Raw genomic sequence first — 47406 nt, forward strand, 5'->3', positions numbered from 1 at the left:
GACACCAGCCCCCCTTCCCCACCTCTCCCCCCCCCCCCCCCCCCCCCCCCCCCCTCCCCCCCCCCCCCCCCCCCCCGGTTCCCCCCCCCCCCCCCCCCCCCCCCCCCCCCCCCCCCCCCCCGCCTCCGTTTTCCTTCTGACGGGCAGTCAACAGTCGGGGAGCCACGCACCGGCGACCCACCCGGGCCCCACCAAACACGTTCGATGGGGCTGTACGGGCCTCCGGGTCAGCGACTTGGGCGGAAGCGGCGGTACAAGACCGCACCCGCGAAGAGGGACACGGCGCCGCCGGCGAGCGCCGGGACGGCCAGATCCGCTCCCGTGTGGGCCAGCGTGGGCGTCGCGGTGTCCGGAACGGCCTGCTGCCGGGGAGCCGGGATCCGTGACGCCGGGGGCGTCGCGACCGAGGGCTTGGGGGCCGGAGCTGTTCGGGGGACGTCACGGTGAGAGTGGTCACCGCCGTTGACCGACTCGTTGCCAATCACCGGGTTACCGACGCCGACCGCGTTGACGCTGTTCCCGGAAACGTTCACCGGCAGATCGACCGGGAGCTGCAGACCGTTGCCTGAGATCAGCCCGGGCGAGTCCGTGACGCGGCCATCAGCCGAGGCTCCGCCTGACGCGTCCGATCCGCCGTCGGTCTCCGCGCCGCCGGCCTTGGTCGTGCCCTTGTCGTTCTTGGCCGTGCCGTTGTCGTTCTTGGCCGTGCCCCTGTCGTTCCTGCACACGTTGCCCACGGCCGGGTTGAGCAGCCCCACGACGTCCACCGTGTTGCCGCAGAGGTTCAGCGCCCCAGACAGTGGAACCTGGATGTTGTTCCCGGAGAGCACCCCGGGCGAACCGGCCGCCGTAGCCCCGGCGTCAGCGCCGTCGGCTGCGAAGACGGCGGACACGGGAAGCGCCACAGCCATCGCGCCGGATGCGGCGGCAACGGCGAGCACACGGTTTCGAGTAGCCCGTCTCATGGATTCTTACCTTCCTGACATCACTGCGGGCACTCACCCGCACATCTGCAAACGCTGGAAAGGCAACAGGGTTATGGCGTGCCGCCTTCCAAGTCGCTGTGCTGGACCAAAAGGTCCCGACAGATGCCGTCGATCATGTGACTGTCGGTCTGGTTGCTCGTTGCTCTTGTCATGGCGATCGTGACGAAGAGGCAACCGCGGCCGTGGAGACGTATCGGACGAACCGTGATCGCTCGTCGAGCCGTTGCCGCGCAACCCGAACTGCGCGCAGCGGCGCACGCTCTCCGGCGGCAACGCTCGCCGACGGGCGTGCGGTTGGGGGCGGTTCCACTCTCCGGGCCCATGGCATGACCCTGAGTCGAGACAGGTGGCCCGAGCGGTCACCGGCGGCGTCTCGTCCCTGGCATCGCGGCAGTCCCTACAGGCAGGCGCATGAACGGCCGTCGGATGCGGGGCGATGGATGGGTCGCTTCACCGTTCGACGTGCCACACCTTCTGCTGATTTGCAGGCGAAACGGCAGACAGCGCTCGCACACGACTCCACGTTGATCAAGCCTTTGTTTTCCGACGAGGAGACGCCACTGTGCGAATTTCTGATATTCAGCGCTGCGAGGTCCGGCCTGGCCGCCTTGTGGAGTGGGGGTTCAGCCCTGCGACCGTCGCGGCCGCGGCGGTGCTGCCGACGGATCCGCGGCCGCCGGCGTACATCCAGGAGTCACACATCAGAACGGCGCGGTCGGTGCGCGAGGGAGGCTTGTTTGTGCCGACCTGGCTCGGTACGGCTTTCGACCTGCCCGGCCAAGTCGACCTCGACGCGCTGGAACAGGCCCTACGCGGCTGGACACTGCGCCACGAGACGCTGCGCAGCGGGTTCAGATGGGTGGGCGACGAGATGCACCGGTTCACTCTCGACCGGGACGATGTCACGCTCTACCGCGAAGTGGTGGGCGACTTCGCCGATGCGAACCTGCTGGCCGAGCGTTTGCAGGACCGTTTCGACGACGCGGCAGACGCTCTCGGCTGGCCCAATCTCATCTACGCGGCGGTCGTCCGCGAGGACTCCACCAGCGTGTATCTGGCATTTGACCACACCAACGTCGACGCCTACTCGCTGCAGCGCATCCCGTACGAGGTCCAGGAGCTGTACACGGCACATGTCGCGGGACAGCCCCTCACCGCCGCACCGGTCGCGAGCTATGTGGACTTCTGCGAGCAGGAGCGGGCGAACGCGAACGCCATCGACGACACACACGCGATCGTCACGCGCTGGCGGGAGTTCATCGGCCGGTGCGACGGAAGGCTTCCGGAGTTCCCTGTCGATCTGGGCCTGGAGCCCGGCGACGATCTGCCCGTCCAAAAGCTCATGCGCGAGCCGCTCGTCGATGCGGACGCGGCCGCGGCGTTCGAGACGTACTGCCGGCCCTACGGCGGCAGCCTGGTGGGCGTCCTGGCCGCGACCAGTCTGATCGTCCACGAACTCGGTGGGCAACCGGTCTACCGCACGGTCGTGCCGTTCCACACCCGACTGAAGTCCGCGTGGTCGGACTCCGTGGGCTGGTATGTCGGCGGCGCGCCGATCGAAGTACCTGCGGCACGGGACTTCGACGCCGCGCTCGCCTCGGTCAGGGCCCAGCTGCATGCCAATCGGTCGTTGGCGCGCATTCCTCTGGCCCGAGTACTGCACCTCCTGGGCGAGGACTTCCGCCCCACATCGCCCGACTTGTACTCGATCATCTCGTATGTGGACGCCCGCCTCATTCCTGGTTCGGCCTGCTGGAGCGAACAAAAGGCGTACGGGCTGCTCCGCGTGTCGTACGGCGATCAAGTGTGCGCCTGGGTCAACCGGCTGCACGAGGGGCTGTGGATCGCGTGCCGCCACCCGGACACGGACATCGCTTCCAAGAACGTACGCCTGTACATCGAGAAGCTTCGCGAGCTGATCGTCTCAGTTTGTCCTGCGACCTTTTCAACCGTCGTAGGGCGATGATCGGGCCGATGCTGCGGGCGGGGGCCGGGTAGGCCGTCGCGGCGGACGGGGACGGCGAGCGGGTCCGCGGTGAGGTGGCCGTCCACGGCGGAAGGCTTTCCGCGGCCGGGCGGCCGGCCGACGGTGGGCGGCCGGACGTGGTTGGGCGGTTACGCGGTGACGGCCGTCCGCACCGCCTGGACCAGCGCCTGCGCTCGCGCGTCCGCCGTCACGCTCGTGCGGAAGGCGTTGGTGACGTACCCGAAGGCGATGCCCGACTCGGGGTCGGCGAAGCCGAGGGCGCCGCCGCGGCCGGGGTGGCCGAAGGAGCCCGGGGAGAGCAGCGGCGACGCTCCGCCGTGGAGCATGTAGCCGAGGCCGAACCGGGTGTTGACGACCAGGATCCGGTCGGGTCCCGCGGACTGTTCCGTCCGCGCGGCCGACACCGTCTCCGGCGTGAACAGCCGCACACCGTCCACCTCGCCGATCAGCGCGGCGTAGAAGCGGGCGAGGCCGTCGGCCGTGGCGATGCCGTTCGAGGCGGGGAGGACGGCCGCGCGGTAGGCGGGATCGTTCTCGTCGGGCATCGGGGTGATCGCGGCGAAGGCGCGGCGGGTGAGGCTGTCCGGGTCGGCGTACGCCTCGGAGACCGCGCGCTTCGGACGGGTCTTGAGGACGCCGGGCGTCGACGGCGCCTCGACCTGCGCGACCCGTCCCACCCGGCCGGCCGCCGCCTCCGGAAGCCCGACCCACAGGTCAAGGCCCAGCGGCCGGGCCATCTCGTCCGCGATCCACCGGCCGATCGTGCGCCCGGTCACCCGCCGGACGAGTTCGCCCGTCAGCCAGCTGTACGTCTGCGCGTGGTACCCGTGCTCGGCCCCGGGCTGCCACGCCGGCGTCTGCGCGGCCACCGCGGCGGCCGCGAGGTCGAGGTCGGCGGCCTCGGCGGGGCTGAGCGGGCGGTCGAGGACGGGCACTCCGGCCCGGTGCGCGAGCAGGTGCCGTACCCGCGTGTGCTCCTTGCCGTGCGCCTTGTACTCGGGCCAGTAGGCGCCGACCGGCGCGTCCAGGTCGAGGTGTCCCCGCTGGGCGAGCAGCAGGAGTACGGCGGCGGCGACGCCCTTCGTCGCGGAGCGCACGATCTGCGCGGTGCCGCGCTCCCAGGGCTCGGTGCCGTCGACGTCACGGGCGCCGCCCCACAGGTCGACGACCTTGTGCCCGTCGCGGTACACGGTGACGGCGGCGCCCCGGTCCCCCAGCGTCGCGAAGTTGCCCGCGAACGCCTCTCTGACCGGCTCGAAGCCCTCGGCCACTGTGCCGTTCACGTCCACGCCCGCGCTCCCTGTCGCCTCACCACTGCCGAAGTCCCAGCAGTGAGTGCAACACGCGTCCGGGGCCTTCGATTCCTAGGACCCCTAGCCCAGCAGGATCGTGACCTCGATGTTGCCGCGGGTGGCGTTCGAATACGGGCAGACCTCGTGCGCCGCGTCCACGAGCTTCGTCGCCACTCCCTCGTCGACGACGGGGAGCGAGACGCTCAGCGCGACCGCCAGTCCGTAGCCGCGCTGCTTGTTGGGGCCGATCCCGACCTTCGCCGCGACCGTGGAACCGGAGAGGTCGAGGCCGGCGCGGCGGCCCACCAGCACCAGCGCGTTGTGGAAGCAGGCGCTGTACCCGGCCGCGAAGAGCTGCTCGGGGTTCGTCCCGTTCCCGTCGCCGCCGAGCGCCGGCGGCATCGCGACCTTCAGGTCGAGCTGCCCGTCCTGGCTGGTCACATAGCCGCTCCGGCCGCCGTGCGCGGTGGCCTCGGCGACATACATGATCTTCGTCGGACGGGTGTCGACAACGGCGCCGTCGATCACGGCAGACCTCCCCCAGTGCGGGCAACAGAAGTGCACAAGTGCATCGCGCACAAGGTACTGGCCGGTATGGGGTCCGGAATGCCCGGGGTGGAAATCGCGGGCGCCCCGGCCTCGGAAGGGGCTCAGCAGGGGTCAGGCGGCCCCGGCTTCGGCAGGGGTCAGCGGTTGCGGGCCGCCGCGTCCTCCGCGCGCTCCGTCAGCCGCCGCAGCTCCTCGCGGAGGCGCGTGACGTCGGCCTCGCTCATACCGGTCGCCGTCAGCAGCGCCTGCGGCACCTCCTCCGCACGCTCCCTGAGCACTTCGCCGCGCCCGGTGAGGGTGACACGCACGGAGCGTTCGTCGTGCGCCGAGCGCTCACGGCGTACGAGTCCCGCCGACTCCAGCCGCTTGAGCAGCGGCGACATCGTGCCGTAGTCGAGGTGCAGGGCGGCGCCCAGTTCCTTGACCGTGGTCTCGCCGCGCTCCCAGAGGACCAGCAGCACGAGGTACTGCGGGTAGGTGAGGCCGAGCTCCTCCAGCAGCGGGCGGTACGCGGCGGTCACGGCACGCTGGGCGGCGTACAGCGCGAAGCACAGCTGGTCGTCGAGCAGCAGCGACCCGGCCGGCGGCCCGACGTCCTCTTGTTTCGTCACGCCCCCATTGTCACGGAGCGCGGGTCGAACCCGAAGGGCAGCTCCAGACGGTGGGTGCGCATGAGCTCGTCGTCGGAGAGGAGGTCGCCGGTCCCGCCGTCGGCGACGATCACCCCGTCGCTGAGGACGAGCGAACGGGGGCACAGTTCGAGGGCGTACGGCAGATCGTGGGTGACCATGAGGACGGTGACGTCCAACGAGCGCAGGATGTCGGCGAGTTCACGCCGGGAGGCGGGGTCGAGGTTGGAGGAGGGCTCGTCGAGGACGAGGATCTCCGGCTCCATCGCCAGCACCGTCGCGACGGCGACCCGGCGCCGCTGCCCGAAGGACAGATGGTGCGGCGGACGCTCGGCGAAGGCTTCCATGCCGACCAGCTCCAGTGCCGTACGGACGCGGGCCTCCAGTTCGGCACCCTTCATGCCCGCGGCGGCGGGGCCGAAGGCGACGTCCTCGCGCACGGTCGGCATGAACAACTGGTCGTCCGGGTCCTGGAAGACGATGCCGACCTTGCGCCGGATCTCCGCCATGTGCCGCTTGCCGACCGGGAGTCCGGCGACCGTCACCGTTCCGGCGCCGCCGGTCAGGATGCCGTTGAGGTGCAGGACGAGGGTGGTCTTGCCGGCGCCGTTCGGGCCGAGCAGCGCGACGCGCTCGCCGCGCCCGATGCCGAAGTCGACGCCGAACAGGGCCTGGTGGCCGTCCGGGTAGGCGAAGGCGAGCCCCGCGACCTCCAGCGAAGCCGGCACGCCGTCCTTCCCACCGGCCGCCCCCGCGGCGATCTCCCCCGTCTTCTCCCCCGGCGTCCCCACGGCCATCTCCCCGGTCGTTCCAGCAGACATCACAGCGTCCATCCCAACAGACATACGGCAAGGGCGGCGAACGGAAGGGCGAGGGCGTACGACCACTGCGCCCGGGACGCGGTCACCTCGTCGATGACGGGCATCGAACCGGCGTACCCCCGGCTCACCATGGCGAGATGCACGCGCTCGCCGCGCTCGTAGGAGCGGATGAACAGCGCGCCCGCGGACTTCGCGAGCACCCCCCAGTGCCGCACCCCGCTCGCCTCGAAGCCGCGCGACTCCCGCGCGATCCGCATGCGCCGCATCTCGTCCGTGATGACATCGCCGTAGCGGATCATGAAGGAGGCGATCTGCACGAGGAGCGGCGGGAGCTTCAACCGCTGTAGGCCCAGGAGCAGTTCACGCAGTTCGGTGGTGGAGGCGAGCAGGACGGAGGCGGCGACGCCGAGGGTGCCCTTGGCGAGGACGTTCCAGGCGCCCCACAGACCGTTGACGCTCAGGGACAGTCCCAGCACGTCCACCCGCTCGCCCTCGGCCACGAACGGCATCAGCACCGCGAACGCGACGAACGGGATCTCGATCAGCAGCCGCTTCAGCAGGACGCCCGCCGGTACCCGGGCCTGGCGGGCGACCACCGCGAGCAGTACGGCGTACAGCGCGAACGCCCACATCGCCTCGCGGGGGGTGGAGACGACCACGACCACGAAGGCGAAGGCCGCGGCGAGCTTGGTGTGCGGCGGGAGGGCGTGGATCGGCGAGTGCCCGTGCCGGTACAACCGGTGAGCGTGACCCGCCCCCACGTCAGACGCCTTCCGGTACGGAGGCGGGCGAGGTGTCGGACGTACGGCGTCTGCGGACCGTCCAGAAGACGCCGGTGCCCGCGACGACGGTGACGCCGACGCCGATCACCCCCGCGAGGCCGCCGGAGACCCGGGCGTCCGCGATGTCCTTGACCCCGTATCCGGCGAGCGGCGAGTCGCCCGTGGCGTGCTTCCCGGTCCGGGTGTCGATGCCCTTGTCCTTGGCGACCTTCTCCAGGCCGTCGGGGCTCGCGGAGGCGTAGAAGCTGACGAACCCGGCGAGCACGAGGGAGGTGACCAGGCCGGTGATCCACACCCTGCGGTGCGAGGAGCGGGCCGCGACGGGGGCGGCGGCCGTGGGGGCGTCGACCAGTTCCCCGCCGACCCGCAGCTTGAGCCGCTGCTGGAGACCGCGGGCGCCGTACACGAGATCGGGCCGTACGGCGATGACGGCGCCGACGGTGAGCGCGGTGATCACGGCCTCGCCGATGCCGATGAGGACGTGGACGCCGATCATGGCCGTGGCGACCTTGGAGATCGCGACGTCGGTGGTGCCGCCGACCGCGTAGATGAGGGTGAAGGCGACGGCGGCCGCCGGAACGGAGAGCAGCGCGGCGACGAAGGACGCGACGGTGACCGAACGCCGCTTGCGGGGCAGCACCTTCACCAGGCCGCGGAAGAGGGCGTACGACACGACCGTGGTGACGATCGCCATGTCGGTGATGTTCACGCCGAGCGCGGTGAGGCCGCCGTCCGCGAAGAGGATGCCCTGCATGAGCAGGACGACGGAGACGCAGAGGACACCTGTGTAGGGGCCGACGAGGATGGCCGCCAGGGCACCGCCGAGCAGATGTCCGCTGGTCCCGGCGGCGACCGGGAAGTTCAGCATCTGCACGGCGAAGATGAAGGCGGCGACCAGGCCGGCGAGCGGCGCGGTCCGCTCGTCGAGTTCACGGCGGGCACCCCGCAGGCTCACGGCGATGGCGCCGGCGGCGACCACGCCTGCGGCGGCGGAGACAGGGGCGTTGATGAATCCGTCAGGCACATGCACCGTTCGATGATAGTGCCTTGTTGCGAATGACTTGCAAGAGCGAGGACCCATGAATAGCTCCCGACGGGCAGGAGCGCGGGAGCAGTTCACGGGGACGAGCCGACGGGCGCGACGGCGTGAACCGTTCACGGAAGGGTGTGTGACCGCCGCCGCACACATGCACCCGCCCTGACTGGGCAGGCGTTCCCCGAAGGGCGGTCACGGGCGACCGGAGAGCGGTTTCCACGGGATGTGCGACATTGGAATGGTGACGGGACTCACAGCTTCCGCACATGTAACGCAGCGTAAGGAGTCGGTTCATGCACGCCGTCGAACAATACGCACGCGCTCATATCGTGACCGACACCGCCGACACCGCCGACGACGAACACCGGGCCGTCCCGGTGGCCCTCCGGTACGACCCGGAGGCCGACCCCCGCCAGGTTCACATCACGCTGCCCGGCCCCCATGAGTGGGTCTTCGACCGCGAACTCCTCGAACAGGGCCTGCGTGTCCCCGTCAGCGACGGCGACATCCGCATCTGGCCGTGCGGCCGCGTCCAGGCCGTCCTGGAATTCCACTCGGCGCAAGGGGTGGCGGTCGTGCAGCTCGACACGAAGGCGCTCATGCGCTTTCTCCGTCGTACGTACACGGCCGCCACCCCGGTGGCTCACTGATCACTCGCCGGCACCTCGCCGCAGGACCGGCGAGGTCTCACCGATGCCCTCGTAGAGGCCCTTCCGACTCCGGGACCTCCGAGGGTTCGGTGGTCCCGGAGGTCCGGAGGTTCCGGAGATCCTTGACGTCTCAGAGGTCCCAGACGTCTCAGAGGTCTCCGGCCAGGACTCAGACGCCGGCCAGTTCCCGGTCGCGGTCCGCGTCGCGCGGCTTCTCGTCGAGCGCGCGCAGGCCCTCGCCCTCGACGTCCACGTTCGGGAGCGCGCGGTCCAGCCACCTCGGCAGCCACCAGGCCTTCTTGCCCAGCAGCGCGAGCACCGCCGGGACGAGCGCCATCCGCACGATGAACGCGTCGAAGAAGACGGCGATGGCGAGGCCGAAGCCGATCATCTTGATCATCGACTCGCTGGAGCCGATGAACCCGGAGAACACGGCGATCATGATGACCGCGGCCGCCGTGACGACCCGGGCGCCGTGCTTGAACCCGGTCACGATCGCCTGGCCGGGCGTCTCACCGTGGACGTAGGCCTCCCGCATACGCGTCACGAGGAACACCTCGTAGTCCATGGCCAGTCCGAAGACGACGCCCACCATGAAGATCGGCATCATCGACATGATCGGGCCGGTCTCCTCGACGCCCATGAGACTGGACAGCCAGCCCCACTGGAAGACCGCGACGACCGCGCCGAGGGCCGCCATCACGCTGAGCAGGAAGCCGAGAGCCGCCTTCAGCGGGACGAGGATCGAGCGGAACACCACGATCAGCAGCAGGAAGGCGAGACCGACCACGAGCGCGAGATACGGGATCAGCGCGTCGTTGAGCTTCTGCGAGAAGTCGATGTTCATGGCCGTGGAGCCGGTGACCAGCACCGTCGCGCCCGTCTCGGCCTTGATGCCGGCGCCCCCGCCACGGATGGTGTGAACCAGGTCCTCGGTCGTGACGGAGGACGGCTTCGAGTCGGGGATCACCGTGATCATCGCGGTGTCACCGGCCTTGTTGGACGCCGCCGGGCTCACGCTCACGACACCCTTGAGGTCCTTGATCTCGTCATGCACCTTGCTGAACGCCGCCTTGGGCGCGTCGCTGGCCTTCGCGTCGACGACGACCATCAGCGGGCCGTTGAAGCCGGGCCCGAAGCCGTCGGAGAGCAGGTCGTAGGCGCGCCGCTGGGTGGTGGACACGGGCTGCGAACCGTCGTCGGGCAGGCCGAGCTGGAGCGAGGCCGCCGGGACCGCGGCGGCGCCGAGGCCGATCACGCCGAGCAGCAGCACGGCGAGCGGGCGGCGGACGACGAAGCTCGCCCAACGGGTGCCCATGTTGGGCTTGCCCGCCTTCTTGGCGGCACGGCCGCCGCCGAGGAGCCTGCTCTTCTTGCCGGCCGGCTGGACCCTGCGGCCCGCGTAACCGAGCAGCGCGGGAATCATGGTCAGCGCGATGAGGACGGCGATGGCGACCGTGCCCGCCGCCGCGACACCCATCTTCGTCAGCATCGGGATGTTGACGACCGACAGTCCGACCAGCGCGATCACGACGGTCAGCCCGGCGAAGACCACCGCCGAGCCCGCCGTGCCGACGGCCCGTCCGGCCGCTTCCTCGCGTTCGCGGCCCTCGGCCAGCTCGGCCCGGTAGCGGGAGACGATGAACAGGGCGTAGTCGATGCCGACCGCGAGGCCGATCATCATCGCGAGGGTGGAGGTGGTGGAGCCGAGGTCGAGGGCGCTGGCGAGCGCGGTGATCGTCGAGACCCCGATGCCGACACCGACGAGCGCGGTCAGCAGCGGCAGCCCGGCCGCGATCAGCGAACCGAAGGTGATGACGAGGACGACCGCGGCTATCGCGATGCCGATGGCCTCGCTGGAACCGGTCTCGGGGGTCGCCTGGAGCGCGTCACCGCCCACCTCGACGGTCAGTCCGGAGTGCCGCGCGTCCTGCGCGGCCGCCTTCAGGGCGTCCTTCGAGGCGTCCTTCAGCTCCATGCCGGAGACCTTGTACTTCACCGAGGCATAGGCGATCGACCCGTCCTTGCTCACGGCGTGGGTCTTGAACGGGTCGGTGACGGAGGTGACCTCGGAGCCGGTGCCGAGCACCTTGACGGCCTTCTTGACCGTCGCCTTGTTGTCCTTGTCCGCCATCTTCTCGCCGGTGGGCGCCTTGAAGACGACCCGTGCGGTCGCTCCGTCCGCGCTCATTCCGGGGAAACGGTTCTCCAGCAGGTCGAAGGCCTTCTGCGCCTCGGTGCCGGGGATCGAGAAGGAGGACGATCCCGCGACGGGCGCGGAGGCGGCGCCGACACCCGCGAGCGTCAGCAGTGCCACCCAGATCAGGGCGGCGAAGTGCCGTCGCCGGAAGGCGAGTCGGCCGAGTTTGTAGAGGAATGTGGCCACGAGGGCGTACTCCCGGTCAGGTCGTGGAAGGGCAGGGGCTGGCGTGATCACCCGAGTGGGGGCAGGGGGGATCAGCCCGACGACGTGAGCGGCGCGTCAGGTGCGACTACAGATCTGTTCTGTAGGGGGTGAATCTGCGGGGGTGAAAGAGCTGAAGGAGATGAAGGGGCTGAAGGACTGGGAAGTCAGGCGCCGAGAGCGGGGAGGACCACGGCGTCGACATACGAATGCAGGAAGGCCTGCGTCGGCGGGAGTTCGTCGATCATGGTGCGGGCGGCGAAGGCGCCGATGAGCATGTGCATCACGTACTGGATCGCCGGGTTGTCGGCACGGATCTCGCCTCGGTCGACACCGCGCTGGAGGACCCCGCGCAGCTCTTCCAACTCCGGCTCGATCAACCACTCCCGGAACGCCTTGAGGAGATCCGGATTGCCGTGCGCCGCCATGGCCAGGCCTCGCATCAGCGCGGAGTCCTGCTCCATCTGGCAGTCGTCCTGCCGGAGGGCGAGCGCGTGGAAGTCGCCCCGCAGGCTCCCGGTGTCCATGTCGGAGAACTTCAGCGGCTTCTGGTGCCGCAGCGCTTTCACGACGAGCTCGGCCTTGCCGCCCCACTGGCGGTAGAGGGTGGCCTTGCTGGAACGGGTACGGGCCGCGACGGCGTCCATCGTGAGGGCGTCGTAGCCGACCTCCCGAAGCAGGTCGAGCACGGCCGTGTACAGCTCGGCCTCACGCTCGGGTGTGATCCGACTGCGACGCGCCGTTGCGGCTTCAGCCATCCCACTCACCTCTCCTGCTTCGGATCCCGCTCGGGAGCCATGCTTCGTATGCCTCTGAAGATACCCCCCGACACCAACGAAACGAAACCGTTTCGTACGTGTGCTGGGTCACGCCGGGGGCACGCCGGGAAGTGGGGGCTACGGCAGGTCGGCGACCGGGGCAGATGGGGCGCGCGCCCTCCTGAACGCGCCCCGCGTACACCTCCCGTATCCCCGGGCGCACCCCTGTCCCACAACGCGCCCCCGGTTCCACAAGTTGCCGGGGCCCGTCCAGCGGAAAAGCATGGGGAGGTGAGCGACGAGTACGAGAACGCGACCACGGACGAGAACTCTCCCGGCTATCTGCGTTTCCCGCACCTGAGCGGCGACCGGCTGTGCTTCGTCACCGAGGACGATCTGTGGCTGGCCCCGCTCGACGGCCGGGGGCGTGCCTGGCGGCTCACCGTCGACCGCACCAAGGTCGGCCACCCCCGTTTCTCCCCCGACGGCCGGCACATCGCGTACACGAGCTGGCGCAGTTTCGTCCCGGAGATCCACCTGGCGCCGGTGGACGGCGGACCGAGCCGCCGGCTCACCTACTGGGGCAGCGCCGACACCCAGGTGTGCGGCTGGTCCCCCGACGACGACATCCTCGCCGTCGCCTCGCACGGCCAGCCCTTCTCGTACTTCACCTGGGCCTACTCCGTCGCCACCGACGGCGACCCCGGCCGCAAGCTGCCCTGGGGCCCGGTCTCGGACATCGGTGTCGCCGACATCGAGGGCGAACGCAGGACCCTGCTGCTCACCGGCACCCCACCGCACGAACCGGCCGCCTGGAAGCGCTACCGGGGCGGGGCCACGGGCCGCATCTGGCTGCACGGCCGGCAACTGGTCGCCGACCTCGAAGGCCATCTCGCCTGCCCGATGTTCGTCGGCGGGCGCATCGCGTTCCTCTCCGACCACGAGGGCGTCGGCAACCTCTACTCCTGCGCGTACGACGGCTCCGACCTGCGCCGGCACACCGACCACGACGCCTTCTACGCCCGGCACGCGTCGTCGGACGGCACCCGGGTCGTCTACCAGTGCGCGGGCGGTCTGTGGATCGTCGACAACCTGTCCCCCGAGTCGGCCCCCCGCCGTCTCGACGTCCTCCTGGGCGGTCCGCGCGCGGGACGGCGTACGTACCCGGTGCCGGCCGCCCAGCACGTGGACAGCATCTCGGTGGACGAGACGGGCCGGGCCAGCGCCGTCGTCGTACGCGGCAGCCTGTACTGGCTCACCCACCGCGACGGCCCCGCGCGCACCATCGCGGACACCCCGGGCGTACGGGTCCGGCTCCCGGAGATGCTCGGCTCGGGCGGCCAGGTCGCCTATGTCACCGACGCGGAGGGCGAGGACGCCGTCGAGATCGCCTACCTGCCGCGCGCGAGCGGCGCCCGCGAGCCGCGCCGTCTCGCCTCCGGCCGGCTGGGCCGCGTACAGGAACTGGTGTCGGACCCGCAGGGCGAACGTCTCGCCATCGCCTCGAACGACGGACGCCTGCTTCTGCTCGACGCGACGGAGGAGTCCGCCGACATCTCCGGTGTGGAGGCGACGGAGGAGTCCGGCGACATCCCCGGTGCGGAGTCCGAGGACACCTCGGGCACGGACTCCGGGGACACGTCGGGCACGGACTCCGGGGACACCTCCGAAACGGACTCCGAGGACACCTCCGAGACGGAGTCCGGCGAAGGCGAGGTCACCGAGCTCATCCGCTCCATCAACGGCCCGGTGACGGACCTCGCCTTCTCCCCGGACGGCGCCTGGCTGACGTGGTCGCATCCCGGGATCGGACGCTCCCTGCGGCAGATCAAGATGGCACGCATAAAGGACCGCCTGATCGTCGACGTCACCAACGGCCGCTTCGAGGACGAGAATCCGGTGTTCACGCGGGACGGCCGCTATCTGGCCTTCCTGTCCTGGCGCGGCTTCGACCCGGTGTACGACGTCCACACCGGGGACCTGTCCTTCCCCCTCGGCTGCCGCCCCTACCTCGTCCCGCTGTCCTCCGCCACCCCTTCCCCGTTCGCGCTGAACCCGGACGGACGGCCGGTCGCCGGGGGCCTCGACCCGGTCGAGGAGGGGTCCGGCGACGGCAGCGCGACGACCGTCGAACTCGAGGGCCTGGAGAGCCGGGTGACACCCTTCCCGGTCACCGCCTCCAAGTACTCGGCGCTGCGCCCGGTCTCGGGCGGCGGCCTGGTCTGGCTGCGCTGGCCGATCTCCGGAGCGCTGGGAGAGACGTTCGCCAACCCGGACGACACGACCGGCCGTCCGACCCTGGAGTTCTTCAACATCACCAAGGCGAAGAAGTCCGAACTCGTCGACCATCTGGACTGGTTCGCGGTGAGCGGCGACGGTTCCCGGCTCGTCGTCGTCGACGAGGGCGACCTGCGCGCCGTCCCCTCCACCGAGTCCGGCGACAGCGACTCGACCGTCTGGATCGACCTGCGCCGCATCCTGCACGAGGTGGACCCGCCCGCCGAATGGCGCCAGGCGTACGCGGAGGCCGGCCGCATCATCCGCGCCTACTACTGGGACCCGAACATGTGCGGCCTCGACTGGGACGCGATCCTGGAGCAGTACCGCCCACTGGTCGAACGGGTCGCCTCCCCGGACGAGTTCGCGGACCTGCTGCGCGAAGTCCTCGGCGAACTGGGCACCTCGCACGCCTACGTCACCGCCGCGCGCCGCAACGAGGGCCCGCCCCACTACCAGCGCTGGCAGGGCCTGCTGGGCGCCAACTTCGTCTGCCGTGAAGACAGTTGGATGCTCAAGCGGATTCTGCCCGGCGACTCGTCCGACTCCAAGGCACGCTCTCCGCTGGCCGGCGCCGGCATCCGCGAGGGCGCGGTCCTGACCCATGTCGACGGGCGCCCGGTCGACCCGGTCACCGGCCCGTATCCGCTGCTCGCGGGCGCGGGCGGTACGACGGTGGAGCTGACCTTCACCCCGGCGGAGGGCGAGGGCCGCTCACGCCGGGTGGCCGTGGTCCCGCTGATCGACGAACGTCCGCTGCGCTACCAGGACTGGGTGGCCAAACGCCGCCAGGTCGTACGGGAGTTGAGCGGCGGCCACTGCGGCTATCTGCACATCCCGGACATGGGCGGCTCGGGCTGGGCCCAGTTCAACCGCGACCTGCGGATGGAGGTCTCGCGTCCGGCCCTCATCGTCGACGTGCGGGGCAACGCGGGCGGCCACATCAGCGAACTGGTCGTCGAGAAGCTGACGCGCACGATTCTCGGCTGGGACCTGACCCGCGACGCCCAGCCGGTGTCGTACGCCTCCAACGCCCCGCGCGGCCCGGTGGTGGCCCTGGCCGACGAGGCGACGTCGTCCGACGGCGACATGATCACCGCCGCCTTCAAACTGCTCGAACTGGGCCCGGTGGTGGGGCAGCGCACCTGGGGCGGTGTCGTCGGCATGACCGGCCGCCACCGTCTGGGCGACGGCACCGTCATCACCGTGCCCATGAACGCGGCCTGGTTCGACGCGTACGGCTGGTCCGTCGAAAACCACGGCGTCGCCCCCGACCTGGAGATCCTGCGCACCCCGCTCGACTGGGCGGAGGGCCGCCACGCCCAGCTGGACGACGCCATCCAGCTCGCCCTCGACCTGCTCCGCACCCATCCCGCGGCCTCCCCGCCGGACCACTCGAACGTGCCCGACAGAACAAGACCGAAGCTCCCCCCGCGAGCGAACTGACCGCCGGGGCCGCGTTCCTGACGGTGTTTCTGACGGCGTTCCTGACCATCGGGGCCGCGTTGCTGCCGGACAGGCACGGGCGGCGGACGCGAGAATGGGGTGCCCCTCGAAAGGGGCACCCCATTCAGGCTGAGCAGGCGCGACGGTCAGGCGTCGTAGTCCTGGTCGAAGCGGTCCTGAGCCTCCCGCTGAGCACGCTCCGCGTCCGGCACCGAACGGTCGCGGCCGGCCGAGGAGCGCTGGCCGGCCTCGTCCCGGGGCTGGCCCGACTTCTTCTTGGCCTGCTGCTTCATCTGCTCGGCCTTGTCCTTGAACTGGTCCTGCATGCTCATGGGATTCACTCCTGTTTGCGGGTGAGGGATTCGGCCCTCGACCCCCTTACGAGTGAGGGGGTCCGGGCCTCGACCAGACTGACACGCAGGGACAGAGCACGCATTTCGATCAGTCACTCACCGTGAGACACCCTGGTGAGACACCCCAGTCGGCTCACGGAGCCGCCGACTTCCGCTCCTCTTCGTCGGCCGCCCCGCCTGCCCCGACCAGCCCCGTCCGCACACTGCCGAGGCGCGGCTCGAACCGCCGCATCTCGCGCTGCCCGACCGCCCCGATGACCGCGGGCAGATACCCCCGCATCCCCTGCATCCCACGCAGCCACCACTGCGCGTACACATGGCTGGAGCGGCGTTCGATCCCGGCCACGATCCGGTCGACGGCCGGACCCAGCGGATACGTCTTGTTGGACGGCCACGGCAGCCGCTGCCGCAACTCCCGCATCACCTCGTCCTGGTCGGCGCCCCGCACCATGTCGGTGTCGGTCCACGACAGGTACCCGACGCCGACGCGTACGCCCCGGTGGCCGACCTCGGCGCGCAGACAGTGCGCGTACGCCTCCACACCCGACTTGGAGGCGCAGTAGGCCGACATCATGGGAGCGGGAGTGATCGCGGCCAGCGACGCGATCTGCAGCAGGTACCCCCGGCTCTCCATCAGCGCCGGCAGGAACGCCCGCGCGGTGACCGCCGATCCGATCAGGTTCACCTCGATCACCCGCCGCCAGGCGACGGGATCGGAGTCCACGAACGGGCCCCCGCTCGCGACACCGGCGTTCGCGACGACGATGTCCACCTTGCCGAACCGCTGCTTGACCTCCTGGGCCACCCGCGCCATCGCCTCGTGGTCGGTGACATCGGCGTACCAGTGGTCGCTCTCGCTGTGCAGCCGCTCCGAGACCCGCTTCAGCGCGTCCGCCTCCAGGCCGACCAGCGCGACCTTCGCCCCGCGCGCGGAGAGCTTGCGCGCGAGGAGCTCGCCGACACCGCGCGCGGCTCCCGTGACGACGGCGACCTGCCCTTCCAGGCTCACCTTGCTCATGCGCCCTCCTTGATCTCTGTGGTCTCCGCCTCGGCTACGGCCTTTTGTCCCCCGGCGGCCTGCATGTACGTGGTGACGAGTTCCCGTATCCGGGCGGTCACCAGCTCCGGCGCCTCCACCGGAGTCATATGGCCGAGCCCCGGCAGCTCGGTACTGCCGACACAGTTCGGCAGCGTCGCCACCAGGGCACGCGCGTGCACGACCGGTGTCAACCGGTCCACCGTGCCCGCGATCACGGCCGTCGGCACCCGCAACTCCCTTACGCCGTCTTCGAGATCGAGGGCGGCGAGCACGGCCGACCAGGCGTGGCGTACGGCGCGCGGGCAAGCGTGCACGATCCGCGCGCACGCCTCCACCATGACGGGGGACGAACCGGGGCCCATGGTCGCGTACTTGAGGATCCGCCGGGCGACCGGCGTGACGGGCCCGAGCGGCGCGCGCGAGCCGAGTACGGCACCGGTCACCCGCGTCCGGATCCGTCCGGCGGGCAACGGCAGCACGCGCGACTCCTCGACCAGCCGCGTGCTCCCCGTGCTGCACAACAGCACCGCCGCCGCGTGCTCCCTGAACTTCGGCCGCGCCGAGGCCGCCATCAACGTCATACCGCCCATCGAGTGCCCCACGAGCACGGCCTTCTCGCCCGGCGCGAGCGTGGCCGCGAGCACCGCCTCCAGGTCGTCGGCGAGCGCTTTCGTGCTGCACGCGTCACTCGCCGGACTGCGCCCGTGCCCGCGCTGGTCGTAGGCGATGACCCGGTGGCCGGCGGCGAGGTCCCGGATCTGGGCCGCCCAGAAGGCGGTCGAGCAGGTCCAGCCGTGCGCGAGGACGACGGCGGGCGCGTCCTCGGGGCCGTGCACCTCGACGTGCAGTCGCGCCCCGTCGGCGGAGTGCGCGATCAGTTCCCGGGCCGGCACGGGAGGCGCGTACGCCCCGTGCGCCTCATGCGTCAGTCGGCTCACGCGCCTGCCTCGACCTTCTTCTTGCGGGTGCTCTTCGTACGGGGCTCGGGCGCGGCCCCGGGCTCGGCCGCGCGCAGCACGTCGTACTCCCCGAGGTCGACGCGGCGCGTGGCACCCCGGAACTCGGCCGTAGTGCCGGGCCATACGGTGGTGTTGACGCCGTTGGCGTCGAGGTACCAGCTCGTGCAGCCGCCGGTGTTCCACACCGTGCGCTTCATGCGTTCCTGCACGCGGTCGTTCCAGGCGTCCACGGCGGCGGGCCGCGCGTCGAGCGCCGCGCGCCCCCCGAGGACGTCCAACTGCCTCACGAAGTCGGCCATGTAGTTCAGCTGGGACTCGATCATGAGGATCATCGAGGAGTTCCCGAGTCCGGTGTTCGGTCCGATGATCGTCATCCAGTTGGGGAAGCCGGCGGCGGTGGCGCCGCGCAGCGACTTCATGCCGGTCTCCCACGCCTGTGCGAGCGTCCTGCCGTCCGCGCCGACGACCCGCTCGGCGATCGGCATGTCGGTGACGTGGAAGCCGGTCCCGAACACGATCGCGTCGACCTCGGCCCTGGTGCCGTCGGCGGCGACCAGCGTGGAGCCGTCGATCTCGGCGAGCCCGGAGGCCACCACGTCCACGTTCGGCCGGGTGAGCGCCGGGTAGTAGGCGTTCGACAGCAGGATCCGCTTGCAGCCGATCCGGTAGTCGGGCGTGAGCTTCTCGCGCAGCGCCGGGTCCTTCACGGCGCGCGCGATGTTGCGCTTGGCCAGCCGCTCGACCAGGCCGAGTTCGTCGGGCCGCTTGGTGAACGCCTGCACCTGGAGTTCCCGGATGCCCCACAGGAGTCCGCGCCTGGCCTGTGCCGTGAACGGCAGCTGCCGGTGCAGCCACCGCTCCACGCCGCTGATGGCCCGGTCGACCCGCGGCATCACCCACGGCGGGGTGCGCTGGAACAGGGTCAGCCGGGCGACGTCCGGCTGGATCGCCGGCACGATCTGGATGGCCGAGGCCCCGGTACCGACCATGGCGACACGCTTGCCGCGCAGGTCGTGGTCGTGGTCCCAGCGGGCGGAGTGGAACACCTTGCCGGTGAAGGTGTCGATCCCCGGGATGTGCGGGATCTTGGGGTCGGAGAGCGGCCCGGTCGCGGACACCACGACATCCGCTGTCAGGAAGCCGCCGCTCGTCTCGATCCGCCAGTGCAGCTTCTCCGCGTCCCAGGTCATCATCTTGACCTCGGAGTCGAACCGCAGGTGCGGCCGCAGCCGGAAGACGTCCGCCACATGCTCCAGGTACGCGCGGATGTGCTCCTGCCCGGAGAAGGTGCGCGGCCATTCGGGGTTGGGCGCGAACGAGAACGAGTACAGGTGCGACGGGACGTCACAGGCGCACCCGGGATAGCTGTTGTCGCGCCAGGTGCCGCCCACGCCGCCGGCCCGCTCCAGGACCACGAAGTCGGTGATCCCTTCGCGGCGCAGCCGCACAGCGGCCCCCAGCCCGCCGAACCCGGACCCGATCACCGCCACCCGTACATGCTCGTGCTCGGTCATCCCGACGCCTCCCTAGCCCGCACGACCCTGCCAGTGAACACTGGCACAATCGGGAGGGTAGAGCAGCTTCGTACTCATGGGTAGGGGTCGCGACCGGGAAAGTTACCGGGGGTACGACGTAGGGTGCGGACGTGGCCGAGGGATCAGGAAAGCGAGGCGCCGGGGCGCGAGCACGGGGCGCCGAGACGCGGAGGGCCGGCACGCGACCACGGGACGCGCGCCTGCGCGAGGCCCCGGAGCCCGGCTCCGGCCCGCTCACGGGCGCCGACCGGTCCGCGCCGGAGCCCGGCCGACGCGAGTACCGCATGGAGGAGCTGGCCGAGGAGGCCGGCATCACCGTGCGCACCCTGCGCTTCTACCGGGAGCGCAAGCTCATACCGCCGCCCCGGCGCGAGGGCCGTATCGCCTGGTACGACGACACCCACCTGGCCCGCCTGCGCACCATCTCGGCGCTGCTGGAACGCGGCCACACCCTGAACGGCATCGCGGAACTGGCCGAGGCCTTCGACCACGGCCGCGACGTGGGCGAACTGCTCGGCCTCGGCGAGCCCACCGAGGAGACCCCGGTCCGCCTCTCCCCCGAGGAACTGGCCGACGTGTTCGCCGGCCAGGCGACCCCGGAGAACCTCGCCGCGGCGCTCGACCTCGGCTATCTCGGCACGGACGGCGGCGAGATCGTGCACATCAGCCGCCGCCTGCTCGACGTCTCGGCCGCCCTGGTCCGCGAGGGCATACCGCTCGCCGACGTCCTGACGGCGGCCCGCCGCGTACGCGACCACACCGAGGCACTCGCCGAACTCTTCACCACCCTGGTCCTCACCGAGGACCGCACCCCGGACGACCTCCAGCGCCTGCGCCCCCTGGCGAAGAGCGTGGTGGAGGCAGAACTGTCGATGGCGCTGGACCGGCGGCTCCGGGATCCGCGGGACCTTCAGGGCCCGCAGGATCACCAGGGCCCCTACGCCTAGGGAATCCCATCGCCGCGACCGGATCACCCGGAGGTGGTGGACGACAGGCGGCTCAGAGGTCGTAGACCACCGTGACCGGCGCATGGTCGGACCAGCGCTCGTCGTGCGTCGCCGCGCGCTCCACGAAGCCCTTGACCGCCTTGCCCGCGAGCCCGGGCGTGGCAACCTGAAGGTCGATCCTCCAACCTGAATCGTTGTCGAAAGCCCGCCCCCGGTACGACCACCACGAGTACGGGCCCTCGGCGTCCGGACGCAGGGCGCGTACGACGTCGACGTAACCGCCGTCGTCCGCGTCCAGGACCTGCCCCAGCCACTCCCGCTCCTCGGGCAGGAAGCCGGAGTTCTTCCGGTTGGCGCGCCAGTTCTTGAGGTCGGCCTCCTGGTGGGCGATGTTCCAGTCGCCGCAGACGACGACCTCGCGCCCGTCGGCGGCGGCCCGCTCCCTGAGCCCCTTCAGGTAGGCGAGGAACTCCCCCATGAACCGGACCTTCTCGTCCTGCCGCTCGGTCCCGACCTCGCCCGAGGGCAGATAGAGGCTCGCGACGGTGACACCGGGCAGGTCCGCCTCGACGTACCGCCCGGAGGAGTCGAACTCCTCGGAGCCGAAGCCGATCCGGACGCGGTCGGGCTCACGGCGTGTGTAAAGGGACACACCCGCGCGGCCCTTGGCGGCGGCGGGGGCGTGCACGACATGCCATCCCTCCGGCGCGCGCACGTCCGCGGAGAGCTGGCCCGGCTCGGCCCGCACCTCCTGGAGACACAGCACGTCCGCGGAGGTCTCCGCGAGCCACTCCACGAAACCCTTCTTCGCGGCGGCCCGGAGCCCGTTCACATTCACAGAAGTCACAGTCAGCACTCGGGCACGATACTTAATCGGTGCCGCCGGCCCGAACTCGATCATTCAACGCATAGATGTACGGTAAACCGCATGAATTTCCGCCCGGTCCCTTTCGACCACCCCGACGCCATCAAGCTCAACGACCAGGTTCAGGCCGAATACGCCGAGCGCTACGGTGACGACGGCGACGCCACGCATCTGGACGCGCGGATGTTCGCCTCGCCGCTGGGCCTCTATCTGATCGCGTACGACGAGTGGGACCGCCCGGTGGCCACGGGCGGCTGGCGCACCCAGGACGAGAACGACGAGGGTTACTCGGACGGAGACGCCGAGCTCAAGCGCATGTACGTGATCCCCGAGGCCCGCGGCCTCGGCCTCGCCCGGCGCATGCTGGCCGGCCTGGAGGACGACGCCCGCGCGGCCGGCCGCGTCCGCATGGTCCTGGAGACCGGCGCCAAGCAGCCCGAGGCGGTCGCCCTCTACGCGTCGAGCGGCTACGAGCCGTGCGCCAAGTTCGGCTATTACCGCTTCCACGAACTGAGCCTTTGTTACGCCAAAGCCCTCTAGTCACCGGGGCGGTGTTCATCCGGCGGCGCCCCGGCGGACCGAGCGCGCCTGGAGGCCGACCCGATGTCGACGACCCGACCCTTACGGAACGTACGGCTGAGAGCGAGCGCGGCGGCAGCAGGACTGGCCGCCGCGCTGGCCCTGACCGGCTGCACCGGCGGCCAGGGCGGCTCCGCGGAGCCCGACCCCGAACTGTCGCCGCCTCCGGCTTCCTCACCCGCTTCTTCCCCGGCTTCCGCCCCGAGGGAATCGCCGGCCCCCGACCCCGTCCAGTACCTGCCAGGCGAGTCCGTCACCAAGGCTCCGGACATACCTGGCAGCAGGGTCGTATCGAAGGTCGCGAACGCCCACGGCAACGAGGAGATCGACGTACCCGGCGGAATCGGGCCCGGAACCCTGTGGATCTCCGTGGACTGCCAGGGCCGGGGAACGCTGAACGTCTCGGTGGAACCGACCGGGTTGAGCTTTCCGGTCGCCTGCGCCGCCGGAAAGGTCAGCGGCATCCTCAACCGAATGGATCTTGAGCACGGGCACAGCCACGACCACGCGACGGTGACCGTGACGGCCCCGTCCGGAGTTCGCTGGGCCCTCACCGTCGGACACTGACCGAAGGAACCGCCGGCCCCGGGACCACCAACGGGAGTTGCCGCCGTCGGCTCCAGGACATGGCAAGAGGCCCGCTCCCACGGATGGGAACGGGCCTCTTGGCTGCGGTGGACCTGTGGGGATTTGAACCCCAGACCCCCTCGATGCGAACTATGGGCGAGGCGGTCGCTGAGGTCTGCTCGTCTGGTCGGACGGTCATGCGGGGTTGCTGACGGTTGGGCCCGGTCGGGATGGTTGCTGTACTTCTCTGCTGTACCGGCATGGAGACCTTGTCAGCCGCCTGCCGGATGCAGGATCGTACGGTCATGCCCGAGGCCCCTAACGTTGAGACTGCTTGGACATGGCTGTTGGAGCGTCGGCCAATGACCCGCGGCTCGTTCGACGACACGTTGCCACCCGTCGCAGCTGCCGCGTACGCGGAGCCCGTGCTGCGCAGCCTCTTTCCTTTTCACTCCCACGGCACGCTCAAATTTATCCGTGATGCCCCCCCGTGGCACGAGCCTCCGGTTGATGATCTGCCGTTCATCGTGTTGGGGGAGCCGCCATACAGCGTCTACACGGCCGCGTACACGACGCGCCTTGGAAAGGCGGCGACGGCTGAGGACGCCATCGGCCTGTTGGTGGCTCACCTGCCTCCGGGACTGGGCAAGGACGCAGCAAGCCAACGGTCTTGAAATCTGCCGGCTTAGCCTACCCAGGTTCGAACCCTGGCGCCGCCACAGTAGTGAGTATCGGCCCCTGACCAGTGATTCTGGTCGGGGGCCGATCTCGTTTCCGCTTGGTGCCAGTCACCGCGATTTCCCGTCGTTCCCCGCTCGACGATTTGTGATCTAAAGCACGCGGTCGGGGGGATGGGCAGTTCAACCAGCGTCCCGCTTTTCCAGTGACCGGCGCCGCTTCGGTCGAGGACGGACGTGATCGAGGATGGCGCTTGCAGTCGCGAGCACTTCCATCGCCAAAAAGAAGATGGAAGCCATCTGCAGCGCCCCCTCCCCGTAGAGGGCCTGGTAGCCGAACCAAGTCACGGAGACGCAGGTCACCAGGGCCATGCCTAGCCCCCTAAGGCGTGGAGCCATGTGCACTCACTTCTTGGAGTCGCGCCCGTAGCGGATGGCCGTAAGCGTGAGGCTCACAGCCAGCAGGCCTCGCATGATGACGTCGTCCTCGGTGATCACGAAGATGAGAAACGGCAGCACTATGAGCGCCAGCTGCCAACGTGGGTGGTTCAACCCACTGGACTTGTCAGTCATCTCGCCCCCTCGATCGGCACCATAGCGCGCGGTCGGCGGAGCGACTTTGGCCGGGAGCTGCTTTGGCGCGAGTGATCATGGCCCCGCGTGTGATGATCAGCCCGTCGTGCTGGGAGACGATCCGCTGGCGCAGTGGTCGTATGCGGACTTCACTGAGGGGTACGACGGGCTCAGAGCTATCCGGCTGCCTGATGTGTCGTCGCCGCAGACGTATTGCTCCGGGCCTGATGTGGACGTGATCCGCAGTAGTACCTCGTAGGACGAAATCCGTACGTGGCGCCTGCCGCCCGCTGCGATTGGTCCGAGGCTGTCTTGCTCCGAGCACTCGTTGTCTCCGTCGCCAGCACACCAGAAGACACGCACGGCGCTGGGTGTGTTGTTCACCAGGGTGATCGGGGAGACGTTCTCGGGATCGGTCGGATCCGGGTCGCAGCCGACAAGGCAGAGACAGGCCGGAATCAGGATGGTCAGCGTCACGCAACGAGAGACACGGTTGATCAGATACTTCACTGCCCCACCCTGGAGGTCGCTACGCGAATCCGCACCGTATCGCAAGATCGAGTATGCGGATATGGCTTGACCTGGCAAAACACCGACCGGAGCCTTCACGACTTCCCCTACCCACCACCTACCCCGGCTCCCATCCCGTCTGCCGTCGACCCACACACCGTGGAGCGGGCGTGGTTCAGGGCGTCAAGGTGGAGCGCCCTGCTGGACGAACGACCTTGACGCCCTGGGCCGCGACTGCTCGGCTCTGCCTGGGTCGACGGCGGACGGGATGGGAGCACCCCGCGCACGCCACACTCGGCCGGCACACGCGAACGGCGCCCCCGCCCTCTCGGAGCCTGAGCGCCCCCGCCGGAGGCATGCTTTGACCGCTGCTGCAATGTGCAGTGATCAGCTCATGGCCGTCGGCCCTATCCACATGTGGGCGCGCGTCGGCGCAGCGCGGGCGGAGCGGGCCGAAGGCAGGAGCGGCGCCCGCGGCGGAGCCGGGAGCGCGCCCGGCGGAGCGGAGCGCAGCCGGGGCTTGATGAGGTAGAGAAACCTGTAACAGCCCGAGCTTGCTCAGGCGTCGAAGTCGTACTCCAGGATGTAAGAGGCGGCGTCGAGAGTCATCTCGTTGACCTCGACAGGGCGACCTTCGTCCGCGAACGCAGTGCGGCAAATGAGGATCACGGGAGTGCCTGCGGAGATGCTCAACTGCGCTGCTTCGTGCTTCGTCGGCATGCGCGAGCGGATCTCCTCGCGGAAGTGCACTGGCTTGTAGCCGAGTTCGACCAGCCGGGCGTATGTTCCGCCGGGTCCTGTGTCCTCCTGCGTGATGGCCGAGCCCGCGACCACGGACGTGGGCAAGTAGCTCGTCGCGAGGAGAACGGGCTTCCCATCCAGCACGAACCGCCTACGCCTCACGCATGCCGTGTCATCATCCGCAAGGTCGAGGACTTGCCCGATCCGCTCCGGCGCGGCCTCCTCGGAAACCGTCACCTGGTCGACGACGAGTGAGCGGTTCTTGATGTCCGCAGACCAAATCGATCGACCGCTGCCCCACTGGTCCTGGGCCAGTCGCTGAATGCCTCGGCGGCGCAGTGGGCGGAAGTCGCGTACGAACACGCCGGCGCCCTTGCGGGACTCGGCGACACCCTCGTCTCTGAGGACGCCCAGGGCCTGGCGAGCCGTCATTCGGGCCACGCCGTGCTCGGACATCAAGTCGTTCTCTCCCGGAAGCCGATCACCGGGACCGTACTCGCCCGACTGGATCGCCTCGCGTAGAGAGTCTGCGATCTTCTGGTACTTCGGCCGACGGTCACCATCGGTGCTGGGCATTCCGAGCCCCCCTCTCTTCTCTAGACAGCCTAGGCCAACCTTGCGCACTCCACAGTGCGTGTAACCGCAACCCCGCTCCTCAATCTCTCTATACATCCTCTTGACGTCTCTAGAGATGAGCGCTTCAATTGAGATGTCTAGAGAGGTCACGTTAGGTGATCTCCTGAGAGCGAGGGATGGGCTCATGCCGTCATTCAAGATCGACGTTTCGACCGCTGTGGTGTTCGTGGCGACCGCGCCGGCGCCGAAGCTGGTCAACAAGAAGACCGGGGAAGTCGCGATCGACAGGGAGACCGAGGCGACGCTGTACACCGTCGGCCTGCTGGTCTCCGACGAGGGTGAGGGCAACCTGTACCAGGTCGCCATCCCCGAGACCGGTATCCCGGAGGGCCTGGCGCCGGGTACGCCGGTGCGGGTGATCGGGCTGAAGGCCCGTGACTGGGAGAACGAGTTCAACGGGCAGAAGCGGCACGGGATCTCGTTCCGCGCAGTCGCGATCACGGTGGCGGCCTGACCATGACCGACATCGCTACCTGGTTAGAACTGGGCGGCATTGCGGCCGGCGCCGGTGGGCTCGGCTACGCGAAGTACCGGGCCCCGCGCCTGTACTGGTCGCTGGTCGGCCTGCCGATCACCTGGGGCCGGTTCACCTGGACCTACCGGTCCACGATGGACGTGTGCGGGCTGACGGTTCGGCCGTCGGGCTTCCGAGCGTTCATGACCCGCAACGTCGCCCGCCGCGAGGTGCGGCCGGTGGCGCCGAAGGTCCGTAGGGTCCGGGGAACCGCGACCGGCCTGCGGGTCACCCTGCGTCTTCCTGCTGGCTTGGAGCCTGCGGACATCGCCGCGTCCTCCGAACGCCTCCGCCACGCGTGGGGAGTTCGTTCGGTGATCGTGGGGGAGACCAAGCCCGGATACGTGCAACTGCGGATGACCGGCTACGACGTGCTGAGCCGGGTCCGGATGCCGCGTAAGGCCAAGCCGCGTGACCTGGTGGTCCCAGTTGCGATGCGCGAGGACGGCTCGGTGTTCGAGCGGAACTACCGTGAGGTGCCGATGGCGCTCACCCTGGGCGCCACGTTGTCGGGCAAGTCGATGTATCAGCGCAACCTGATCACGGGTCTGGCCCAACTGCCGGTGGGTCTGGTCGGCATCGACTGCAAGCGCGGTGTGGAGCACGGCAGGTATGCGCCTCGCCTGTCCGCGCTGGCCACCGACCTTGCTTCGGCCGGCCGTCTGATTGACGCGCTGGTCACAGAGATGGAAGAGCGCTTCGACCTGCTGTCCCTCTACCGGGTCTCGGACCTGTGGGAGCTGCCCGAGCACCTGCGCCCGGTGCCGCTAGTGGTGCTGATCGACGAGGTGGCGGAGCTGTTCTTCGTGCTGTCGAAGAAGGACGAACCCGAGCGCGACCGTGTGGTGATGCAGCTCGTGCGGCTGGGGCAGATGGCCCGCGCGATCGGCATCTACCTGGAGGTGTGCGGGCAGCGCTTCGGCTCCGACCAGGGCAAGGGCGCGACCGCTCTGCGGGCCCAGCTCACCGGCCGTGTCGTGCACCGTGTGAACGACCGGGCCAGCGCGGACATGGGCCTGTCCGACATCGCCCCCGAGGCCGTCTTGGCCGCGACCGCGATCCCGGCGAACCGGCCCGGCGTCGCGGTGGCCGGCGACACCTCCGGCGGCTGGTCCCGCATCCGCACCCCCGAGATCACCCCGGACGAAGCAGCTGACGTCTGCCGGGAGTTCGCCCACCTGACCCCGGAGCTGCCGTTCCTGGCCCCGTTCCGCCCGGTCAGTCAGATCATTCCGCCGATGCCCACCGCGCCGCCGCTCGTGAAGCCCCGGCCGGTCACCGAATAGCGCACCCCCGCACCCCGGTCGGCGTGACCGTCTCACGCCACGTCCCTACCCCCGCCATGCCAAAAGACCGGAAGGAGATCGCTCATGGCACGCAAGACCAGCAAGCCGCCGGCCACCAAGCAGTGCCCGCCCTGCGGTGGCACCGGTGAGGTCTCCCGCACCGTCCACGTCGGCCGCAAGCGCCGCGCTGTCGGCCAGCAGACCGGCTTGTGCCTGAACTGCCTGGGCTCCGGCGAGATCCCCGCCGACGACTGAACCCGTCCGGGGCCGGGCGGCCGGACACCGATCCCCGCCCTGCCCCGGCCCTCAATCCCCGAAAGGGAGGTGAAGACCCGTGACCAGCAAGATCCGACTCGTTGTACTCACCCTCGCTGTGATCGCCGGTTCGCTGTCCTTCGCCCACCTGCAAGACCTCGCCGAGGCTGCCGGGCAGACCGGCTGGAAAGCCTGGGCCTACCCCGTCTCCGTCGACCTGCTGCTCGTCTGCGTGCTGCACCGACTGCGCACCGAACGATCCGTGGCGGCCTGGTTCTGGTTCCTGATCGCCCTGGTCGCCTCGCTTGGCGCGAACATCGCCACCGCGGGCGTCCTCGACCTCCACCACGTCCCGCCCTGGCTGCGGATCGTCGTCGCCGGCTGGCCCGCGCTGGCCTTCCTGGGCGGCACCCTCCTCGTCCACTCACCCACCGAGGACACCGCCTCTGCCCGGAAGCCTGCACAGGCTGTGGACGAACCGGCGATGACCGAGGTCGACATGCGCCGCGACGATCCCGCCTTTCCTGCCGCTCCGGAGCTTTTGGCCGCACGTTCCGAGCCCGCTGCACCTGCGGTCACGGTGCCGGCCGCGCTCCTGGACCACGCCCGAAAGATCGCCGAAGCACACCGCGTCACGACCGGAGCGCCGATGGGCGCGGATGCTCTGTCCGCCCGGCTCGGCCTGCCCGGCCCGATGTCCGACGCGATTGCCGCACAGCTCCAACTCACCTGACCAGAAAAGGAGATGCCCGTCATGCGTCCGTCCATCGAGTCCGCCTTGAAGCACTCGGCCGAACTGACCCGAGGCAACCGGCTCGTCGAGGGCCTGGCCGTCGGTGAAGCCGCGATCAACCGGGCCACCGACGACGAACAGCCCGAGATCCAGCGCTGGCTTGCCGAGCACGCCGCCGACTTCACCGGAGAGGACGGCGCGTGATGCGCCCTAACCGCTTCTACGACGTGATCCGCATCGGCCCGGTCAAGGTCGGCACCTTCAACAACGGCCGTGGCCAGACCCGGCACACCGCCGCCTGCACCGCCCCGAACTGCGGCTTCTCCACCGAGCACGGCAACCGCTCCGCTGCCGAACTCGCCGCCCGCACCCACCGCTGCGACTGAGAAGGGAGGACCGAACCGTGCAGATACCCGAAGACCAGCTCCGCGCCGGTCACATCCCCGCCGACCTCTACCGACAGATCCCGCCCGGCACCGACGTCCGCAGGGTCGTGATCGTGCAGGAGGCACCGCGCTCCTACACGGGCCCGATCGTGCTGACCCTGGTCGTCGCCGTTGGCGCCGTAACGGTCCTGCTCGTGATCGCTTACGTCGTCCAGGTCATTGCCGCCGCTGCGGTCGCGGTCATCTCCGCGAGCGGCGGGATCAGCTACACGATCAGCCGCCGACACAAGTAACGCCTCCCGGGGCGGCCTCAACCGCCAAGTTTCCGCCGCCCCGGATGGCTCGACCACTTCCTGATCTCTCGACCCGAAAGGGCTCCACACATCATGCCTGCCCACACCTCGAACCGTCCCGTCTGCCGCGACTGCGACGGCTTCCCCGTCGTCGCCATCACCACCGGTGGACGCAACCGCGACGGCTCCCGCACCACCCTCCGCGTCACCTGCCCGGCCTGCCACGGCACCGGCCGCACGGTCCGCATCGCCGTCCTCGCCCGCGCCGGGAGGTGACCGGGATGTTCCGCAAACTCCCCGCCGACCTCACCCCGACCGAGGAAAGCCCCGGCCTGCGCGTCCGCGGCGGCACGAAGCACACCCGGTCCCAGGGCGACTACCTGTGCGGCGGCTGCGGTGCCGAGGACCACGCCAACGGCGACAACGACGTGAAAGCCCTGGTGGAGGAGTACACCGACAACCACGGCCCCGCCCACCGAGGCGACCGACGATGAACCTCGCCCCCCGGGTCCTGGACCTGTTCTGCTGCCAGGGCGGTGCCGGCAAGGGCTACGCCGATGCCGGATTCGACGTCACGGGCGTCGACCTCGTCCCGCAGTCCCGCTACCCGTACCGCTTCGTGCAGGCGGATGCGCTCGGCTTCGTCCGCGAGCACGGGACGGAGTTCGACTTCATCCACGCGTCCCCGCCCTGCCAGTTCGACAGCGACTGCCAGCGGCTCCAGGGCAACACGCACCCCGACCTGATCGGTCCGACCCGTGCCGCTCTCGAAGCGACCGGACGGCCCTTCGTGATCGAGAATGTCCGCGGGGCCCTGCCCAAACTGCGTACCCCGGTCCTGCTGTGCGGCGCCATGTTCGCCATGGCCACCTACCGGCACCGCTACTTCGAAACCGGCGGCGGCTTCACCCTCGTCCAGCCCCGCCACCCCCGGCACACCACACCTCAGGCCAAGATGGGCCGTCCGGTACCGCCGGGCCACTACGGCCAGTTCATCGGCAACTTCTCCGGCGTCGCCCTCGCCAAGCAGGTGATGGGCGTGGACTGGATGAACCGCGACGGCATCCGCGAATGCATCCCCCCGGCCTACACCCAACGCATCGGCACGGCCGTCCTCGCCGCCCGTCTGGGGGTGGCGGCATGACCGACTCCGCCACCGCGGCGGGCCTTGATGCGGCCACCTTCGGCGACGTGCTGAGGGTGGCCGGGCAGGCCGACTTCGACCGCTGGCAGGAACAGATCCGCCGCACCGGAGGATGCTCCGACCCCATCCGGTTAACCGGCGGCACCAAGACCATCGACCCGGCCACCAAGACCGTCCTGCACGCCTACACGACCGAGCACGAGCCGGGCGGCATGCTCCGCATCGCCTGCGGCAACCGCCGCGCCTCCCGCTGCCCGGCCTGCGCCTGGACCTACGCCGGCGACACCTACCACCTGATCCGCGCCGGCCTGACCGGAGACCCCGACAAGGGCACCCCGCACACCGTGCGCGACCACCCCCGCGTCTTCGCCACCCTCACCGCCCCCTCCTTCGGGCCTGTCCACAACCGGCCCGGCAACCGGCCCTGCCGCTGCGGCACACAGCACGCCGAGGACGCGTCCGAGCTCGGCACCCCGCTGGACCCGGACACATACGACTACGCGGGCGCCGTGCTGTGGAACAACCACGCATCCGACCTGTGGCGCTACTTCTCGATCTACCTCCGCCGGGAGATCGCCGCCCGCGCCGGGCTCACCCAGAAGGACGCCCGCGAACAGTCACGCGTCTCCTTCGGCAAGGTCGCCGAGTACCAAAAGCGTGGCGCGGTCCACTTCCACGCGGTGATCCGGTTCGACGGACCCGAAGGACCCGACACCCCGCCCCCGCCCTGGGCCACCCTCGATCTCCTCACCGACGCGATCGGTGCCGCCGCGGCTCGCGTCGCCGTCGACGTGCCCGCCGCGGGTGACGAGCCGGCTCGGACGCTGCGCTGGGGGACACAGCTCGACGTCCAACCGATCAGCGCCTTCGGCGACGGTGAAGAGATCACCGAAGCGGCCGTGGCCTCCTACGTCGCCAAGTACGCCACGAAGGCAGCCGAGAACACGGGCGCCGTCGACCGCCGGATCGGCAACAAGGAAGCCCTGGTCCTCCTCGACGTGCCCGACCACCCCCGCCGGCTGATCGAAGCCTGCCTCGACCTGCACGCCCTCTACCCCGGTCGGAAGCTCCGCGACTGGGCCCACATGCTCGGCTTCCGCGGCCACTTCTCCACCAAATCCCGCCGCTACTCGACCACCCTCGGCGCGCTGCGACAGGTGAGAGCCGACTACCGCGCAGCCCAGCAACGCGCTGCCCTCGGCCTGCCCGATCCCGACGACAACCCGGAGGCCACCACCCTCGTGCTCGCCCACTGGACCTACGCCGGTCACGGCCACACCCCCGGCGAATCCTGGCTCGCCGCCAACATCCACCGGGACATCCAACTCAACCGCGAAACCGCGCGCGAAGCACTGCAAGACCAACTCACCATGGAAGGAGCCGCAGCATGACGACCACAGTGATCGAGCGGAAGTGGTACACCACGCGGGAAGTCGCGGAAATGCTCGGCTACGGACTTTCCAAGACCAAGATGCTGGTCTTGACCGGGGAAATCCGCTCTATCAAGGACGGTCGTAACCGCCGAATCCTGCCTCGCTACGTAGACGAGTACGTCGAACGGCGCGCCCAGGAAGCCGAAGCGGGGTGGGCCGCATGAGCGGCAAGCGCGCCAACGGCGAAGGCTCCATCTACCCGTACAAGAACGGCTACGCGGCCTACGTCTGGGTGACCAAGCCGGACGGCAAGCGGGCCCGCAAGTACGCCTACGGCAAGACTCGCGAAGAGGTTCACGACAAGTGGATCAAGCTCCACACGGAAGCCAAGGAAGGACCGGTGGCAACGTCCTCGCCGACGCTGGCGCAGTACCTCGCGCGGTGGCTCCGTGAGGTTGTCGAACCGGATCTGAAGCCCAAGACGGCAGAGACCTACGCCATGCACGTCCGGCTCTACATCGCACCAGGACTCGGCTCGAAGCGGCTCGACAAACTCACCGTGAGAGACGTCCGAACGTGGATCAACACCCTGTTGGAACAGTGCCAGTGCTGTGCACAGGGCCTGGATGCGAAGCGGGACACGCCGCGCTGCTGTGCCGCTGGCGACTGCTGCGAGCGCATCCCGTCGCGTCGCACGGTTCAGGACGCACGCACCGTGCTGCGGTCGGCGTTGACCAACGCGATGACGGAAGAGCTGATCTCGAAGAACGTTGCGGGCCTGGTCAAGGTGCGGTCGGCGCGCAAGGTGAAGCGGCATCCGTGGTCGGTGGAAGAGGCGCGACAGTTCCTCGAAGCGGCCAGCACGGCGCATGACTCGCTGTACGCGGCGTACGTGCTCATCCTCGTTCTGGGCTTCCGGCGGGGTGAGGTGCTGGGCCTGACCTGGGAAAGCGTGGACCTGGACGCGGGTGAGGTCACGGTGCAGATGCAGTTACAGCGGATCAACCGGCGTCTTGTGCACGACGAGACCAAGACCGAGGCGTCAACGGCCACGCTCCCGCTTCCGCAGATCTGCGTGACCGCCCTCCAGGTCCGCAGAAAGGAGCAGGAGCTGTCTAAGAGGGCGGCCGGCGCGATGTGGGCGGACTCCGACTTCGTGTTCACCACGCGCTACGGCACGCCGTTCGATCCGCGCAACTTCAACCGCCGGTTCATCAATCGCTCGGCCAGCGCAGGAGTCCGCCGGATTCGGCTGCACGACACTCGGCACACGTGCGGGTCGCTGCTCGCTGCCCTCGACGTGCATCCTCGGGTCGCGATGCAGATCCTCCGGCACAGCAAGATCGCGGTGACAATGGAGGTCTACACGCACGTGCCGTCGGAGTCGACCCGGCGGGCGCTTCGCAAGCTGGGCAAGCACCTCGGCAGGCAAGATCGAAAGTAGCTGCTGTACTTCACTGCTGTACGACGCCAAAGAGCCCCAGCCGGATCTCTCCGACTGGGGCTCTGAGCTGCGGTGGACCTGTGGGGATTTGAACCCCAGACCCCCTCGATGCGAACGAGGTGCGCTACCAGACTGCGCCACAGGCCCTTGCAACGAGTGAAACTCTAGCATCCCGATCGAGGTGCTTGGAAATCCGTTCCGGGCTGGTCAGCCGGGCCCTCGCGAGGGCCCGTCGGCACACCCGTCACTCGTTGGCCGCGCGGGGCCGTTCCCCGTCCTCGTACTGGTCGAACAACGGAGTACGACCGCGCTCGCGGGCGCGCCGCGCGGACGCCGCGCGCCGTGCGTCACTGCGAGTGCCGTCCGCGGCCTCGGCGCCGTCCGGACCGTCGGAGAACTCCTCGTCGGCCGGCTCCGCCTCGGGCGCGCTCGGTTCGGCCGCGCTGGACCGCGCGGAGCTCCAGGCGTCCGGCGCCCCCAGATCGACGCTGGACGTGGCCCGGGGCGCGACCGGCGCGGTCACATAGGTCGGCAGGGGAACCGGCACCGGGTCCCAGCTGTCCCCCTGGGCCGGCCCGCACTGGCGCTCGCGCTGCTGGTCGACCCACTCGGCGTGGTCGGTCTGCTCGACGAGGGCGCGACGGTCGGCGGCGAGCGCCGAGAGGCCGGGGTCGGTGTCGGACCCCGGGCCCTCCGGTTCGTCCGCCGCGGAGTCGACGGCCGTCCGTCGGCGAGGCTGCCGCTCCCGGAGCCGCTGCGCCGCGACCTCGGCCCGGCGGCGGTCCATGGTGTAGGTGAAGCGCCGTCGCTCCTGGGCGCGCAGGTGCATGATGTACGAGCTCAGCATCACGGCCGGTACGCCGGGCGCCCACAGGAACGCGAGCCCGCCGACGGCCGCCACGATCGCGCCGAGCGTGAAGGCGATGAACAGCAGGACCGTCGTACGCCGACGGCGCGCGAGGACCTTCGTACGCCGGGCCCTCGCTGCGGCCTCCGCTGAAACCGCCCGCCGTGCGCCCGGTGTGGACGGCGCGGCCTGCTGGGGCGCGGACTTGGCCGAGGGTCTCGGCGCGGACGCGGACGTACCGGACTGGTGCGGTACGGACCGGGCGGCGCCGGAGGTCTCGTGCGTGCCGCTCTCCCGGCCGGCCGCGCGTGCGCCCGGCTTCTGCTCCGCCTGGGCCGGCTCCGGCACCTGAACCCGTTCCTGTGCGTGCGGACGGTGCTGGGCCGCCGCCTGGGGCCGGGCCGGAGGCACGGCGAACGCCCGGACGTCCACCGAATCGGTGACGTCGTCCGGGTCGGCGCTGGGCTCCTCCTCCTCGGCGGAGCGCGCGCGCAGGTCCTTGGCGTATCGACGCTCCATCCCCGCCCGTCCGGACAGCAGCCGGATGGCGGTGCTGAAGCGTTCCGTCGGACGGGCTTCGTTCAGCTCGTCCTGCCTACGGAGCCACATCGGCACCAAGTAGGCGGCCCAGGCCCCGACGATGACTGCGTAGATGAGGCCGCTGCTGCTCACGCCTCACACGGTAGAGGGGTTTGTGTGAGGCCATCTGCCAATTGAGCCGGTGTGTCGCACGATCCGGCTGATATTTCGAGCTTTTTTTGTGACCGATGCGATCAGCAGGCCGTCGTGAGCGCGAATTTAATGCCCTGAGGCGATCGTCCGCCGATCATTTTCGAACACCTATTTCATTTTCCGGTGTTCCCGGGCTTGCTCGAGTTCTGCGATCCGGCCTGCTCCGATCCCAGCTGACCCGAAGCGTTCGGCGCCGAACGCTTCCGGCGCCAGCGCGCGAGCAGCCCCTCGGGCACTTCCTCCGCGGTGAGCGCGAAGACGAGATGGTCGCGCCAGGCGCCGTCGATGTGGAGATAGCGCGGGCGCAGCCCTTCCTCGCGGAATCCGAGTTTTTCCACGACCCTGCGGCTTGGCCCGTTCTCGGGGCGAATGCAGACTTCGATGCGGTGCAGTCCGACGGTGCGGAAGCAGTGGTCGCTGACCAGCGCCACGGCCGTCGGCATCACTCCGCGCCCCGCCACCGACTGGTCCACCCAGTAGCCGACGTGCCCGGAGCACATCGAGCCCCAGGTGATCCCGGCCACGGTCAACTGACCGACCAGACGCCCCTGGTACTCGATCACGAAGGGCAGCATCCGGCCCGCGTTGGCCTCGGCGCGCAGGTGCCGGACCATCTGGCGGTACGTCGGCCGGTGCGCGATCGGACCGCTCGGGGTGGGCGGCGGAATGGTCGCCTCCCAGGGGCGCAGCCAGTCACGGTTGCGCCGGTTCACCTCGCGCCAGGCCCGCTGGTCGCGCAGCCTTATCGGCCGGAGGACGACATCGCCGTCCACCAGCTCGACCGGCCAGGATGGGCTGTTCAGCTCGCACCCCCACTGCCGCTGGGTCTCTGGTGGTCGCCGCCGCGGATCTGGTCGACGGCGTGGATCAGGAGGGGCTCCAGAACGGCCAGTCCGTCCTTCACCCCGCCGGTGGAGCCCGGCAGGTTGACGATCAGCGCCCCTCCGGCGACTCCGGCGAGCCCCCGCGAGAGCGCCGCCGCCGGCACCTTGTCCCTGCCGAACGCCCTGATGGCCTCCGCGATGCCCGGGACCTCGTGGTCGAGCACCCGCAGGGTCGCCTCGGGGGTGCGGTCGGTGGGCGAGATCCCCGTACCGCCGGTGGTCACGATGACGTCGTAGCCCGCTTCGACCCCGGCGCGCAGCGCCGCCTCCACGGGGTCCCCGTCAGGGACGACCCACGGCCCGTCGACCGCGAAGCCGAACTCCGCGAGGCCCGCGGCGATCAGAGGGCCGCCCTTGTCCTCGTAGACGCCGGCGGCGGCCCGGTTGGACGCCGTGACCACCAGGGCGCTGTAGGACGCCAGGAGGGCCCCGCCGGTAACAGTGTCGCCGCTCATGCCCGGCTCCAGTGGCCGGACTTCCCGCCTGTCTTCTCTTCCACGCGTACGTCCGTGATGACCGCCCCCTTGTCGACAGCCTTGACCATGTCGATCACGGTGAGGGCCGCCACACTGACCGCGGTGAGGGCTTCCATCTCGACGCCCGTGCGGTCGGTCGTCCTCACGGTGGCGAGGATCTCGACGGCGTCGTCCGCGACCGACAGATCAATCTTGACACCGGACACCGACAACGGGTGGCACAGCGGGATCAGGTCGGGCGTGCGCTTGGCTCCCATGATCCCCGCGATGCGCGCGGTGGCGAGGGCATCGCCCTTGGGTACTCCCTCGCCGCGCAGCAGCTCCACGACGCGCGGCGAGACCAGGACACGGCCGCTCGCGCGCGCGGTGCGGGCGGTCACGTCCTTGCCGGACACGTCGACCATGCGGGCGGCGCCGGCCTCGTCGATGTGCGTCAGTCGGTCCTGCACAGGGGGTCCGGAGGTCTCCCCCCGGGACGGAACAGTCATGTGCGTGGGCGCTCCCGGTCAGGGCCCGTCGCGGTGCGGCGCGTGGGCCTGGTGTGCGCGACACGTTACCGCCCGTCCGTCCACCGCTACGCCTCCGTAAGGAGCTGTGCGCCCCTTGCGCGATCCGGCGGTCCGCCGGCGGGCGTCGTCCGTGCCCGGCCGCTCAGCCGAGCAGGACGACCTCGACCTCGGCGCCGGGCTCGACCGAGGTGTCGTCCTCGGGGACGACGATCAGCGCGTCGGCGTGCGCGAGGGCCGCGACCAGGTGGGATCCGGCGCCCCCGACGGGCGTCACGGCGCCGTCCGCGTACGTCCCGCGCAGGAACTGCCGACGGCCCTTCGGCGAGGTCAGTGCCTCGTCCGCGGAAAGGGTCGCCCTGGTCGTGGGCCGGTGGACGTCCTGCAGTCCCATCAGGGTGCGGATCGCGGGGCGCACGAAGAGCTCGAAGGAGACGTACGACGACACGGGGTTGCCCGGGAGGGCGAGCAGCGGTGTGTGGTCGGGGCCGATGGAGCCGAAGCCCTGGGGCTTGCCGGGCTGCATGGCGAGGGTGCGGAAGTCGATGCCGCTGCCCGCCTCGTCCTCGTCGCCGACCGAGGAGAGCGCTTCCTTGACGACGTCGTAGGCGCCGACGCTCACTCCGCCGGTCGTGACCAGCAGGTCCGCGCGGACGAGCTGGTCCTCGATGGCCGAGCGCAGTGTCTCGGCGTCGTCCGCGACCGCGCCGACCCGGTAGGCGATGGCTCCCGCGTCGCGGGCGGCCGCGCACAGGGCGAAGCTGTTGGAGTCGTAGATCTGGCCGGTGCGCAACTCCTCGTCGGGCTGGACGAGTTCGGTGCCGGTGGACAGGACGACCACGCGCGGGCGGGGGTGCACCCGCACGGTGCCGCGGCCGATCGCGGCGAGCAGGCCGATCTGCGGCGGGCCGAGGACGGTGCCCGCTTCGAGGGCACGGTCGCCCGCCTTCACATCGCTGCCCTTCGCGCGGACGTGCGCGCGTGCCTCGGCCTGGCGGTGGACGTGGACCTGTCCGTAGGAGCCCTCGGGGGAGGCACTGTGCGCGCGCATTCCGGAGACCGGGCCCTCGCCGAGGCCTCCGTCCGTCCATTCCACGGGGACGACGGCTTCGGCGCCGGGCGGCAGCGGGGCGCCGGTCATGATGCGGGCGGCCTGACCGGGGCCCACGTAGGGCTGCTCGGCCTGGCCGGCCGCGACATCGCCGACGACCGTCAGGACCGCCGGGTATTCCTCGCTCGCGCCCGCCACGTCCGCGACCCGGACCGCGTACCCGTCCATCGAGCTGTTGTCGAACGGCGGCAGGGAGACCGGCACCGTGACGTCCTCGACCAGGACGCAGCCCTGGGCGTCGAGGAGTTGCAGCTCGATGGGTTCGAGGGGGCGGACGGTCGTGAGGATGTCCTCCAGGTGGTCGTGCACCGACCAGAGGTGATCCTGGCCGGTGGTGCGGGTCGCGGCGCTGCTCAAAGTCCCTACATCTCCTCGGCTACGTAACTGCGAAGCCAGGTCCGGAAGTCCGGGCCCAGGTCCTCACGTTCGCATGCGAGTCTGACAATGGCACGCAGGTAGTCGCCTCGGTCCCCGGTGTCATAGCGGCGGCCCTTGAAGACGACGCCGTGCACGGGGCCGCCGACCTTCTCGTCCGTGGCGAGCTGCTGGAGGGCGTCGGTGAGCTGGATCTCGTCGCCGCGGCCCGGCTCGGTCTTGCGCAGTATGTCGAAGATGTGCGGGTCGAGGACGTAGCGGCCGATGATGGCGTAGCCGCTGGGCGCGTCCGCCGCGTCCGGCTTCTCGACGAGTCCGGTCACCTTGACCAGGTCGTCCTCGTCGGTGTCCTCGACGGCGGCGCATCCGTAGAGGTGGATCTGCTCGGGCGCGACCTCCATGAGCGCGATGACGCTGCCGCCGTGCCGCTCCTGGACCTCGACCATGCGGGCCAGCAGGGGGTCGCGGGGGTCGATCAGGTCGTCGCCGAGGAGTACGGCGAAGGGCTCGTGGCCGACGTGCGGGGCCGCGCACAGGACGGCGTGGCCGAGGCCCTTGGGGTCGCCCTGGCGCACGTAGTGCATGGTCGCGAGGTCGCTGGACTCCTGGACCTTGGCGAGGCGGCTCGCGTCGCCCTTCTTCTGAAGCGCCGATTCGAGCTCGTAGTTGCGGTCGAAGTGGTCCTCGAGGGGGCGCTTGTTGCGGCCCGTGATCATCAGGACGTCGTCAAGACCCGCCGACGCGGCCTCTTCGACCACGTACTGGATCGCCGGCTTGTCGACGACCGGAAGCATCTCCTTGGGAGTGGCCTTGGTGGCCGGCAGGAACCGGGTGCCGAGGCCTGCCGCCGGAATGACAGCCTTGGTGATCCTGGGGTGTGACTCAGTCATGTCCGCAACCATAACCGGTGGCTATGTGCAGAATCTGTGGCTCCGGTTAATTCACTGTCATATGAGCGGATTAAGAGAACTACAGGAGTCACCTGTGAAACACGTCCGACGTGAACCAGAGCCTGACAAGCGAATGTTGCGGCGAGGGTTCCTGTTGGTGAGAAATGGGTTGACGGCCGATGACGTGCGGGAAACCGCCGCCGCTCTCGCCGCCCGCGCCCTGGAGCTGCCCGAACTGGCACACGCCCGCACCGTGGCGGCCTACGTCTCCGTGGGGAGCGAACCGGGCACCCTCGCGCTCCTGGACGCGCTCCGCGCGCGCGGGGTGCGCGTCCTCCTGCCGGTCCTGATGCCGGACAACGATCTGGACTGGGGGGCGTACACCGGGGCGGACTCCCTCGCTCCAGTCCAACACGGCGGGAAAATGGCCCTCTTGGAGCCCGCGGGCGAGCGGCTGGGTCCGGCGGCCGTCCAGGACGCGGACGCCGTTCTGCTGCCCGGTCTCGCCGTCGACGCGCGCGGGATGCGGCTGGGTCGCGGCGGAGGCTCGTACGACCGCGTCCTGGCCCGCCTGGAGCGCTCGGGCGCCGATCCCGCGCTGGTGGTGCTCCTGTACGACACCGAGGTCGTCGAGCGGGTCCCGGAGGAGGCGCACGACCGGCCCGTCCACGCGGCGGTGACCCCCTCAGGCGTGCGCCGCTTCCGCTGACGGACGGCGGGACCGGGAACGGAAACGGCACAGGGGGGCGACTGAAGCGAAGTGGCCCTCCACGCGCGCGGGGAGGGCCACTCTCGTCACTCTCGTGAGGCACCGGCTTCAGGGCGTCAGCACCCCGACGCCCGTCGGAGAGTCACGGTTTCAGGACCAGGGTGTCGCTCGTCTTCTTGTCGACGGCCTTCTTCGTGAAGGCCCACGGCAGGAGCTCGCCCTTGGCCCACTTCTCCGTCTGGTCGGTGTAGTGGGCACTGTAGGCGTGCCCCGAGGCACCCGAGAGGTTGATCCACTTGGACTTGTCGAGGTCCTGGAGGTTGACGACCATCCGCATCGAGGGGACCCAGACCACTCCGTAGCCGCCCGCCGCGTTCCAGCCGGTCGCGTTCACCGTCGCCTCGCCGCCGCTGAGCTTCCAGGGGCCCCGGTTGAGCATGTACTGCAGGAAGGAGGGGCCGTCGGTACCGAGGGTCTGGTTCTTGAGGAACAGGCGGTGCAGCCGGCCCCAGCTCCAGGTGTCGATGTCCTTGCCGAGCTTGGCGGTCAGCTCCCAGCGGGCGTCCGTCATGGCCTGGCGGAACAGCTCGTCCCGGGTGTCGATCGGCTTACCGTTGATCGTCTTGCGCGTCCCGGGCGACTTCCACCAGTCGTTGTGCTCGTCGTCGATGATCTTGCGGACGACCTCGAACCAGCGGTCGCCGCCGTCCGGCTGCGCCTGGTCCGCGTCGCGCTCGCCGCACTCGCGCACCTTCTGGTCCTCGTCCGCGGGACCGGTGCTGTCGACCCGGTCGACCCACAGGCACTGGCCCTTGACCCGCAGCTCCTTGGGCAGCTTGTTGCCGAAGGCGAGCTTGAGGATGTTGCGCCAGGTGGCGTTGAAGTAGGCGGCCGCGGCGGAGTCGGAGTCCTGGGTGTAGTCCCAGCCTTCCAGGAGCTTCTGCGCGTCGCGGACGTCCTTGTCGGACACGTCGATCTTGAGCAGCTTGGGCACGATCAGCTTGGCGATCTCGCTGCTGTCGTCGAGCTGCATCTGGCGCATGTCATCGGTCGAGATCTTGGCGCCGCCCTTGGTCTTCGACTCGATCAGGTCGGTGATCCGCTGGCTGCGGGTGCCGTAGCCCCAGTCCGTGGTGAGCGTGTAGGGGTATTTGCTCGGGTCGACGACCGCCTGGTTGGCGGTCACGATGTAACCGCGCTTGGGGTTGTACTCGTAGGGCAGGGCGGACTGCTTGATGTAGCCGGTCCAGCGGTACTTGGAGTCCCAGCCGGGCGAGGGCAGCGAGCCGTCGTCGCCCTTGGCGCGCGTGGGGATCTTGCCGGGGAGCTGGTACCCGATGTTGCCGCTTGCGCCCGCGCCGTCCGCGTAGACCAGGTTCTGGGACGGCACCTCGAAGGACGCTGCGGCCTTGCGGAACTCGGTCCAGTTCGACGCCTTGTCCATCTCGAAGACGGCGTCCATGGTGTTGCCCGGGTCCAGCGCGGTCCAGCGCAGCGCTATCGCGTAGCCGTCGCCGCGGTCGGGCGCCCCGGCGTCGACGGTGGCCTTCTTGCCGACCTGGACGAGTTCGTCGTCACGGTCGGAGAGCAGCGGCATTCCGTCGTCGGTCTGCCGGACGACGATCGTCTTGGACGCGCCGCCCGCGACCTTGATCGTTTCCTTGCGGGTGGTGAAGGGGAGCACCTTGCCGTCGTACTCGTAGCCCTCGCCGGTGATCTTCTCCAGGTAGAGGTCGGTGACGTCGACCCCGGAGTTGGTCATGCCCCAGGCCATGTCCGCGTTGTGGCCGATGACCACGCCGGGCATGCCCGCGAAGGTGTAGCCGGTGACGTCGTACTGGCACTTGGCGGAGACGGCGGTGCAGTGCAGGCCCATCTGGTACCAGACCGAGGGCAGCGACGCCGACAGGTGCGGGTCGTTGGCCAGCAGCGGCTTGCCGGTGATGGTGTGGCTCCCCGCGACGACCCAGGAGTTGGAGCCGATGCCGTTGCCGTTCACGCCGACGGCGGTGGGCAGGCCGTCGAGGACCTTGTAGAGCCCCGAGAGCTGGCTCTGGAACCCGGTGGGCGCCGCGGTATTGCCCGTGAGCCCCGTGCCCGCCGCGGACGCCGAAGAGGTGTCGGTCGGGCTGTACGTCCCGGTGGCACTGTCGTACGAGCCCGTCCGGACGATCGTCTTGTTCCGGCTGTACGGGTACTCCGGGTACAGGTCCGCGATCTGCTTCGGGCCGAGCCGGCTCGTCATCAGGGAGCGGTCGATCTCTTCCTGCATGTTGCCGCGCAGGTCCCAGGCCATCGCCTTGAGCCAGGCCACCGAGTCGACCGGGGTCCACTGGGTCGGCTTGTAGTCGTTGGTGAAGCCGAGGGCCGCGTACTCCAGGGAGATGTCCTTGCCGTCCTTGCCCTTCAGGTAGGCGTTGACTCCCCTGGCGTACGACTGGAGGTACTTCTTCGTGGAGGGCGACAGCTTGGTGTCGTACTCCTTCTTCGCGACCCGGTCCCAGCCCAGCGTGCGCAGGAACTCGTCGTTCTTGACCTGGCCCTCGCCGAACATCTCGGACAGCCGGCCCGAGGTCATGTGGCGGCGTACGTCCATCTCGTAGAACCGGTCCTGTGCCTGGACGAAGCCCTGGGCCATGAACAGGTCCTCGTCGGACGAGGCGTAGATCTGCGGGATCCCGTTGCCGTCGCGCTGCACGGTCACGGGCCCCGACAGGCCGTCGAGCCGGATGGAGCCCTTGGTCTGCGGGAAGGAGGCGCGCACAGTGCTGATGCTCCAGTACGCGCCGAAGGCGATGCCCCCGATGATGGCGAGAACCAGGACAATCAAGAACAGTCGGGCTTTGCGCCCCTTCTTCCTGCCGGGCTTGCCGGGCTGCTGGCCGGAAGAGGCGGTGGTGTTGGGGGGCATCGCTGTCCTTGCTGTCCTAACGCGAGCGGCAGGCGGTCCTGGAGTGCTGGGGCAACCATAGGCGCAGGGCCAACCGCGCCTTGACGCGGAGTAGGAAACCGGGAAGCACGGCTGTTCGATCTTGCCTCCGGGAACGTCAAGAAAGCGTCAAGAGTTAGGTAAGGTAACGAAGTACTTGCACTGAAGTGGCCGGCTTCCGGTGCTCAGTTCCGGAGGCCGCCCGCGGCGCGACCGGATCGGCGAGAAAGGAACAGCCCCTGACTGTCCACCACCTCAACCAGCTCCTGCTCGTGTGCTCGCTCGTCCTGCTCTTCGCGGTGGCGGCGGTCCGGATCTCCTCACGCAGCGGGCTCCCGACGCTGCTCGTCTACTTGGGGATCGGCGTCGCGATCGGCCAGGACGGAGTCGGCGACGTCCACTTCAGCAACGCCGAGCTGACCCAGGTCATCGGGTACGCGGCCCTGGTCGTGATCCTGGCCGAGGGCGGTCTCGGCACGAAGTGGAAGGAGATCAGACCGGCCCTGCCGGCGGCCTCCTCGCTGGCGGTGGTGGGCGTCGCGGTGAGCGTCGGTGTCACGGCCTCGGCCGCGCACTACCTGATCGGCCTCGAGTGGCGGCAGGCGCTCATCATCGGGGCGGTCGTCTCCTCGACGGACGCCGCCGCGGTGTTCTCGGTCCTGCGGAAAATCCCCCTCCCCGCGCGCGTGACGGGCATCCTGGAGGCCGAGTCGGGCTTCAACGACGCCCCGGTGGTCATCCTCGTCGTCGCGTTCTCCACGGCGGGACCGGTGGAGCACTGGTACGTGCTGATCGGCGAGATAGCGCTGGAGCTGGCCATCGGCGCCGCCGTCGGTCTCACGGTCGGCTTGCTGGGGGCGTACGGACTGCGGCACGTGGCACTGCCGGCCTCCGGCCTCTACCCGATCGCCGTGATGGCGATCGCGGTCGTGGCGTACGCCGCCGGCGCGCTCGCCCACGGCAGCGGCTTCCTCGCCGTGTACCTCGCCTCCATGCTGCTCGGCAACGCGAAACTGCCGCACTCGCCCGCCACCCGCGGCTTCGCCGAGGGGCTCGGCTGGATCGCCCAGATCGGCATGTTCGTGCTGCTCGGCCTGCTGGTCACCCCGCACGAGATGGGCGACGACATCGTGCCCGCGCTCGTCATAGGACTGGTGCTGACCATGGTGGCCCGGCCGTTGAGCGTCATCGCCAGCCTGCTGCCCTTCCGCATCCCGTGGCAGGAGCAGGTGCTGCTGTCCTGGGCGGGGCTGCGCGGCGCCGTACCCATCATCCTGGCGACGATCCCGATGGTGAGCGGCATCGCGGAGAGCGAGCGGATCTTCAACATCGTCTTCGTCCTGGTCGTCGTCTACACCCTCGTCCAGGGTCCGACCCTGCCCTGGCTGGCCCGCAAACTCCGCCTCGGGGAGTCCCCGGGAGCCGCCGACCTGGGCATCGAATCGGCGCCCCTGGAGCGACTGCGCGGCCATCTGCTGTCCGTCGCGATCCCCAAGGGGTCACGGATGCACGGTGTCGAGGTGGGCGAGCTGCGGCTGCCCCCGGGCGCGGCGGTCACCCTCGTCGTCCGCGACGCGAAGTCCTTCGTACCGGCACCCACGACAGTGCTGCGGCTCGGCGACGAACTGCTGGTGGTGGCGACCGACCCGGTCCGGGACGCGGCCGAGAGGCGGCTGCGCGCGGTGGGCCAGGGCGGCAAGCTCGCCGACTGGCTCGGCAGCGGCGACGGCGGGACGGAACATCGGACAAGACACCGAACGGGCCTGTGACGCGACGCCCGACGGACTCCTGCCGGACACCGGACACGCTTCTTACGGGATACCGAACGAGGCCCTAAGAAGCGAGGGGCATTCACAGGCGCGCGATCTCGTGGTGCTCATTTTCACAGGTGCGGCGACTCCCGCCCCCTGTACGATGAAGGCACACCTTGATCGAACCAACTCTGCCTGACGCAGAGCTGGCGCGACCGTATGGCGGCCGTGACGTCCTCCAAGAGGCGCCGGTATCTACCGCAGATCCGCGCAAGAGGACAGCTCTCGGCGCCCCCCGCACGGGCGCGCTACCAGGCGGCAGAAAGGCACGGGCCGTGGCATCCACGGTCACCTCCCGCCCTGGGTACGGACAGTTGCTGCGCACCCGCGGCGCCTGGACGTTCCTGCTCCCCGGCTTCGCCGCCCGCCAGCCGTTCGCCATGCTGACGATCTCCATCGTGCTGCTCGTGCAGCACACCACCGGCTCGTACGGGGCTGCCGGCGCGGTCGCCGCCGTCACCGGTGTCTCCATGGCGCTGTTCGCGCCCTTCACCGGGCGTCTGGCAGACCGGCACGGACAGCGGGCCGTCCTGCTGCCCGGCGTCCTCGTGCACGCCGTGGCCGGCTTCTCCCTGACCGCGCTCGCGCTGGCGGACGCCCCCTTGTGGGCGCTTTTCGCCGCCGCCGTGCCGACCGGCGCCTCGGTGCCGCAGGTCGGCCCCATGGTGCGCGCCCGCTGGGGCGTGAAGCTTCAGGGCTCGCCCCTGATGCCGACCGCGGCGGCCTTCGAGTCCGTCACGGACGAGCTGACCTTCGTCTTCGGCCCGCTGCTCGCCACGGCGCTGTGCACGGCCGTCGACCCCGCCGCGGGCCTGCTGACCGAGGCCTCGCTGACCCTGATCGGCGGACTGCTGTTCGCCGCGCAGAAGAGCACACAGCCCTCGGTCGCCCTCGACGGGCACGCGCGCGTGGAACACGGTTCCGCTCTGCGCATCCCCGGAGTGCGCGTTCTGATCGTGACTTTCCTGGGCATCGGCTCCGTCTTCGGCGGCATGCAGGTCTCGCTGGCCGCGTACAGCGAGTCGATCGGCGAGCCCGGCCTGAACGGTGTCCTGTACGGCGTCTTCGCGGCGGGCAACATGCTCTCGGGCATCGTCTGCGGCGCCATCGCCTGGAGGGTGGCCCCGCAGCGGCGGCTCGTCCTCGGGTACGCCGCCCTCGCGCTGGCCGCCTCCGGACTGTGGACGGCCAACTCGGTGATCGTGCTCGCCGGCCTCGGTCTTGTGGTCGGCATGTGCATCGCTCCGACCCTGATCACCGGCTACACCCTGGTCGAGAGCCTCGTTCCGCAGGGCGCTCGCACCGAGGCCTTCACCTGGCTCACCGGCGCCGTCGCGCTCGGCCAGGCGGCGGCCGTCACGGTCGCGGGACAGCTGGAGGACAGGCTCTGGGGCGGCGCCGGGTTCCTGGTGCCGATGGCCGGTACGGCACTGGCACTGGCGACCCTGGTGGCACTGCGTTCACGCCTCGCCACACAGGCCCCGAGCCGCGCCGTCGCGCGTGGCGTCGGTCACCGCGTGCCGGTGACAGTGGACTGATCTCGCGGAATACGTCAGTATGGACCGTCGTTAGCACTCACTGAGTGAGAGTGCCAGGAGGAAGACAAGTGCCGACCTACCAGTACCAGTGCACCGAGTGCGGCGAGGGCCTCGAGGCGGTGCAGAAGTTCACCGATGACGCCCTGACCGAATGCCCCGACTGCAACGGCCGCCTGAAGAAGGTGTTCTCGGCCGTCGGCATTGTCTTCAAGGGCTCCGGCTTCTACCGCAATGACAGCCGCGGCTCCTCGTCGAGCAGTTCGCCGGCCTCGAAGCCGTCGACGTCCGCGTCCTCGTCGGACTCGAAGTCCTCGTCGTCGACGTCCACGTCGTCGTCCTCGGACGCGAAGTCGTCGGGCACCGGCTCGTCCAGCAGCTCCGCCGCTTAGGGCCTCCTCGGTCCGCCGGGGCACCCGTCCCGGCCGAGCCGTCTCCGTGAGGCCTCACCAGGCTCGTTTCCACGGGACCCCGTCGTCGTACGACGACGGGGTCTTCGGCGTTCCCGCGTCCCGGCTAGGGTGCCGTTCATGGCGAACACGGAGAACCCACAGACCCCGGCCGGGGAGCAGTCGACGGCCCTGGCCGAGATCGGCGTCATCGGCGGCTCGGGCTTCTACTCCTTCCTCGACGACGTGACCGAGCTGCAGGTGGACACCCCTTACGGACCGCCCAGCGACTCCCTGTTCCTGGGCGAGATCGCCGGCCGGCGGGTCGCCTTCCTCCCCCGCCACGGCCGCGGCCACCATCTGCCGCCGCACCGCATCAACTACCGGGCCAACCTGTGGGCACTGCGCTCCGTCGGCGCCCGCCAGATCCTCGGCCCCTGCGCCGTCGGCGGTCTGCGTCCGGAGTACGGGCCCGGAACCCTGCTCGTTCCGGACCAGTTCGTGGACCGTACGAAGTCACGGCCGCAGTCCTACTTCGACGGGCTGCCGCTGCCGGACGGCTCGGTGCCGAACGTGGTGCACGTGTCGCTGGCCGACCCCTACTGCCCCGTCGGACGCGCGGCCGCCCTGGAAGCGGCGCGCGGACGCGACTGGGAGCCGGTCGACGGCGGCACGCTCGTGGTCATAGAGGGTCCGCGGTTCTCCACCCGGGCCGAATCGCTCTGGCACCAGGCGCAGGGCTGGTCGGTGGTCGGCATGACCGGGCACCCCGAGGCCGCGCTCGCCCGTGAACTGGAGCTCTGCTACACGTCGTTGACACTGGTCACCGACCTCGACGCGGGGGCCGAGAGCGGCGAGGGCGTCTCGCACGACGAGGTGCTGAAGGTGTTCGCGGCGAACGTGGACCGGCTGCGGGGCGTGCTCTTCGACGCGGTCGCGGGACTGCCCGCGAACGGAGCGCGGGACTGCCTGTGCACGACGGCCCTCGGCGGGATGGACCCCGGCTTCGAACTGCCGTAACGGCGCCCGCCACAGCGACCACCAAGCCCTGACCGAACCCTCGTCCCGCCCCGCCTGACCCTGACGGCGGGCGGCGGGCGGCGGGCGGCGGGCGGCGGGCGGCGGGCGGCGGGCGGCGGGCGGCGGGCGGCGGGCGGCGGGCGGCGGGCGGCGGGCGGCGGGCGGC

At 70.0% G+C, this 47406-nt stretch carries 50 protein-coding genes and 1 tRNA gene; 25 read left to right on the forward strand and 26 right to left on the reverse strand.

All coding sequences use genetic code 11. From position 1 onward, the window contains the following. Window positions 1–227 precede the first annotated feature (227 nt). Entirely contained in the window at window positions 228–941 is a 714-nt protein-coding gene (locus ACZ6KY_RS38610; protein WP_469314929.1) for a chaplin, read from the reverse strand. Window positions 942–1548: 607 nt separating this feature from the next. Here ACZ6KY_RS38610 and ACZ6KY_RS38615 point away from each other — a divergent pair. After that, on the forward strand, window positions 1549–2952 hold the full coding sequence (locus ACZ6KY_RS38615; RefSeq protein ID WP_469314930.1) for a condensation domain-containing protein: 1404 nt from the start codon (window positions 1549–1551) through the stop codon (window positions 2950–2952). A 149-nt stretch (window positions 2953–3101) separates the two neighbouring features. Here the strand turns inward: ACZ6KY_RS38615 and ACZ6KY_RS38620 are convergent, their stop codons facing one another. The 6 genes from ACZ6KY_RS38620 to ACZ6KY_RS38645 form a co-directional block, all read right to left on the reverse strand. Further along, window positions 3102–4262, reverse strand: a complete 1161-nt coding sequence (locus ACZ6KY_RS38620) for a serine hydrolase domain-containing protein (RefSeq protein ID WP_469314931.1) — start codon at window positions 4260–4262, stop codon at window positions 3102–3104. A gap of 84 nt (window positions 4263–4346) precedes the next feature. Then, entirely contained in the window at window positions 4347–4751 is a 405-nt protein-coding gene (locus tag ACZ6KY_RS38625) for an organic hydroperoxide resistance protein (protein WP_469314972.1), read from the reverse strand. 200 nt (window positions 4752–4951) lie between these two features. Then, on the reverse strand, window positions 4952–5425 hold the full coding sequence (locus ACZ6KY_RS38630) for a MarR family winged helix-turn-helix transcriptional regulator (RefSeq protein ID WP_469314932.1): 474 nt from the start codon (window positions 5423–5425) through the stop codon (window positions 4952–4954). Beyond that, complete coding sequence (locus ACZ6KY_RS38635) at window positions 5422–6240, reverse strand: energy-coupling factor ABC transporter ATP-binding protein (protein WP_469314973.1); 819 nt, start codon at window positions 6238–6240, stop codon at window positions 5422–5424. The genes ACZ6KY_RS38630 and ACZ6KY_RS38635 overlap by 4 nt, the downstream gene beginning before the upstream one ends. A 23-nt stretch (window positions 6241–6263) precedes the next feature. After that, window positions 6264–7025, reverse strand: coding sequence for a cobalt ECF transporter T component CbiQ (cbiQ, locus tag ACZ6KY_RS38640; protein WP_469314933.1), 762 nt, complete (start codon window positions 7023–7025; stop codon window positions 6264–6266). Window position 7026: 1 nt separating this feature from the next. Then, the gene (locus tag ACZ6KY_RS38645; protein WP_469314934.1) at window positions 7027–8076 is read right to left on the reverse strand and encodes an energy-coupling factor ABC transporter permease; all 1050 of its coding nucleotides are present in this window, start codon (window positions 8074–8076) and stop codon (window positions 7027–7029) included. Between the two features lie 299 nt (window positions 8077–8375). On the opposite strand from ACZ6KY_RS38645, the gene ACZ6KY_RS38650 reads away from it, so the two are divergent. Then, window positions 8376–8732: an SsgA family sporulation/cell division regulator gene (locus tag ACZ6KY_RS38650; RefSeq protein WP_469314935.1), complete on the forward strand. Its 357-nt coding sequence runs from the start codon at window positions 8376–8378 to the stop codon at window positions 8730–8732. 169 nt (window positions 8733–8901) lie between these two features. Here the strand turns inward: ACZ6KY_RS38650 and ACZ6KY_RS38655 are convergent, their stop codons facing one another. Together ACZ6KY_RS38655 and ACZ6KY_RS38660 are read right to left on the reverse strand one after the other, a co-directional pair. Further along, window positions 8902–11118 (reverse strand): MMPL family transporter, encoded by a 2217-nt coding sequence (locus ACZ6KY_RS38655; RefSeq protein ID WP_469314936.1) that lies wholly within the window; start codon window positions 11116–11118, stop codon window positions 8902–8904. 185 nt (window positions 11119–11303) lie between these two features. Then, window positions 11304–11894: a TetR/AcrR family transcriptional regulator gene (locus ACZ6KY_RS38660; protein ID WP_469314937.1), complete on the reverse strand. Its 591-nt coding sequence runs from the start codon at window positions 11892–11894 to the stop codon at window positions 11304–11306. Between the two features lie 291 nt (window positions 11895–12185). On the opposite strand from ACZ6KY_RS38660, the gene ACZ6KY_RS38665 reads away from it, so the two are divergent. After that, window positions 12186–15617, forward strand: coding sequence for a S41 family peptidase (locus tag ACZ6KY_RS38665; protein ID WP_469314938.1), 3432 nt, complete (start codon window positions 12186–12188; stop codon window positions 15615–15617). A gap of 146 nt (window positions 15618–15763) precedes the next feature. Here ACZ6KY_RS38665 and ACZ6KY_RS38670 read toward each other — a convergent pair whose 3' ends face one another. From ACZ6KY_RS38670 to ACZ6KY_RS38685, 4 genes are all read right to left on the reverse strand, one after another. Beyond that, entirely contained in the window at window positions 15764–15949 is a 186-nt protein-coding gene (locus ACZ6KY_RS38670; RefSeq protein WP_469314939.1) for a hypothetical protein, read from the reverse strand. A 154-nt stretch (window positions 15950–16103) separates the two neighbouring features. Beyond that, window positions 16104–16988 (reverse strand): SDR family oxidoreductase, encoded by an 885-nt coding sequence (locus tag ACZ6KY_RS38675; protein ID WP_469314940.1) that lies wholly within the window; start codon window positions 16986–16988, stop codon window positions 16104–16106. Continuing rightward, entirely contained in the window at window positions 16985–17947 is a 963-nt protein-coding gene (locus ACZ6KY_RS38680; RefSeq protein WP_469314941.1) for an alpha/beta fold hydrolase, read from the reverse strand. The genes ACZ6KY_RS38675 and ACZ6KY_RS38680 overlap by 4 nt, the downstream gene beginning before the upstream one ends. Beyond that, window positions 17944–19482, reverse strand: a complete 1539-nt coding sequence (locus tag ACZ6KY_RS38685; RefSeq protein ID WP_469314942.1) for a flavin-containing monooxygenase — start codon at window positions 19480–19482, stop codon at window positions 17944–17946. Before ACZ6KY_RS38685 ends, ACZ6KY_RS38680 begins: the two co-directional genes overlap by 4 nt. Window positions 19483–19787: 305 nt before the next feature. Here ACZ6KY_RS38685 and ACZ6KY_RS38690 point away from each other — a divergent pair, with 305 nt between their 5' ends. Further along, the gene (locus ACZ6KY_RS38690; protein ID WP_469314974.1) at window positions 19788–20450 is read left to right on the forward strand and encodes a MerR family transcriptional regulator; all 663 of its coding nucleotides are present in this window, start codon (window positions 19788–19790) and stop codon (window positions 20448–20450) included. 52 nt (window positions 20451–20502) lie between these two features. Here ACZ6KY_RS38690 and ACZ6KY_RS38695 read toward each other — a convergent pair whose 3' ends face one another. Beyond that, a complete protein-coding gene (locus ACZ6KY_RS38695) occupies window positions 20503–21306 on the reverse strand; it encodes an exodeoxyribonuclease III (protein ID WP_469314943.1) in 804 nt (267 codons plus the stop codon). A 72-nt stretch (window positions 21307–21378) separates the two neighbouring features. Between ACZ6KY_RS38695 and ACZ6KY_RS38700 the strand changes: the two genes are divergently transcribed. The 3 genes from ACZ6KY_RS38700 to ACZ6KY_RS38710 all read left to right on the forward strand — a co-directional run bounded on the left by ACZ6KY_RS38700 (window position 21379) and on the right by ACZ6KY_RS38710 (window position 23135). Further along, window positions 21379–21855, forward strand: coding sequence for a GNAT family N-acetyltransferase (locus ACZ6KY_RS38700; RefSeq protein WP_469314944.1), 477 nt, complete (start codon window positions 21379–21381; stop codon window positions 21853–21855). A 63-nt stretch (window positions 21856–21918) separates the two neighbouring features. Then, window positions 21919–22461: a hypothetical protein gene (locus ACZ6KY_RS38705; RefSeq protein WP_469314945.1), complete on the forward strand. Its 543-nt coding sequence runs from the start codon at window positions 21919–21921 to the stop codon at window positions 22459–22461. Between the two features lie 305 nt (window positions 22462–22766). Beyond that, on the forward strand, window positions 22767–23135 hold the full coding sequence (locus ACZ6KY_RS38710) for a DUF6193 family natural product biosynthesis protein (RefSeq protein ID WP_469314975.1): 369 nt from the start codon (window positions 22767–22769) through the stop codon (window positions 23133–23135). A gap of 186 nt (window positions 23136–23321) precedes the next feature. Here ACZ6KY_RS38710 and ACZ6KY_RS38715 read toward each other — a convergent pair whose 3' ends face one another. The 4 genes from ACZ6KY_RS38715 to ACZ6KY_RS38730 form a co-directional block, all read right to left on the reverse strand. After that, the gene (locus ACZ6KY_RS38715) at window positions 23322–23510 is read right to left on the reverse strand and encodes a hypothetical protein (RefSeq protein WP_469314946.1); all 189 of its coding nucleotides are present in this window, start codon (window positions 23508–23510) and stop codon (window positions 23322–23324) included. Between the two features lie 33 nt (window positions 23511–23543). Further along, the gene (locus tag ACZ6KY_RS38720; protein ID WP_469314947.1) at window positions 23544–23711 is read right to left on the reverse strand and encodes a hypothetical protein; all 168 of its coding nucleotides are present in this window, start codon (window positions 23709–23711) and stop codon (window positions 23544–23546) included. A gap of 96 nt (window positions 23712–23807) precedes the next feature. Next, on the reverse strand, window positions 23808–24221 hold the full coding sequence (locus ACZ6KY_RS38725) for a hypothetical protein (protein WP_469314948.1): 414 nt from the start codon (window positions 24219–24221) through the stop codon (window positions 23808–23810). A 558-nt stretch (window positions 24222–24779) separates the two neighbouring features. Further along, window positions 24780–25538, reverse strand: a complete 759-nt coding sequence (locus ACZ6KY_RS38730; RefSeq protein ID WP_469314976.1) for a GntR family transcriptional regulator — start codon at window positions 25536–25538, stop codon at window positions 24780–24782. Window positions 25539–25722: 184 nt separating this feature from the next. Here ACZ6KY_RS38730 and ACZ6KY_RS38735 point away from each other — a divergent pair, with 184 nt between their 5' ends. The 13 genes from ACZ6KY_RS38735 (at window position 25723) to ACZ6KY_RS38795 (ending at window position 33026) form a co-directional block, all read left to right on the forward strand. After that, entirely contained in the window at window positions 25723–26052 is a 330-nt protein-coding gene (locus ACZ6KY_RS38735; protein WP_469314949.1) for an SCO3933 family regulatory protein, read from the forward strand. Window positions 26053–26054: 2 nt separating this feature from the next. Next, the gene (locus ACZ6KY_RS38740; protein ID WP_469314950.1) at window positions 26055–27398 is read left to right on the forward strand and encodes an FtsK/SpoIIIE domain-containing protein; all 1344 of its coding nucleotides are present in this window, start codon (window positions 26055–26057) and stop codon (window positions 27396–27398) included. An 84-nt stretch (window positions 27399–27482) separates the two neighbouring features. Next, on the forward strand, window positions 27483–27653 hold the full coding sequence (locus tag ACZ6KY_RS38745) for a hypothetical protein (protein ID WP_469314951.1): 171 nt from the start codon (window positions 27483–27485) through the stop codon (window positions 27651–27653). 79 nt (window positions 27654–27732) lie between these two features. Beyond that, window positions 27733–28386 (forward strand): DUF2637 domain-containing protein, encoded by a 654-nt coding sequence (locus ACZ6KY_RS38750; RefSeq protein ID WP_469314952.1) that lies wholly within the window; start codon window positions 27733–27735, stop codon window positions 28384–28386. Between the two features lie 21 nt (window positions 28387–28407). After that, the gene (locus ACZ6KY_RS38755; RefSeq protein WP_469314953.1) at window positions 28408–28590 is read left to right on the forward strand and encodes a hypothetical protein; all 183 of its coding nucleotides are present in this window, start codon (window positions 28408–28410) and stop codon (window positions 28588–28590) included. Continuing rightward, a complete protein-coding gene (locus ACZ6KY_RS38760; RefSeq protein ID WP_267050793.1) occupies window positions 28590–28772 on the forward strand; it encodes a mobile element transfer protein in 183 nt (60 codons plus the stop codon). The genes ACZ6KY_RS38755 and ACZ6KY_RS38760 overlap by 1 nt, the downstream gene beginning before the upstream one ends. 17 nt (window positions 28773–28789) lie before the next feature. Then, complete coding sequence (locus tag ACZ6KY_RS38765) at window positions 28790–29065, forward strand: hypothetical protein (protein ID WP_469314954.1); 276 nt, start codon at window positions 28790–28792, stop codon at window positions 29063–29065. 93 nt (window positions 29066–29158) lie between these two features. Next, window positions 29159–29341 carry a hypothetical protein gene (locus ACZ6KY_RS38770; protein WP_469314955.1) on the forward strand — a complete coding sequence of 61 codons (183 nt, stop codon included), beginning with the start codon at window positions 29159–29161 and terminating at the stop codon, window positions 29339–29341. Window positions 29342–29346: 5 nt separating this feature from the next. Continuing rightward, window positions 29347–29559, forward strand: a complete 213-nt coding sequence (locus ACZ6KY_RS38775; protein ID WP_469314956.1) for a hypothetical protein — start codon at window positions 29347–29349, stop codon at window positions 29557–29559. Next, a complete protein-coding gene (locus ACZ6KY_RS38780) occupies window positions 29556–30209 on the forward strand; it encodes a DNA cytosine methyltransferase (protein WP_469314957.1) in 654 nt (217 codons plus the stop codon). Before ACZ6KY_RS38775 ends, ACZ6KY_RS38780 begins: the two co-directional genes overlap by 4 nt. Further along, window positions 30206–31600 (forward strand): replication initiator protein RepSA, encoded by a 1395-nt coding sequence (gene repSA / locus ACZ6KY_RS38785; protein WP_469314958.1) that lies wholly within the window; start codon window positions 30206–30208, stop codon window positions 31598–31600. Before ACZ6KY_RS38780 ends, repSA begins: the two co-directional genes overlap by 4 nt. Then, window positions 31597–31806 carry a helix-turn-helix domain-containing protein gene (locus ACZ6KY_RS38790; protein ID WP_469314959.1) on the forward strand — a complete coding sequence of 70 codons (210 nt, stop codon included), beginning with the start codon at window positions 31597–31599 and terminating at the stop codon, window positions 31804–31806. The genes repSA and ACZ6KY_RS38790 overlap by 4 nt, the downstream gene beginning before the upstream one ends. Beyond that, a complete protein-coding gene (locus ACZ6KY_RS38795; RefSeq protein WP_469314960.1) occupies window positions 31803–33026 on the forward strand; it encodes a site-specific integrase in 1224 nt (407 codons plus the stop codon). Before ACZ6KY_RS38790 ends, ACZ6KY_RS38795 begins: the two co-directional genes overlap by 4 nt. A 73-nt stretch (window positions 33027–33099) precedes the next feature. On the opposite strand, the gene ACZ6KY_RS38800 is transcribed toward ACZ6KY_RS38795, so the two are convergent. The 7 genes from ACZ6KY_RS38800 to galU form a co-directional block, all read right to left on the reverse strand. Further along, window positions 33100–33173, reverse strand: a tRNA-Ala gene (locus ACZ6KY_RS38800). A 97-nt stretch (window positions 33174–33270) separates the two neighbouring features. Continuing rightward, the gene (gene sepX, locus ACZ6KY_RS38805; protein ID WP_469314961.1) at window positions 33271–34545 is read right to left on the reverse strand and encodes a divisome protein SepX/GlpR; all 1275 of its coding nucleotides are present in this window, start codon (window positions 34543–34545) and stop codon (window positions 33271–33273) included. A gap of 173 nt (window positions 34546–34718) precedes the next feature. Beyond that, the gene (locus ACZ6KY_RS38810) at window positions 34719–35381 is read right to left on the reverse strand and encodes a GNAT family N-acetyltransferase (RefSeq protein ID WP_469314977.1); all 663 of its coding nucleotides are present in this window, start codon (window positions 35379–35381) and stop codon (window positions 34719–34721) included. Window positions 35382–35404: 23 nt separating this feature from the next. Further along, window positions 35405–35944, reverse strand: a complete 540-nt coding sequence (locus ACZ6KY_RS38815; RefSeq protein WP_469314962.1) for a MogA/MoaB family molybdenum cofactor biosynthesis protein — start codon at window positions 35942–35944, stop codon at window positions 35405–35407. After that, on the reverse strand, window positions 35941–36453 hold the full coding sequence (gene moaC / locus ACZ6KY_RS38820) for a cyclic pyranopterin monophosphate synthase MoaC (protein WP_469314963.1): 513 nt from the start codon (window positions 36451–36453) through the stop codon (window positions 35941–35943). Before moaC ends, ACZ6KY_RS38815 begins: the two co-directional genes overlap by 4 nt. 163 nt (window positions 36454–36616) lie before the next feature. Beyond that, window positions 36617–37939, reverse strand: a complete 1323-nt coding sequence (gene glp, locus ACZ6KY_RS38825) for a molybdotransferase-like divisome protein Glp (RefSeq protein ID WP_469314964.1) — start codon at window positions 37937–37939, stop codon at window positions 36617–36619. Between the two features lie 5 nt (window positions 37940–37944). Further along, window positions 37945–38847 (reverse strand): UTP--glucose-1-phosphate uridylyltransferase GalU, encoded by a 903-nt coding sequence (gene galU, locus ACZ6KY_RS38830; protein ID WP_469314965.1) that lies wholly within the window; start codon window positions 38845–38847, stop codon window positions 37945–37947. A 133-nt stretch (window positions 38848–38980) separates the two neighbouring features. Between galU and ACZ6KY_RS38835 the strand changes: the two genes are divergently transcribed. Next, window positions 38981–39556, forward strand: coding sequence for a 5-formyltetrahydrofolate cyclo-ligase (locus ACZ6KY_RS38835; RefSeq protein WP_469314966.1), 576 nt, complete (start codon window positions 38981–38983; stop codon window positions 39554–39556). Window positions 39557–39698: 142 nt separating this feature from the next. On the opposite strand, the gene ACZ6KY_RS38840 is transcribed toward ACZ6KY_RS38835, so the two are convergent. Beyond that, entirely contained in the window at window positions 39699–42467 is a 2769-nt protein-coding gene (locus ACZ6KY_RS38840) for a penicillin acylase family protein (RefSeq protein ID WP_469314967.1), read from the reverse strand. Window positions 42468–42652: 185 nt separating this feature from the next. On the opposite strand from ACZ6KY_RS38840, the gene ACZ6KY_RS38845 reads away from it, so the two are divergent. The 4 genes from ACZ6KY_RS38845 (at window position 42653) to ACZ6KY_RS38860 (ending at window position 47240) form a co-directional block, all read left to right on the forward strand. Further along, window positions 42653–44254 (forward strand): potassium/proton antiporter, encoded by a 1602-nt coding sequence (locus ACZ6KY_RS38845; RefSeq protein ID WP_469314968.1) that lies wholly within the window; start codon window positions 42653–42655, stop codon window positions 44252–44254. Between the two features lie 317 nt (window positions 44255–44571). After that, window positions 44572–45834 (forward strand): MFS transporter, encoded by a 1263-nt coding sequence (locus ACZ6KY_RS38850; RefSeq protein ID WP_469314969.1) that lies wholly within the window; start codon window positions 44572–44574, stop codon window positions 45832–45834. 68 nt (window positions 45835–45902) lie between these two features. Beyond that, window positions 45903–46223 (forward strand): FmdB family zinc ribbon protein, encoded by a 321-nt coding sequence (locus ACZ6KY_RS38855; protein WP_469314970.1) that lies wholly within the window; start codon window positions 45903–45905, stop codon window positions 46221–46223. A gap of 138 nt (window positions 46224–46361) precedes the next feature. Further along, window positions 46362–47240, forward strand: a complete 879-nt coding sequence (locus tag ACZ6KY_RS38860) for an S-methyl-5'-thioadenosine phosphorylase (protein ID WP_469314971.1) — start codon at window positions 46362–46364, stop codon at window positions 47238–47240. Window positions 47241–47406: the final 166 nt, after the last annotated feature.

Source organism: Streptomyces sp. NPDC042002, from assembly GCF_055588305.1.

Coding starts and splice junctions, on each gene's coding strand:
- ACZ6KY_RS38730 (WP_469314976.1), bottom strand. CDS start 25,538: ATGCCCAGCACCGATGGTGACCGTCGGCCGAAGTACCAGAAGATCGCA.
- ACZ6KY_RS38715 (WP_469314946.1), bottom strand. CDS start 23,510: ATGGCCCTGGTGACCTGCGTCTCCGTGACTTGGTTCGGCTACCAGGCC.
- ACZ6KY_RS38625 (WP_469314972.1), bottom strand. CDS start 4,751: ATGTATGTCGCCGAGGCCACCGCGCACGGCGGCCGGAGCGGCTATGTG.
- ACZ6KY_RS38745 (WP_469314951.1), top strand. CDS start 27,483: ATGGCACGCAAGACCAGCAAGCCGCCGGCCACCAAGCAGTGCCCGCCC.
- moaC (WP_469314963.1), bottom strand. CDS start 36,453: ATGACTGTTCCGTCCCGGGGGGAGACCTCCGGACCCCCTGTGCAGGAC.
- ACZ6KY_RS38685 (WP_469314942.1), bottom strand. CDS start 19,482: ATGACCGAGCACGAGCATGTACGGGTGGCGGTGATCGGGTCCGGGTTC.
- ACZ6KY_RS38735 (WP_469314949.1), top strand. CDS start 25,723: ATGCCGTCATTCAAGATCGACGTTTCGACCGCTGTGGTGTTCGTGGCG.
- ACZ6KY_RS38770 (WP_469314955.1), top strand. CDS start 29,159: ATGCCTGCCCACACCTCGAACCGTCCCGTCTGCCGCGACTGCGACGGC.
- ACZ6KY_RS38815 (WP_469314962.1), bottom strand. CDS start 35,944: ATGAGCGGCGACACTGTTACCGGCGGGGCCCTCCTGGCGTCCTACAGC.
- ACZ6KY_RS38790 (WP_469314959.1), top strand. CDS start 31,597: ATGACGACCACAGTGATCGAGCGGAAGTGGTACACCACGCGGGAAGTC.
- ACZ6KY_RS38690 (WP_469314974.1), top strand. CDS start 19,788: ATGGAGGAGCTGGCCGAGGAGGCCGGCATCACCGTGCGCACCCTGCGC.
- ACZ6KY_RS38740 (WP_469314950.1), top strand. CDS start 26,055: ATGACCGACATCGCTACCTGGTTAGAACTGGGCGGCATTGCGGCCGGC.
- galU (WP_469314965.1), bottom strand. CDS start 38,847: ATGACTGAGTCACACCCCAGGATCACCAAGGCTGTCATTCCGGCGGCA.
- ACZ6KY_RS38840 (WP_469314967.1), bottom strand. CDS start 42,467: ATGCCCCCCAACACCACCGCCTCTTCCGGCCAGCAGCCCGGCAAGCCC.
- ACZ6KY_RS38835 (WP_469314966.1), top strand. CDS start 38,981: ATGTTGCGGCGAGGGTTCCTGTTGGTGAGAAATGGGTTGACGGCCGAT.
- ACZ6KY_RS38860 (WP_469314971.1), top strand. CDS start 46,362: ATGGCGAACACGGAGAACCCACAGACCCCGGCCGGGGAGCAGTCGACG.
- ACZ6KY_RS38710 (WP_469314975.1), top strand. CDS start 22,767: ATGCCCGAGGCCCCTAACGTTGAGACTGCTTGGACATGGCTGTTGGAG.
- ACZ6KY_RS38650 (WP_469314935.1), top strand. CDS start 8,376: ATGCACGCCGTCGAACAATACGCACGCGCTCATATCGTGACCGACACC.
- ACZ6KY_RS38675 (WP_469314940.1), bottom strand. CDS start 16,988: ATGAGCAAGGTGAGCCTGGAAGGGCAGGTCGCCGTCGTCACGGGAGCC.
- ACZ6KY_RS38660 (WP_469314937.1), bottom strand. CDS start 11,894: ATGGCTGAAGCCGCAACGGCGCGTCGCAGTCGGATCACACCCGAGCGT.
- ACZ6KY_RS38705 (WP_469314945.1), top strand. CDS start 21,919: ATGTCGACGACCCGACCCTTACGGAACGTACGGCTGAGAGCGAGCGCG.
- ACZ6KY_RS38775 (WP_469314956.1), top strand. CDS start 29,347: ATGTTCCGCAAACTCCCCGCCGACCTCACCCCGACCGAGGAAAGCCCC.
- ACZ6KY_RS38700 (WP_469314944.1), top strand. CDS start 21,379: ATGAATTTCCGCCCGGTCCCTTTCGACCACCCCGACGCCATCAAGCTC.
- ACZ6KY_RS38635 (WP_469314973.1), bottom strand. CDS start 6,240: ATGGCCGTGGGGACGCCGGGGGAGAAGACGGGGGAGATCGCCGCGGGG.
- ACZ6KY_RS38795 (WP_469314960.1), top strand. CDS start 31,803: ATGAGCGGCAAGCGCGCCAACGGCGAAGGCTCCATCTACCCGTACAAG.
- repSA (WP_469314958.1), top strand. CDS start 30,206: ATGACCGACTCCGCCACCGCGGCGGGCCTTGATGCGGCCACCTTCGGC.
- ACZ6KY_RS38760 (WP_267050793.1), top strand. CDS start 28,590: ATGCGCCCTAACCGCTTCTACGACGTGATCCGCATCGGCCCGGTCAAG.
- ACZ6KY_RS38755 (WP_469314953.1), top strand. CDS start 28,408: ATGCGTCCGTCCATCGAGTCCGCCTTGAAGCACTCGGCCGAACTGACC.
- ACZ6KY_RS38780 (WP_469314957.1), top strand. CDS start 29,556: ATGAACCTCGCCCCCCGGGTCCTGGACCTGTTCTGCTGCCAGGGCGGT.
- ACZ6KY_RS38670 (WP_469314939.1), bottom strand. CDS start 15,949: ATGAGCATGCAGGACCAGTTCAAGGACAAGGCCGAGCAGATGAAGCAG.
- ACZ6KY_RS38720 (WP_469314947.1), bottom strand. CDS start 23,711: ATGACTGACAAGTCCAGTGGGTTGAACCACCCACGTTGGCAGCTGGCG.